This is a genomic window from Oxobacter pfennigii (genome assembly GCF_001317355.1).
Classification (GTDB): Bacteria; Bacillota; Clostridia; order Clostridiales; family Oxobacteraceae; genus Oxobacter; species Oxobacter pfennigii.
Genome location: NZ_LKET01000032.1, coordinates 115344 through 173014, shown reverse-complemented (window position 1 = coordinate 173014; position 57671 = coordinate 115344). Strand labels below are relative to the sequence as shown.

54 protein-coding genes, 1 tRNA gene and 2 riboswitches (1 of these 57 only partly in view) are annotated in these 57671 nt (G+C 38.1%); of the genes, 49 read left to right on the top strand and 6 right to left on the bottom strand.

What is annotated here, in order from left to right; genetic code table 11:
- Positions 1-422, top strand: partial view of a polyprenyl synthetase family protein gene (locus tag OXPF_RS10990; RefSeq protein WP_054875257.1) — the 3' end only. It extends 547 nt beyond the left edge of the window; 422 of the gene's 969 nt are visible here — the last part of the coding sequence; the start codon falls outside the window, past its left edge; its stop codon occupies positions 420-422.
- 136 nt (positions 423-558) lie between these two features.
- On the top strand, positions 559-3279 hold the full coding sequence (locus tag OXPF_RS10985; RefSeq protein WP_054875256.1) for a cation-translocating P-type ATPase: 2721 nt from the start codon (positions 559-561) through the stop codon (positions 3277-3279).
- A 14-nt stretch (positions 3280-3293) separates the two neighbouring features.
- Here OXPF_RS10985 and OXPF_RS10980 read toward each other — a convergent pair whose 3' ends face one another.
- Positions 3294-3686: a hypothetical protein gene (locus tag OXPF_RS10980; protein WP_054875255.1), complete on the bottom strand. Its 393-nt coding sequence runs from the start codon at positions 3684-3686 to the stop codon at positions 3294-3296.
- Positions 3687-3987: 301 nt separating this feature from the next.
- On the opposite strand from OXPF_RS10980, the gene deoC reads away from it, so the two are divergent.
- Together deoC and OXPF_RS10970 are read left to right on the top strand one after the other, a co-directional pair.
- The gene (gene deoC / locus OXPF_RS10975) at positions 3988-4638 is read left to right on the top strand and encodes a deoxyribose-phosphate aldolase (protein ID WP_054875254.1); all 651 of its coding nucleotides are present in this window, start codon (positions 3988-3990) and stop codon (positions 4636-4638) included.
- 105 nt (positions 4639-4743) lie between these two features.
- The gene (locus OXPF_RS10970; protein ID WP_054875253.1) at positions 4744-7131 is read left to right on the top strand and encodes a Lon protease family protein; all 2388 of its coding nucleotides are present in this window, start codon (positions 4744-4746) and stop codon (positions 7129-7131) included.
- A 223-nt stretch (positions 7132-7354) separates the two neighbouring features.
- Here OXPF_RS10970 and ychF read toward each other — a convergent pair whose 3' ends face one another.
- A complete protein-coding gene (gene ychF / locus OXPF_RS10965; RefSeq protein WP_054875252.1) occupies positions 7355-8452 on the bottom strand; it encodes a redox-regulated ATPase YchF in 1098 nt (365 codons plus the stop codon).
- A gap of 208 nt (positions 8453-8660) precedes the next feature.
- On the opposite strand from ychF, the gene yfmF reads away from it, so the two are divergent.
- The 36 genes from yfmF to OXPF_RS22475 all read left to right on the top strand — a co-directional run bounded on the left by yfmF (position 8661) and on the right by OXPF_RS22475 (position 44642).
- Entirely contained in the window at positions 8661-9950 is a 1290-nt protein-coding gene (gene yfmF, locus OXPF_RS10960) for an EF-P 5-aminopentanol modification-associated protein YfmF (protein ID WP_054875251.1), read from the top strand.
- Positions 9937-11220, top strand: a complete 1284-nt coding sequence (yfmH, locus tag OXPF_RS10955; protein WP_054875250.1) for an EF-P 5-aminopentanol modification-associated protein YfmH — start codon at positions 9937-9939, stop codon at positions 11218-11220. The genes yfmF and yfmH overlap by 14 nt, the downstream gene beginning before the upstream one ends.
- Positions 11221-11379: 159 nt before the next feature.
- Positions 11380-11517, top strand: coding sequence for an aspartyl-phosphate phosphatase Spo0E family protein (locus OXPF_RS21805; RefSeq protein ID WP_083479852.1), 138 nt, complete (start codon positions 11380-11382; stop codon positions 11515-11517).
- Positions 11518-11759: 242 nt separating this feature from the next.
- Positions 11760-12188 carry a division/cell wall cluster transcriptional repressor MraZ gene (gene mraZ / locus OXPF_RS10950; RefSeq protein ID WP_054875249.1) on the top strand — a complete coding sequence of 143 codons (429 nt, stop codon included), beginning with the start codon at positions 11760-11762 and terminating at the stop codon, positions 12186-12188.
- A 15-nt stretch (positions 12189-12203) separates the two neighbouring features.
- Positions 12204-13139 carry a 16S rRNA (cytosine(1402)-N(4))-methyltransferase RsmH gene (gene rsmH / locus OXPF_RS10945; RefSeq protein ID WP_054875248.1) on the top strand — a complete coding sequence of 312 codons (936 nt, stop codon included), beginning with the start codon at positions 12204-12206 and terminating at the stop codon, positions 13137-13139.
- A gap of 32 nt (positions 13140-13171) precedes the next feature.
- Positions 13172-13693, top strand: coding sequence for an FtsB/FtsL family cell division protein (locus tag OXPF_RS10940; protein WP_054875247.1), 522 nt, complete (start codon positions 13172-13174; stop codon positions 13691-13693).
- A gap of 22 nt (positions 13694-13715) precedes the next feature.
- The gene (locus OXPF_RS10935) at positions 13716-15887 is read left to right on the top strand and encodes a stage V sporulation protein D (RefSeq protein WP_054875246.1); all 2172 of its coding nucleotides are present in this window, start codon (positions 13716-13718) and stop codon (positions 15885-15887) included.
- Between the two features lie 63 nt (positions 15888-15950).
- Complete coding sequence (locus OXPF_RS10930; RefSeq protein WP_054875245.1) at positions 15951-17396, top strand: UDP-N-acetylmuramoyl-L-alanyl-D-glutamate--2,6-diaminopimelate ligase; 1446 nt, start codon at positions 15951-15953, stop codon at positions 17394-17396.
- 46 nt (positions 17397-17442) lie between these two features.
- On the top strand, positions 17443-18399 hold the full coding sequence (mraY, locus tag OXPF_RS10925) for a phospho-N-acetylmuramoyl-pentapeptide-transferase (protein WP_054875244.1): 957 nt from the start codon (positions 17443-17445) through the stop codon (positions 18397-18399).
- Positions 18400-18421: 22 nt separating this feature from the next.
- The gene (gene spoVE, locus OXPF_RS10920) at positions 18422-19513 is read left to right on the top strand and encodes a stage V sporulation protein E (RefSeq protein WP_054875243.1); all 1092 of its coding nucleotides are present in this window, start codon (positions 18422-18424) and stop codon (positions 19511-19513) included.
- A 155-nt stretch (positions 19514-19668) separates the two neighbouring features.
- On the top strand, positions 19669-20919 hold the full coding sequence (gene murA, locus OXPF_RS10915) for a UDP-N-acetylglucosamine 1-carboxyvinyltransferase (protein ID WP_054875242.1): 1251 nt from the start codon (positions 19669-19671) through the stop codon (positions 20917-20919).
- 86 nt (positions 20920-21005) lie between these two features.
- Complete coding sequence (locus OXPF_RS10910; protein ID WP_083479850.1) at positions 21006-21755, top strand: cell division protein FtsQ/DivIB; 750 nt, start codon at positions 21006-21008, stop codon at positions 21753-21755.
- Between the two features lie 14 nt (positions 21756-21769).
- Positions 21770-22489: a DUF881 domain-containing protein gene (locus OXPF_RS10905; protein ID WP_054875240.1), complete on the top strand. Its 720-nt coding sequence runs from the start codon at positions 21770-21772 to the stop codon at positions 22487-22489.
- 1 nt (position 22490) lies between these two features.
- A complete protein-coding gene (locus tag OXPF_RS10900; RefSeq protein WP_054875239.1) occupies positions 22491-22883 on the top strand; it encodes a small basic family protein in 393 nt (130 codons plus the stop codon).
- Entirely contained in the window at positions 22873-23604 is a 732-nt protein-coding gene (locus OXPF_RS10895) for a DUF881 domain-containing protein (protein WP_054875238.1), read from the top strand. Before OXPF_RS10900 ends, OXPF_RS10895 begins: the two co-directional genes overlap by 11 nt.
- Positions 23605-23752: 148 nt before the next feature.
- On the top strand, positions 23753-25009 hold the full coding sequence (gene ftsA, locus OXPF_RS10890; RefSeq protein ID WP_054875237.1) for a cell division protein FtsA: 1257 nt from the start codon (positions 23753-23755) through the stop codon (positions 25007-25009).
- Between the two features lie 22 nt (positions 25010-25031).
- Positions 25032-26108, top strand: coding sequence for a cell division protein FtsZ (gene ftsZ / locus OXPF_RS10885; protein ID WP_054875236.1), 1077 nt, complete (start codon positions 25032-25034; stop codon positions 26106-26108).
- Between the two features lie 265 nt (positions 26109-26373).
- Positions 26374-27273, top strand: coding sequence for a sigma-E processing peptidase SpoIIGA (gene spoIIGA / locus OXPF_RS10880; RefSeq protein ID WP_083479846.1), 900 nt, complete (start codon positions 26374-26376; stop codon positions 27271-27273).
- A gap of 50 nt (positions 27274-27323) precedes the next feature.
- Positions 27324-28019 carry an RNA polymerase sporulation sigma factor SigE gene (sigE, locus tag OXPF_RS10875; protein WP_423230583.1) on the top strand — a complete coding sequence of 232 codons (696 nt, stop codon included), beginning with the start codon at positions 27324-27326 and terminating at the stop codon, positions 28017-28019.
- A gap of 147 nt (positions 28020-28166) precedes the next feature.
- Positions 28167-28940 (top strand): RNA polymerase sporulation sigma factor SigG, encoded by a 774-nt coding sequence (gene sigG / locus OXPF_RS10870; protein WP_054875234.1) that lies wholly within the window; start codon positions 28167-28169, stop codon positions 28938-28940.
- A gap of 109 nt (positions 28941-29049) precedes the next feature.
- Complete coding sequence (locus OXPF_RS10865; RefSeq protein ID WP_054875233.1) at positions 29050-29313, top strand: YlmC/YmxH family sporulation protein; 264 nt, start codon at positions 29050-29052, stop codon at positions 29311-29313.
- A gap of 117 nt (positions 29314-29430) precedes the next feature.
- Complete coding sequence (nrdR, locus tag OXPF_RS10860) at positions 29431-29886, top strand: transcriptional regulator NrdR (RefSeq protein WP_054875232.1); 456 nt, start codon at positions 29431-29433, stop codon at positions 29884-29886.
- A 279-nt stretch (positions 29887-30165) separates the two neighbouring features.
- Positions 30166-30978: a peptidoglycan editing factor PgeF gene (gene pgeF, locus OXPF_RS10855; RefSeq protein ID WP_054875231.1), complete on the top strand. Its 813-nt coding sequence runs from the start codon at positions 30166-30168 to the stop codon at positions 30976-30978.
- Between the two features lie 14 nt (positions 30979-30992).
- Complete coding sequence (locus OXPF_RS10850) at positions 30993-31703, top strand: response regulator (RefSeq protein WP_054875230.1); 711 nt, start codon at positions 30993-30995, stop codon at positions 31701-31703.
- Positions 31700-33442, top strand: a complete 1743-nt coding sequence (gene pnpS / locus OXPF_RS10845) for a two-component system histidine kinase PnpS (protein ID WP_054875229.1) — start codon at positions 31700-31702, stop codon at positions 33440-33442. Before OXPF_RS10850 ends, pnpS begins: the two co-directional genes overlap by 4 nt.
- A 138-nt stretch (positions 33443-33580) precedes the next feature.
- The gene (pstB, locus tag OXPF_RS10840) at positions 33581-34333 is read left to right on the top strand and encodes a phosphate ABC transporter ATP-binding protein PstB (RefSeq protein WP_054875228.1); all 753 of its coding nucleotides are present in this window, start codon (positions 33581-33583) and stop codon (positions 34331-34333) included.
- Positions 34334-34563: 230 nt separating this feature from the next.
- A complete protein-coding gene (locus tag OXPF_RS10835) occupies positions 34564-36297 on the top strand; it encodes a methyl-accepting chemotaxis protein (RefSeq protein WP_054875227.1) in 1734 nt (577 codons plus the stop codon).
- A gap of 124 nt (positions 36298-36421) precedes the next feature.
- The gene (locus OXPF_RS10830; protein ID WP_054875226.1) at positions 36422-37291 is read left to right on the top strand and encodes a phosphate ABC transporter substrate-binding protein; all 870 of its coding nucleotides are present in this window, start codon (positions 36422-36424) and stop codon (positions 37289-37291) included.
- Between the two features lie 114 nt (positions 37292-37405).
- Positions 37406-38299 carry a phosphate ABC transporter permease subunit PstC gene (gene pstC / locus OXPF_RS10825; protein ID WP_054875225.1) on the top strand — a complete coding sequence of 298 codons (894 nt, stop codon included), beginning with the start codon at positions 37406-37408 and terminating at the stop codon, positions 38297-38299.
- A complete protein-coding gene (gene pstA / locus OXPF_RS10820; RefSeq protein ID WP_201779711.1) occupies positions 38296-39141 on the top strand; it encodes a phosphate ABC transporter permease PstA in 846 nt (281 codons plus the stop codon). The genes pstC and pstA overlap by 4 nt, the downstream gene beginning before the upstream one ends.
- Before the next feature lie 26 nt (positions 39142-39167).
- Positions 39168-39824, top strand: a complete 657-nt coding sequence (gene phoU, locus OXPF_RS10815) for a phosphate signaling complex protein PhoU (protein WP_054875224.1) — start codon at positions 39168-39170, stop codon at positions 39822-39824.
- 134 nt (positions 39825-39958) lie between these two features.
- Entirely contained in the window at positions 39959-41278 is a 1320-nt protein-coding gene (locus OXPF_RS10810) for a DUF512 domain-containing protein (protein WP_054875223.1), read from the top strand.
- A gap of 52 nt (positions 41279-41330) precedes the next feature.
- Positions 41331-42650 carry a ribosome biogenesis GTPase Der gene (gene der / locus OXPF_RS10805; protein WP_479724483.1) on the top strand — a complete coding sequence of 440 codons (1320 nt, stop codon included), beginning with the start codon at positions 41331-41333 and terminating at the stop codon, positions 42648-42650.
- A gap of 12 nt (positions 42651-42662) precedes the next feature.
- Positions 42663-43703, top strand: coding sequence for an NAD(P)H-dependent glycerol-3-phosphate dehydrogenase (locus OXPF_RS10800; RefSeq protein WP_054875221.1), 1041 nt, complete (start codon positions 42663-42665; stop codon positions 43701-43703).
- A 46-nt stretch (positions 43704-43749) separates the two neighbouring features.
- Complete coding sequence (locus OXPF_RS10795; protein ID WP_054875220.1) at positions 43750-44415, top strand: nitroreductase family protein; 666 nt, start codon at positions 43750-43752, stop codon at positions 44413-44415.
- Between the two features lie 74 nt (positions 44416-44489).
- Complete coding sequence (locus tag OXPF_RS22475; protein WP_160317203.1) at positions 44490-44642, top strand: hypothetical protein; 153 nt, start codon at positions 44490-44492, stop codon at positions 44640-44642.
- Between the two features lie 240 nt (positions 44643-44882).
- Here the strand turns inward: OXPF_RS22475 and OXPF_RS10790 are convergent, their stop codons facing one another.
- Positions 44883-45263, bottom strand: coding sequence for a VOC family protein (locus OXPF_RS10790; RefSeq protein ID WP_054875219.1), 381 nt, complete (start codon positions 45261-45263; stop codon positions 44883-44885).
- Between the two features lie 167 nt (positions 45264-45430).
- Between OXPF_RS10790 and OXPF_RS10785 the strand changes: the two genes are divergently transcribed.
- The 3 genes from OXPF_RS10785 (at position 45431) to OXPF_RS10775 (ending at position 47415) form a co-directional block, all read left to right on the top strand.
- A tRNA-Pro gene (locus tag OXPF_RS10785) sits at positions 45431-45506 on the top strand.
- 160 nt (positions 45507-45666) lie between these two features.
- The gene (locus tag OXPF_RS10780) at positions 45667-46503 is read left to right on the top strand and encodes a S1 family peptidase (protein WP_160317202.1); all 837 of its coding nucleotides are present in this window, start codon (positions 45667-45669) and stop codon (positions 46501-46503) included.
- Positions 46504-46620: 117 nt separating this feature from the next.
- Positions 46621-47415 (top strand): class I SAM-dependent methyltransferase, encoded by a 795-nt coding sequence (locus OXPF_RS10775; RefSeq protein WP_054875217.1) that lies wholly within the window; start codon positions 46621-46623, stop codon positions 47413-47415.
- 105 nt (positions 47416-47520) lie between these two features.
- On the opposite strand, the gene OXPF_RS10770 is transcribed toward OXPF_RS10775, so the two are convergent.
- Together OXPF_RS10770 and OXPF_RS10765 are read right to left on the bottom strand one after the other, a co-directional pair.
- Positions 47521-48822, bottom strand: a complete 1302-nt coding sequence (locus OXPF_RS10770; RefSeq protein ID WP_054875216.1) for an FtsW/RodA/SpoVE family cell cycle protein — start codon at positions 48820-48822, stop codon at positions 47521-47523.
- Positions 48813-49151: a PadR family transcriptional regulator gene (locus OXPF_RS10765; RefSeq protein WP_054875215.1), complete on the bottom strand. Its 339-nt coding sequence runs from the start codon at positions 49149-49151 to the stop codon at positions 48813-48815. Before OXPF_RS10765 ends, OXPF_RS10770 begins: the two co-directional genes overlap by 10 nt.
- 323 nt (positions 49152-49474) lie before the next feature.
- On the opposite strand from OXPF_RS10765, the gene OXPF_RS10760 reads away from it, so the two are divergent.
- The 6 genes from OXPF_RS10760 to ribH all read left to right on the top strand — a co-directional run bounded on the left by OXPF_RS10760 (position 49475) and on the right by ribH (position 55582).
- Positions 49475-50659 carry an anaerobic nitric oxide reductase flavorubredoxin gene (locus tag OXPF_RS10760; protein WP_054875214.1) on the top strand — a complete coding sequence of 395 codons (1185 nt, stop codon included), beginning with the start codon at positions 49475-49477 and terminating at the stop codon, positions 50657-50659.
- A gap of 48 nt (positions 50660-50707) precedes the next feature.
- Positions 50708-50822, top strand: a riboswitch (FMN riboswitch).
- Between the two features lie 257 nt (positions 50823-51079).
- Entirely contained in the window at positions 51080-51766 is a 687-nt protein-coding gene (locus OXPF_RS10750) for a class I SAM-dependent methyltransferase (protein WP_054875212.1), read from the top strand.
- Positions 51767-51893: 127 nt separating this feature from the next.
- A riboswitch (FMN riboswitch) is annotated at positions 51894-52008 on the top strand.
- Positions 52009-52158: 150 nt separating this feature from the next.
- Entirely contained in the window at positions 52159-53259 is a 1101-nt protein-coding gene (ribD, locus tag OXPF_RS10740) for a bifunctional diaminohydroxyphosphoribosylaminopyrimidine deaminase/5-amino-6-(5-phosphoribosylamino)uracil reductase RibD (RefSeq protein ID WP_054875210.1), read from the top strand.
- A complete protein-coding gene (locus OXPF_RS10735) occupies positions 53241-53879 on the top strand; it encodes a riboflavin synthase (RefSeq protein ID WP_054875209.1) in 639 nt (212 codons plus the stop codon). Before ribD ends, OXPF_RS10735 begins: the two co-directional genes overlap by 19 nt.
- Before the next feature lie 11 nt (positions 53880-53890).
- Positions 53891-55090, top strand: coding sequence for a bifunctional 3,4-dihydroxy-2-butanone-4-phosphate synthase/GTP cyclohydrolase II (locus OXPF_RS10730; RefSeq protein WP_054875208.1), 1200 nt, complete (start codon positions 53891-53893; stop codon positions 55088-55090).
- 24 nt (positions 55091-55114) lie between these two features.
- The gene (gene ribH, locus OXPF_RS10725; RefSeq protein ID WP_054875207.1) at positions 55115-55582 is read left to right on the top strand and encodes a 6,7-dimethyl-8-ribityllumazine synthase; all 468 of its coding nucleotides are present in this window, start codon (positions 55115-55117) and stop codon (positions 55580-55582) included.
- 341 nt (positions 55583-55923) lie between these two features.
- Here the strand turns inward: ribH and spoIVA are convergent, their stop codons facing one another.
- Positions 55924-57402, bottom strand: coding sequence for a stage IV sporulation protein A (spoIVA, locus tag OXPF_RS10720; RefSeq protein ID WP_054875206.1), 1479 nt, complete (start codon positions 57400-57402; stop codon positions 55924-55926).
- Positions 57403-57671: the final 269 nt, after the last annotated feature.

The following is a 57671-nucleotide window of genomic DNA, read 5'->3' as shown; positions in this document are numbered from 1 at the left end:
CCAACAAGATTATAAACTATAAAGCCATGAAGAATATGTACGCATACGGTATGAATTTTGGAATGGCCTTCCAGATTACCGATGACATCCTTGATTATGTGGGAGTAGAAGATACTGTAGGCAAGCCGGTAGGCAACGATATAAAAAATGGGATATACACCCTTCCTCTTATATATGCTCTTAATTATTCAGACAGAAAGGAATTTTTAAGAGAGAAACTTAACGAAAACCTTATAGATGACAATGATACCGTAAATGAAATTGTAGAAATCGTAAGGCAGTCAGGAGGAGTGGAATATTCCATAAACCTGGTAGACCGCTACATAAAAAAAGGCTTGGAAAACATAGAGGTTTTAAAAGAAAGCAAATATAAGGATTCATTAAGAGCAATAATTTTAAGTCTTAAAAAAAGAGAATATTAATATCAACGAAAACCCTTAAGGTAAAAACTTAAGGTTTTTTTTATTGAGCTTCAATTAATAATAAAGGTCACAGCTAAATATAATTAAGGTAAGGATAGTTGTGATTAATATTTATTGGCAAGAAGAGGTGTTTTTTATGCTGTCAAGAAACAAGGTAGAAGAAAGGGATACATATATTTATAATTTAAAGCCGGACTTAAGGGGATTAAGCAGCGCTGAGGCGGCTAAGAGGATAAAAATATATGGTGCTAATGAGATTGAAGAAAAGAAAAAGAAATCGGCAATTTTTATTTTTTTAAATCAATTCAATGACTTTATGATTTGGGTGCTTATGGGAGCAGCGGTTATTTCCGCTCTTATGGGAGAAGGAGCAGATGCATTGACCATCACTGCCATAATAATATTAAACGGAATAATGGGTTTTATCCAGGAATACAGGACTGAAAAATCCATGGAAGCCTTAAAAGAACTGGCAGCTCCTACTGTTAAAGCCATAAGGGATGGATATGTCGTGGTAATACCCGCAAGGGAAATAGTTCCAGATGATATTATTGTATTGGAGTCAGGAGACAGAGTGCCGGCAGATTCCATATTGATTGAGGCAATGAGCCTGCAGGCAGATGAATCTCTTTTAACAGGGGAATCGGTGCCGGTGGATAAAAGGCCCATACAACCTTCCGTGAAAAGGTCAGTTGCCGCAGGCGCGGTAAACACCCTTTATATGGGCACCATAATAACCGGCGGCAGAGGGAAGGCACAAGTAGTTTCAACGGGCATGGCAACAGAGATGGGCAAGATTGCAGATATGCTGCAAAGCGTTGAAGAAAAGCAGACACCTTTACAGGAAAGGCTGGAGAAGCTGGGCAAAATCATGGTATATGCCTGCTTGCTGGCATGTATCGTAGTAACAGTCACCGGTATATTAAAAGGTGAAGAAATATACATAATGTTTTTAACGGGAGTCAGCCTGGCAGTAGCCGCCATTCCGGAAGGACTTCCTGCTATCGTTACCGTTTCCCTTACAATGGGGGTTCAGCGAATGTTAAAAAGGAATGCCTTAATCAGGAAGCTTCCTGCCGTTGAAACCCTAGGCTGTACTAACGTAATATGCTCTGATAAGACCGGAACCCTGACAGAAAATAAAATGACGGTAAAGGAAATATATTGTGATGAGAGAGTTATTGAGGTATCTGGCACCGGCTACGATACTTTAGGGGATTTCACGATGAATGGAAGAAGGTTACATGTTGAAGCAAGTGAAGTTTTAAGCCTTTTAATGGAGGCAGCGGTCTCCTGCAGCAATTCAAGCATTTCATCACCTAAAAAGAGCAGCAAGCTAATACCGCTAAAAAGAACGGCTAAAGAAGAGGTATCAGTGATAGGCGACCCGACAGAAGTTGCCCTTCTGATACTGGGGCACAAAGCCGGAAAGCTTAAAAATGATATTGATATTAAGTATCAAAGGGTAGGTGAGATACCCTTTGATTCGGACAGAAAGCGAATGTCGGTGGTTGTTAAATGCAAGAATGGGTATTATGTATTTTTAAAGGGGGCTTTGGATAATACCATAGACCGCTTAAGCAGTATACATACAAGCAGCGGTATAAAGAGAATATCTCCTTTGATAAAAAAATCCATATTATCTTCAAATGACAAAATGGCCCAAAAGGCATTAAGGGTGCTTTGCGTTGCATATAAGAAGCTGGAGCAGCTTCCTTCAAAGATGGATGTTGAAATGATAGAAAAAGATCTTGTATTCTTAGGGCTGGCAGGTATGATTGATCCTCCGCGGGAAGAGGTAAAAGAAGCAGTAAATATATGCAAAATAGCCGGCATAAAACCTGTTATGATTACCGGAGACCATAAAGAGACAGCTATTGCCATAGCAAATGACCTTAAGCTCATGGATAAAAGCAGCAAGGTATTAACTGGAAAAGAACTGGATGAGATAAGCGATGGCACTCTAAATAAAATTGCCATGGATGTTTCTGTTTATGCCAGGGTCACTCCAAAGCATAAATTGAGAATTGTAAAGGCTTATAAGGAAAATGACTGCATTGTTGCGATGACGGGAGACGGAGTAAATGATGCGCCTGCCATAAAAGAAGCGGATATCGGGGTATCCATGGGCAAAACAGGTACCGATGTCACCAAGGAAGCTTCAGCAATGGTGCTCTTAGATGATAATTTTGCCACCATTGTTGCGGCTGTGGAAGAAGGAAGGATAATTTATGATAATATAAGAAAATTCATAAGGTATCTTTTATCCTGTAACTTAGGCGAAGTATTGACCATGTTTTTAGCATCATTAATAGGATACTCAACACCACTTCTGCCTATACAGATATTGTGGGTAAACCTTGTAACTGACGGCCTTCCTGCCATAGCCTTAGGAGTGGACCCGCCGGATAATGACATAATGTTAAGGCATCCCAGAGGAAAAGATGAAAGCATCTTTTCCCATGGCCTTGCCGATAAGATTATTATAAGAGGAGTGCTTATCTGCCTTTGTACCATTACTGTATTCCTGGTTAACTTAAAACTATCGGGCAGTCTTGAAAAAGCTCGCACCATGGCCTTTGCAACTTTGGTCATGTCCCAGCTTATACACGTGTTCGAATGCAGGTCGGAAAGACATACAATATTTGAAATAAATTTTTTCAAGAATATTTATCTCATATTTGCGGTTATTACTTCCATATGCATGCTGTGCATAGCAATTTATATACCTTCACTCCAGTCAGTTTTCAAAACCGTAAGTTTGGACTTGGGTGATTGGATAGAAATACTGTTCTTCTCAGGAGCAATATCCCTTGTTATAAATCTTACGTACTACATTAAACCGGCAAAAAAATAAGAACCTTTGGGTTCTTATTTTCTTATTATCTTCCTCTGTTGTTTTTGCTTGGGCTGATCTACATCGATTATGCTTTTCTTTGTTGTAAGGTTTTGTATATTCATTGCTTCTACAGTTTCGCTGTTTTTTTCCTTTATACCCTGGATGAGAACCAAATTGCCCACCTGAAGATGTATCATGTTGAATTTCTTGAAGAAGGTCCTCTTTTTAAAATAACATCTTGCGATGTTTTTGCTTCTTTCGGGTCTTAATAAAATATCTACTCTTAGGTTATGTATGAAAAACAGAAAAGTTTTTTCCGTTACTTTTACACTTACTATGTTTCCTCTAAGACCTGTAAGCCTATCGCCGTATTTTTTTAAGAATCTTTGCTGCAGCATGTCATTTAAAGTGTCCTTAAAACCCATAATCAAAACTCCCTCATAAATATATTATTATTGCGGTCTACCACAATTTCATTATAGTTTTAGTATATAATGATATTTTCTACCAATTTACAGAATTTATTTTAATATAGCAATTATAGCACAAAGTACTTTAATCATGCCATTATATAGTATCAGATTTTGTTCATATAATAAATAGCGAAATTAATTGATTTAATATATACGTTTGGATTATTATAAAAATTGTAGAGCTTAAAATTCAAACCTAATAATAGCATATCCTTAAGGTATAAATATATTATAATAAATGCGGAGGATTATAATGGATAAAAAAACTATAGCTTCCATGATAGACCATACACTTTTAAAGCCTCAAGCCACCATAAAGGATGTTGAAAAGCTGTGCAGTGAAGCAACGGACTTCGGATTTTCATCGGTGTGCATAAACCCTTACTTTGTAAAGGCTGCAGCAAAAAAACTTTCCGGCAGCAGTGTATCCGTTTGCACAGTCATAGGCTTTCCGCTGGGCGCCAATACAACGGAAACAAAGATTTTTGAGGCGAAAAAAGCAGTGGAAGAAGGCGCAGTGGAGGTTGATATGGTAATAAATATAGGTGCCTTAAAGAATAAGGAATATGATTACGTAAGGGATGATATCAATGGGGTCGTTGAAGCCGTAAGGGATAAAGCAATTGTAAAGGTCATAATTGAAACCTGTCTTTTGGATGACGATGAAAAGGTAAAGGTATGCAAAATAGCAATGGACGCAGGAGCTCATTTTGTGAAGACATCCACGGGCTTCGGTATAAAAGGTGCAACTATACATGATGTAGAGCTTATGCGGGAGGCTGTAGGGGAGCATTTAGGAGTCAAAGCCTCGGGAGGTATAAAGACCTATGAGGATGCCGTAAATATGATTAATGCCGGAGCAACAAGGTTAGGTACAAGTTCCTCCATAAAAATAATTGAATAAACATAAAAAATAAACCGCAAAGGTTTATTTTTTTATGTGCTCTTAAAGCGATAATTATTAATATATTGAATATTATATATTAAGGCTTTAAAGCGAGGTGTCTTTATGAAGAAAGATTTCAGGGTATCTCCGGAACAGTTGTTAAAGAACAAATATCCCGGTGAAATAAATTTCAGGACTACAGAGGATTTGAGGAGCTTTACCGGTCTTATAGGGCAGGAAAGGGCAGAATTATCCATGAAATTCGGGATTAGCATAAAAGAAAAAGGGTATAACATTTATATTTCCGGAGATAACGGCACGAGAAGGACTGAATATGCCATGGAAACGCTAAAGCAAGCCGCAAAAGAAAATGATACGCCTGATGACTGGTGTTATGTATATAATTTTGAAAGCGAATATGAGCCCATTGCATTGAATTTTCCAAAGGGGTTAGGAAAGGTATTTAAACATGACATGAGTTTCATAGTTGCAAAAATCGCAGAGACAATGCCGGAGGCCTTCAGCGGTGAAGAATATGATAAGCAAAAGAACGAGCTTTTAGAGGGCTATCAAAAAACAAAAGGAATTCTGGTTGATGAATTAAACAGCATTGCACAAAGCTATGGCCTTCAGGTGAAGGTTGCGGCATCGGGTTTTGCTTTCGTACCTGTAAAGGAGGGCAAAGCCATGAGCGAACTTGAATATGATAATCTTTTAAATGAGGAAAAGGAAAGAATAACCGAAAATATCTCTCTCATGAGGTTAAAGGCTATAGAAATATTAAGGAGGTTGAAAACAGCGGAGAAGGAAGTAAATGATAAGATAGAGGGCTTAGACATTGAAATGGCTTCCTACGTCGTTGAAAATGCCATGACTGGAATAAAGTCAAAATACAGGGCCTACGGAAAAGTATTAAAGTATTTTGACAGCGTAAAGGAAGATATATTAAAGCATATTGAAGTATTGACGGAAGATACGACAAAGGAATCAAAAGAAAGCGGCAAAACTGATTTACTGGCAAGATACAAGGTGAATTTACTTATCGATAACAGTGAAACAAAAGGAGCACCTGTTATATTTGAATCATTGCCTACCTATAATAACCTGTTTGGAAATATTGAATATGAAAGCAAGCACGGCTCTTTAGTCACAGATTATCTTATGATAAGAGCAGGTTCTCTGTTAAAGTCAAATGGGGGATACCTGATTATAAAAGTAAGCGACATACTTAAAAATTATAAGGCCTGGGATGGATTAAAAAGGGTATTGAACAGCAATGAGATTCAAATAGATGGCATAAGGAGCCAGATGGATCTTCTGACTATAAACGGTTTAAAACCGGAAGCCATACCTGTTGATATAAAGGTTATACTCATTGGGAACGAGTCAGTTTATCACCTGTTGTATGAATATGAGGAAGAATTCAATGACTTGTTTAAGATAAAAGTGGAATTTGACGTAAGCATGGAGAAGAATGAAAGAAACATTTATAAGTTGGCATCATATTTAGCCGGATATTGCAGAAAGAAAAATCTGCATCATATTGAAAGCAAAGGCTTTGCGGTAATAATTGAACAGAGCTTAAGGGCAGCAGAAAATTGCAATAGGATATCCAGCTGCATGGAAGATATTTTGAATATAGTTGAGGAATCCAATATATGGGCGGATATTTCAGGCAGCAAATATATAACAAGGGAAAATGTGAAAAAAGCTATAGAAGAAAAGAAAAAAAGAAAAGGTTTGATTGAAGACAGGATGCTAAGAAGCTATGAAAATAAAAAGATAATCATAGATGTAAGCGGTGAGGCAATAGGTCAGATAAACGGCCTGGCGGTTATCGAGTCGGGAGGCTGCAGACTGGGGAAACCTTACAGGATTACGGCTTCCACATATATGGGTAAAAGCGGCATAGTAAATATCGAGCGGGAAGTCCACATGAGCGGCAATATACACAATAAAAGCATAATGATTATAGCAGGCTATTTAGGAGAAAAATATGCAAAGAACATCCCCTTATCCCTTACTGCTCATATATGTTTTGAACAGCTATATGGTTTTATTGACGGTGACAGCGCCTCAATTGCTGAGCTCTATGCAATACTTTCAAGCCTGACCAATATGCCTTTTAAGCAGTATATAGCCGTTACCGGCTCACTGAATCAAATGGGTGAAGCGCAGCCTGTCGGGGGAATAAATGAAAAAATTGAAGGTTTTCACAAAATATGCTCTATGAAAGGTTTCAACAAGATGCAGGGAGTCATAATACCCCATCAGAATGTGGATGATCTTATACTGGAGGATAATGTAATCGCAGATATTAAAAAAGGCTTGTTTCACATATATGCCATTAAAAATGTGGATGAAGGCATTGAGATTTTATCGGGAATTTCCGCAGGCTCCCATAATGAAAGGGGAGAGTTTGAAGAAGATACCTTCAATTTCCTTGTAGATAAACGCCTTAAAGAACTAATAAGAAATTACACTAAGTTGGACGAAACAAAACAGTCATAAAAAGAAATTCTAAAGGGGCTTCAAAATTTTGAACAATGTAAATGAATTGCGAGAGTTCTTTAAAAGTTCTTGGCGACGCTGCCGCAGAAAATACTTAGAATTTTAGATTGTTTGAGCGATAGCGAGTTATCAAAATTCTTGTATTTTCAAGGTAGGGAGCCTTAGAACTTGCAGAACTCGAACATAGCGAAAGCAGTGTTCAAAATTTTGAAGCCCTTTAAAATTATACGTTGAATCTGAAAAGGACGACGTCCCCGTCCTGCATTATATATTCTTTGCCTTCAGAGCGAATTAAGCCCTTTTCTTTGGCGGCGGTTTCGCTGCCGCATTCCACCAATTGCTCAAAGGGAACAACTTCGGCGCGTATGAAACCTCTTTCGATATCGGAATGAATTTTGCCGGCTGCCTGGGGGGCTTTTGTGCCGGATTTTATTGTCCATGCCCTAACCTCGTCTGGACCTCCCGTTAAGAAACTTATAAGTCCTAAAAGTTTATAGCTTTCCTTAATGAGCTTGTCAAGGCCGGATTGGTCAAGTCCATAGTCGGATAAAAATTCCTGTTTTTCTTTTTCATCCAGCTGAGCAATTTCTTCTTCTAATTTTCCGGAAATGACTATTGAACCTGAATTTTCCTTTGCGGCATATTCCTTTACCTTGTTTACATAAACGTTACTCTCTATATCAGAAATCAAGTCATCCTCGGATACATTGCAGACGTATAAGACAGGTTTGGTGGATAACAAAAAGAGCTGCTTTACAAATTGCTGTTCATCTTCATTAAATTCCATGCTTCTTACGGCATTTCCTTTATCAAGACACTCTTTAATCTGCTGCAGAACGACAACTTCATTCTGCATTTTCTTGTCGCCGGATTTGACGGCTTTTCCCGACCTCTCCAATCTTCGATCGATAATCTCCAAATCAGATAGTATAAGCTCCAGATTTATAATTTCGATATCTCTTATGGGGTCAATACTGCCCTCTACATGAACGATATTCTCATTGCTGAAACATCTTACCACATGAACTATTGCTTCAACTTCTCTTATATGTGAAAGAAATTTATTTCCTAACCCTTCACCTTTGCTTGCGCCTTTTACCAGTCCTGCTATATCTAAAAATTCCACAGTTGTGGGTGTAACCTTCTTTGGATTATACATTTGTGCCAGGACGTTCAGTCTTTCATCGGGCACGGGTACAACACCTACATTGGGTTCAATTGTGCAAAATGGATAATTTGCTGCCTCAGCTCCAGCCTTCGTTATTGCATTAAACAGAGTGCTTTTTCCTACATTCGGCAGTCCCACGATCCCAAGCTTCATAGATATCTTCCTTTCGTTTTAAGTTCTAATCAATTATACATTAAGGTATTTTCTATTTCAAGCTTGTCGAACAATTGTAGTATTTCAAATTACAGCCTTATTTATGAAGGGAAGCTTTTAAATCTAACTGATGGATGAAAGCTAAAAAGTATAGAAATAATATTAAATATAGAAAGTTAAAATTATGCGCCAAAGAGAGGATAGGCAAATGAACTTATTTAAAGAACAGCAATTAGGAGATCATGTAAACATCCATATGTATAATACAAACAAATTTAAAACAACTGCATTGTGTTTTTATATAAATGACAATCTTGACGAAAATGCCGCTTTGAATGCTTTGCTGCCAAGGATTCTTAAAAGCGGCAGCAATACTTATAAGAACTCCACCATTATCAGCGAATACTTAGAAGAGCTTTATGGAGCTTCCTTTGGAGTAGATATAATCAAGAAAGGTGAAGTCCAGAGCATATTGTTTTACCTTCAGTTTGTGGAGGGCCAATATGTAAAGGATATCTTGATGTTTAAAAAGGCAATAGATTTTATTTGCGATATAGTATTAAACCCCATAATTGAAAATAACTCCTTTAAAGAAGAGTATGTAGTTACGGAAAAGAAGATCTTAGAGGACATGATAGCCTCAAGGAAAAATGACAAGATACAATATGCAGTTGAGCGCTGCATGCAGATATCCTGCAAAGGCACTCCATTTGAAATATATAAATACGGTGAGCCTTATATGCTTGAAAAAATAAATGCATCCAATCTCTATGAGCATTACAGGAAAATATTAAGAGAAAATCCCATAGATATATATATTGCCGGTAGCGTATCCGAAGAAGAAGCACTATCTTATATTAAAGAAAGATTTGTGATAAATAGAGAAAATATAGAGAATATAAGGGACTTGAACATGCAAAATGAAACCAGGGAAAAGCAATTGCTTCATGAAACCATGGATATAAATCAGGGTAAGCTGTGCTTGGGATATAGAACAAATATGTCCTTTGCCCATGAAAATTTCCCTGCCTTGTCTGTCTATACCGGCATATTAGGAGGCGGAATGAATTCAAAGCTCTTTTTAAATATGAGAGAAAAAGAAAATCTCGCTTATTATGCATATTCGGGTATAGAGAAATTCAAGGGGTTACTATTGGTAAACTGCGGTATTGAAGTAGAAAACTATGAAAGGTCAGTTAATATAATAGAAGAGCAGGTTGAAGATATGAGGAAAGGGAATATAACCGATAGCGAGATAGACAACAGCATTAAAAAAATCATGAGCGATTTAAAGACTATCAACGACAATGTACCCTTGATGATAGATTATAATTTAGGCGGCATGCTCTACGGAAAGGAAATAGTGCCCGAGGACATGATGAAAAAAGTTGAGAAGGTAAAAAAGGAAGATATCATAGAGGCGGCCCAAGGCATAAAATTAGACACTATATTCTTTTTAAGCTCAAAGGATAAGGAGAGAAAATATGAATATCATTAACAATGAAAGCATAGATGAAAAACTGTACTATGAGAAGCAGTCTGCAGGGCTCGATATATATGTAATCCCAAAGAAGGGCTATTCCCTGTATTACGGAATCATGGCAGTCAATTACGGCTCTAATGACAATGAATTTTTAATCCCCGGAAGTGATAAAAGCCTTAAGGTTCCCGATGGCATAGCCCACTTTTTAGAACATAAAATGTTTGATAAAAAAGAAGGCAATTTACTGCAGGATTATGGCGCATTAGGTTCAACGCCTAATGCCTATACAAATGCCACAACTACGGCTTATCTATTTACAACTACGGCGGATATAAAAAAGAATGTTGAGCTTTTGTTTCGTAATGTACACGAACCCTATTTTACCGATGAGAGTATTGACAGAGAAAAGGAGATAATCGGCCAGGAAATAAAAATGTATCAGGATAATCCTAGCTGGAAAGTGTATTTTAATCTGCTGGATTGCATGTATATAAAACACCCGGTAAAAAAAGAAATTGCAGGAAGTTACTATTCTATATCTGAAATCAGCAAGGAATTATTATATGAATGCTATGACACATTTTACCGCCCTTCAAATTTAGTGTTTCTTTTGGTAGGCGATGTGGAACCTGAAGAGATAATTGGTTTTGCTGATGAAAATATAAAAAGGTATGAAAAGGGTAAAAAAGAAAAGCCCTTAAGGATATATCCTCATGAGCCGGCAAAGCTTAATAAAAAGCATGCGGAAGAGAAAATGGAAATTTCAAGGCCTTTGTTTGCTATGGGATTTAAGGATATAGATATAGGCTTTACAGGGGATTTGCTGCTTCAAAAAGAAATTGAAACAGAAATCCTCTTAGAAGGCATGTTCGGAAAAAGCTCTCCTATATTTAAGGAGCTATATGATAAAGGACTTATCAATAATTCCTTTGGAAGTGATTTTATGAGCGAGAAAGATTACGGATATTCAATTGTAAGCGGAGAATCAAAAGAGCCTGAGACTGTCAGCAAAATAATTGAGGATTATATAAAAAGGGACGGTATAAATATATTAAGCAAGAAGAGATTTGAAACCATAAAAAAGAAACTCATAGGACATTTTTTAGCCAGCTTTAATTCAAATGAATTTATAGGCAGCAATTTTATATCCTATAAAATGAAGGGTATAAATCTCTTTGATTATATGGATACAGTGGAACGAATAGAGTATAATGATATAGAAAACAGATTCTTAAATCATATAACAGAAGATGTCAAAGCCATGTCGATAATTTATCCAAATTAACATAATATGTAATATATTAAAGAGCAGAATAGCATAATACAACAAAGGCAACTTTAATAAAACAATTAATAATCATAATTGACAATTAATGTAATATATTATAAAATATTTACAGCTGACACACCACTTACGCCACTAATAATTTATGGTGGTGATTTTGTGTTTGAAAAAGATATAGATGCCATGAAGCAAAAGCTTTATTATGCCATAGAACAGGGCGATAAAGATACTATATATGATATCAGCGTAAGGCTGGATGTTTTAATAGTTGAATTCTATAATTATTATAAAAATTAGTATTTTAAAACAGGTAATTTGCCTGTTTTATTTTTTTGTTTACATTGTCTATAGCCTTGAGATTCAAGGAGTCTTGGAATCTAAAGGCCCTTGAAATTCAAGGGCTTTCTTTATATGCATCAACTAAAAATATTTTTTATTTTTTATAAAAAAATAGAAGGAATTTCATCAATCATATAGAATTTAATGATTAAAGTGGATAAAAGTGGTGTAAAGTGGTGCAAAATCCCTCGGAGGATAAAATGTTTATAGGCGAATACCAGCATACTATGGACCCCAAAAACAGAATATTTATTCCTTCAAAATTCAGGGATGACCTGGGTGAAAGGTTCATAATAACCAAAGGTCTTGATAACTGTCTGTATGCATATACAGTTGAGGAATGGGCAAACCTAGAGGAAAAGCTGAAGAACTTGCCATTATCCAGCAAGGATGCAAGAGCTTTTGCTAGGTTCTTCTTTTCCGGTGCGGCAGATTGCGTTCCGGATAAGCAAGGGCGCGTTATTATACCCAATAATCTCATAGAATATGCTCAAATTGATAAAGAAGTTGTTTTGATAGGAGTATCAACAAGGTTTGAAATTTGGAGCAAGGAAAAATGGGATGAATACAACGATTCAAACGTCAATTTCGATGAAATTGCAGATAAGATGTCATTGCTGGGGATATAGTAAAGAGGTATTGATATGGAATTTTATCATGTTTCGGTATTGCTTAAGCAATCGGTAGAAAATCTTGTTTGGAAACAGGATGGTATATATGTGGATGGAACAGTCGGCGGAGCCGGCCATTCACTGGAAATACTCAAAACTTTAAATAGCGGCGGAAAGCTTATTGGAATAGACAGAGATTTAACGGCGTTAAAAGCAGCGCAAGAGAAACTGAAAAACTATAAGGACAGACTGTTGCTGATTCACAGTAATTTCAGTAATTTGAAACAGGTTTTAGAAGACAACGGAATAAAAAAGGTGGATGGTGTGCTTTTGGATATTGGAGTATCCTCACCTCAGTTGGATGACGCCGAAAGGGGATTCAGCTACAATAACGATGCGCCCCTGGATATGAGGATGGATATGACATCTGAATTGACAGCTAAAGAGATTATAAACACATATTCCGAGAATGAGCTTTCAAAGATTATATATGAATACGGCGAGGAAAGATGGGCTAAGAGAATCGCAAGTTTTATTGTTAAGGAAAGAGAAAAAAATAAGATAATAACAACGGGACAGCTGGTTGAAATAATTAAAAATGCCATACCAGCTTCAGCAAGGCGCGAAGGGCCTCACCCGGCAAAAAGAACCTTCCAGGCAATAAGAATTGCAGTCAACAGGGAATTGGATGAAATAACAGAGGCTATACCAAATATAGTGGATGTTTTGAATCCCAATGGCAGGGTTTGCATAATTACCTTTCATTCTTTGGAAGACAGAATAGTAAAGGATGAATTTAAAAGGCTGGCTAACCCATGTACCTGTCCACCGGAATTCCCCGTTTGTATATGCAATAATAAACCTGAAATTAACATATTAACCAGAAAACCAATACTTCCTGATGAAGATGAAATAAGAGAAAACCCAAGGTCCAGAAGTGCTAAGCTTAGAGTGGCACAAAAACTTTGAAAAGTTCTAAACGCTGTGCGAGGTGAATAAATTTGATAGTAGCAAAAAAAACATATGATACAAATTACGCAGTTTTTAATAATAACGCACTGGCTCCAAAACGACATGAAAGATACGATGATTACATTGATATAAACAAAAAGGCCAAGGAAAAGGTAAAAACAGATGTTAAGAGTAAGGTAAAAGCAAAACCGAAGACATCAGCTAAAAGCAAATTAAGACTGGTTGCCTTTGTGCTTACCATGTTTTGCATGGGGACTTTGGTAGTTGCAAGATATGCAATGATAATGGAAATGAATAACCAAGTAAGGAATATAAAAACAGAGATTTCAGAGGCTCAAAAGGAAAATGAAAGTCTTAATCTTAAGCTTTTACAATTCTATGATATAAAACAAATTGAAAAGGAAGCCACTTCAGAACTCAGCATGGTAAGGCCAAAGATACAAGATACCATTGTTGTAAGCCTGCCGGCTGAATATGAAACCATGGCAGAAAATAACCAGCAGCCAAAGGTAGTCAGCATGTTAGATAAAATAGCCAATATGCTTAATTAGTTTCAGGGGGGCATAAATATTTGTGAAAGAAGGTAATGGCAGAACTAATCTTACCTTTAAAAAAAGGGTTATATTTTTATTCATTATGATTTCACTGCTGATTTTTCTACTCATAGGCCGTGTAGGCTACATACAACTCGTAAAAGGAGCAGAACTTCAAAAACTGGCAGTTGAACAATGGACAAATGATGTAAAAATAGATGCCAAAAGAGGAAAAATATTTGACAGAAACGGCAATGAGCTGGCTATAAGCGCCAACTGTGAAAGAGTGGACGCTTACATGAAGGATATAATTAAAAGTCAGATTGAAGATCCTGATATAAAAGCAAAGATTGCATCTGAGTTAGCAAAAATCTTAGGGGATAAAGAAGAAGATATACTTAAAAAATTGAATATGACGTTATCTAACGGTAAGCCAATGAATAGCGTTAACATAAAAAGAAGAATTGAGAAAAGCCAGGCAGATGAAATAAGGAAACTAAAGCTCCCGGGTATAATCGTATCTGAGGATTCAAAAAGATATTATCCCAACGGAAGTTTCCTGTCAAATGTGCTTGGCTTTACCAATGTAGACGGTGTCGGACAAGAGGGTATAGAGCTTAAATATGACAGCGAATTAAGAGGCACACCTGGCAGGTCCATAATGGAGGCGGATTTGGTACGCCGAGAACTTCCTTACAACATTTCAAAATATATAGAGCCAGTAGCCGGAAACGATATAACATTGACAATTGATGAAAATATACAGTTTTATGTTGAAAAAGCCATTGAGGATGCCTTGTTGGTCAATAAAGCAAAGGCTGTCACGGCTATTGTAATGGACCCCACAAATGGTGAAGTTCTTGCAATGGCAAATAAGCCGGATTTTAATCCCAATACTCCTCGGGATATGAGTGGACACACTGACTTTCAGGATGTAATAAAATCCTGGAGCAACAGGTCTGTGACCTATACTTACGAGCCCGGGTCCATCTTCAAGGTCATAACTGCCGCTGCAGCACTAAGTGAAGGGGTTGTAAGCGATAAAGACCGTTTTACCTGTACAGGTTCCATGATAGTAGGTGACAGAAGAATAAAGTGCTGGAGGACAAAAGGCCATGGCACCCAGGACTTTGCACAAATCCTTCAAAACTCCTGCAATATAGGCTTTATGACCTTAGGAGAGAGGCTTGGAAAAGAAAAAATGTATAAATATATAGAAGCCTTTGGATTTGGAACGCCTACAAATATAGATGTAACTTTTGAAGAGGGCGGTTATAAGAGGCCGGTTTCTAAAATGGGTCCCGTTGAGCTTGCAAATCTTTCCTTCGGGCAAGGTATCACCGTAACACCCATACAGATGGCTACGGTATTTTCCATCATAGCCAATGATGGAAAAATGATGGAGCCTCACCTGGTAAAAAAAATTCAAAGTGTTGATAAAGACGGCAACATCATAGAAAAAAAAGAAACACAGCCTAAAATGGTAAGGCAGGTAATATCACCGGAGGTTGCAAAGCAACTCAGAGGATATTTAGAAAAGGTTATATCCGTAGGTGGAGGGAAAAAAGCATATGTTGAAGGATACAGCATAGCAGGAAAAACAGGTACTGCCCAAAAAGCAGAGGGCGGACGCTATGCTTCGGGTAAATATGTGGCATCCTTTGTAGGAATGGCACCGGCAGATAATCCTAAATATGTGGTTTATGTTTCAATAGATGAACCGGACCCTTCCAATTATTATGCTGGACAGATAGCAGCTCCTCTGGCAGGACAGATATTCAAAGATATTTTTGTCAATGCAAATATGAAACCCGACAATAGCTTAAAGCCTGTTATAGAAGTAGTTATACCCAACGTAATAGGATTGCCTGTGAGAGAAGCCGTTAACAACTTAAAAAACAGCGGTTTTGAAGTAGAAGTAAAGGATAAGGGAACAACTGTTATCGATATGAATCCATTAGCCGGCATAAGCGTTGTGTCCGGTTCCAAAGTTATACTTTACACCGGAAATGGCCAGAATTATAATAATAAAGTGATTGTACCAAACTTAAATGGTATGTCGCCCAAGGAAGCGTCTGAGGTTTTAAGCTCACTGGATTTGAAGCTTAAAGCCATCGGTGACGGATATGTCACGGAACAGGAGCCCCAGGTAGGGGAGGAAGTGACAACGGGGTCAACGATAGATGCATATTTTGACATATATGGTGATTAATACGCATGGGCAGTTAATTTTTAACTGCCTATGTTTAAATACTTCATTCCACAGGAGGCCAATATGAAGCTAAAAGACATAATGATGAATATAAATCATACAATTTTAAAAGGTACTTCAGATAAAGAAATAGAAGGAATTGCCTACGATTCAAGAGCGGTTAAAGAAGGTTACCTGTTTGTTTGCATAAAAGGCTTTAAAGCTGACGGTCATGATTTTATTAATGATGCCGTAAAAAAAGGTGCTAAAGCTATAATACTTGAGAAAGAAGGGCACTTGCCTGATGGAGTTACAGCCATAAAGGTTGGTGATTCCAGGATGGCGCTGGCTTTAGCTTCAGCCGCATTTTTTGAACATCCTTCAAAAAATGTGAAGCTCATTGGCGTGACAGGAACAAACGGCAAAACCACTACAACATATCTGATAAAATCCATACTGGATAGATGCGGCTATAATGTATCTATTTTAGGGACTATTTCCAATATAATTGGGAATAAGGCAATTGATGCAAGTCGCACTACCCCCGAATCCTATGACCTTCAAGTACTTTTTAGTGAGATGCGTCAATTGAAAACCCATTATTGCATAATGGAAGTATCTTCTCATTCACTGGAATTAAAAAGGGTGGCAGGTTTAAGCTTCAACTCCGGTATTTTCACAAATCTGACCCGGGACCATCTGGACTTTCATGAAACCTTTGAAAATTATTTCAATGCAAAATTGAAATTATTCAAATCATCAAAGACTGCCATTATAAATATTGATGATGAATATGGGAGGAAAATGAAGGATAATATAGAAATTCCAGTTATAACCTATGCGGAAAAGGAAAGGGCAGATGTATGGGCAACAGATGTTGAGATAACGGCAAATTTTTCAAAGTTTATATTGAATTACAAAGAGGAAAAAAAGGAAATAATGCTGCCCATGCCGGGAAGATTCAACGTTTACAATGCACTGGCTGCAGCTGCCTCATGTATAAGCGAAGGCATATCCTTAGAAGATATAAAGAAGGGGTTGGAAGAAATAAAAGGAGTGCCCGGAAGGTCGGAAGTAATAGACAGCGGCAGAGGATTTACGGTTATTATTGATTATGCTCATACTCCCGATGGTTTGGAGAATATATTAAATACTGTGAGGGAGTACGTGCAGGGTAGAGTCATTACAATTTTCGGCTGCGGCGGAGACCGTGACAAAACCAAAAGGACTATTATGGGTGAAGTGGCGGCAAAATTGTCGGAGATTGCAATTGTCACATCGGATAATCCCCGTTCAGAAGATCCGGAAGCCATAATTAAAGATATACTGCCGGGAGTGATAAAGATAAACAAAGAGTATTTTGTCATACCCGACAGGAAAGAAGCTATAAAGAGAGCCATAAACTTAGGTAAAGAAGGCGATGTTATAGTAGTGGCGGGAAAAGGCCATGAAACATACCAGGTTTTAAAGGATAAAACCATAGATTTTGATGAGAAACAAATAATCAATGAAATACTAAACCAGATGTAATTCAGTAAATACTGTAGTAGAGAATGTGTGGAAGAAGGTAATAAAATTGAGCAGAATAGTTTATTCAATATTAATCGCAGCTTTGACGGGAATTATATTAGGTCCGGTGCTAATCCCTATATTGAGGATTTTAAAGTTTGGCCAGAACATAAGAGAAGACGGCCCCCGCTCTCATCTTCAAAAATCCGGAACTCCCACCATGGGCGGAGTTATAACTCTTTTATCCGTCTGCATTGCTACATTATTCATAAATAAAGACTTAAGAGGACCTCATGCCGTTGCCTTGGTTTCCACATTAGGATATGGAATAATCGGGTTATTGGATGACGGAATCAGTATAATAAAGAGCAGATCCCTAGGCTTAAGAGCATATCAAAAGATTATAGGACAGGTGGCTCTTGCAACTTTGCTCTCGGTCTATGCTTACTTAAATCCCTCTGTGGGCAGCAAGGTAATGATACCTTTTACCCGAAACACAGTTGATCTTGGCATTTGGTACATACCCTTTGTCATATTTGTTGTTGTCGCCATAGTTAACAGTGTAAATTTATCCGACGGACTGGACGGTCTGGCTTCCACAGTGACAATGATTGTTGCCATTTTCTTTGTTTTTGTATGCTATGCTTTTAATATGGACGAACTTTCTGTATTTTCAGCTGCTCTGGTTGGTGCATGTATCGGATTTTTAAGATATAATTCCTATCCTGCTGTTGTTTTTATGGGAGACACGGGTTCTTTGGCTTTAGGAGGTGCCGTTGCCGCATTGGCGGTATTAACCGGCTTGATTCTTTATGTCCCCATAGTTGGCATAATCTATGTTTTAGAGGCTTTATCGGTAATTATACAGGTAGTCTATTTTAAAAAGACGGGAAAAAGAATATTTAAAATGAGCCCATTACATCATCATTTCGAATTGTCGGGGTGGCATGAGACAAAAGTGGTTGCGACCTTTAGTATAGTTACTGTTCTTTTTTGTCTGATAGGTTTTTTAGGCTTATCGTAAGTTAACCTTAAGGAGGTTCATAATGGCAAGAAAACGAGGTTCATGTGATTTTTTTCTTATGCTTATGGTATTTGCCCTGCTTGCAATAGGCCTGGTTATGGTTTTCAGCGCAAGTTCGGTAACAGATTTGGCATACCATAAGGATGCTTTTTATACATTTAAAAGACAGCTTGCATGGGCAGGAATGGGATTATTGGCCATGGTATTTACAATGAATTTCGATTATCACAATTTGAAGAAGCTGTCCAAACCTCTTCTTATACTTGCAATTATATTGCTCATCGTAGTTTTATTCATGCCTGAAAGAAACGGTGCAAGGCGATGGATAGGAATGGGGAATTTAAGTCTTCAGCCTTCCGAGGTTGCAAAGTTTGCCGTGATATTATATATGGCAAGCGGTTTAACCGAGAAGAAAGATAAGATTAAAAACTTTGTAAATGGAGTCCTTCCTTTTGTACTAGTAGGGGGACTTATCTTCGCACTTATACTGATTGAGCCAAACTTAAGTGTTGCCGGTACTGTTTTAATTGTGGTTTTCTTTATGCTGATAGCAGCAGGTGCAAGGAAGAGACATCTAACAATGTTAGCTCTTTTAGGAAGTGCGGCGGCAGTTGTATTCACAATGTCAGAGGATTACAGGTACAGAAGGTTTACTGCATTTTTAGACCCCTGGAAGGATCCGCTAGACACAGGTTATCAGGCAATACAATCCCTTTTAGCTATAGGTTCGGGGGGACTTATGGGAGCAGGCTTAGGTAAATCCCATCAAAAGTTTTTTTACATACCCGAGCCCCAGACGGATTTTATATTTTCCATCATAGGCGAAGAACTGGGGTTTTTGGGAGCATCTTCCATAATGATTTTATTTTTAATATTGATATGGAGGGGTATAAAAATTGCCATAAATGCTCCGGATAATTTCGGAAGTTTTTTGGCCGCAGGAATAACCTCCCTTATAGCGGTACAGACTTTGATAAATATTGCGGTAGCAACATCATCAATGCCCATAACGGGAATACCGCTGCCTTTTATAAGTTATGGAGGTTCTTCTCTTACTTTTATGATGGCAGCCGTAGGAATACTGCTTAATATATCCAGATACGAAAAAGCATAAGTTGGAGGCATACCTTCGGTTACCCTGGATTTATCACCTAAAAAGAGAAGGTGTATACCCTAACATTTATCAAGTAACACTCACGTCAAAGCTTGCATAGTATAATATGTGTCTTAAGTATCATATTGACTTTGCTGCTTTTTGGGGGTGTAATATTGAGCAGGTATATCATACAAGGCGGCAGGAAGATTGAGGGCCGCATAAGAATAAGCGGGGCTAAAAACTCTGTACTTCCAATATTTGCTGCTACTATTTTAAATGGCAGTGAGAACATAATACATGATTGTCCTGATCTGAAGGACATGGAAATAATGATTGAATTATTAAAAATTCTCGGATGTAATGTCAAGAAGGAAGGCAACACGGTTATAATAGATTCTTCCGGGGAAATAAAGCATGAGGTGCCGGATAGTCTGGTCAGAAAGATGAGGTCGTCAATTGTGCTTTTAGGGGCTCTGTTATCCAGGCTTAAGAAGGCCAACATTTGCTTTCCGGGAGGATGCGACATAGGACCCCGCCCCATAGATTTGCATTTGAAAGGCCTTGAGCAGCTTGGTGTTAAAATCAACGAGTCCCATGGGACCATATTTTGCGAAGCTCCTGATTTGAAAGGAACAGAGATACACTTAGATTATCCCAGTGTGGGAGCGACTGAAAATATTATACTGGCAGCAGTTTTTGCAAAGGGTATAACTATAATAAGAAATGCTGCAAAGGAGCCCGAAATAGCAGATCTTCAGAGCTTTTTAAACAAATCCGGTGCCCAAATAAGCGGCGCCGGTACAAATAATATAAGGATTGAAGGTGTGGAATCCTTAAATCCTGTAGAGCATACTATCATTCCAGACAGAATCGTTGCAGGAACTTACCTTATAGCAGGAGCTGCAACATCAGGGAATATTGAGTTAGAAAATGTAAATATAGAACATATACAGCCAATGATTGCCAAGTTAAAAGAAAGCGGCTGCATATTAAGGACTGGACAAAATTCTGTAAAATTGAACGTAAAAAATAAGCTAAGAGCTATCGATACTATAAGGACATTGCCCTATCCCGGCTTTCCCACTGATTTGCAGGCACCTATTATGGCCCTTCTTAGCAAGGCTAAGGGAACATCTGTTATAATAGAAACAGTATTTGAAAACAGGTTCAAGCATGTGGAAGACTTGATATGCATGGGAGCTAATATTAAGGTGGACGGCAGGATTGCAGTTATAAGGGGAAGGAATAAGTTGATGGGTGCCAATGTAATTGCAAGGGATTTAAGAGGCGGTGCCGCCCTGGTGGTTGCAGGACTGTGCGCCGAAGGCACTACGGTTGTGGAAGACATAGAACATATTGACAGGGGATATGAAAATTTCCATGTGAATCTTCAAAGTATAGGTGCCGATATAATTAGAGAGTAAAAATATAGATGAGCAGCTACAAGCACAAGTTGCCGGGCTGCTTTTTATACACATAAAAAAGGACAACCTATGTAGAGGTGGAAGTTATGTATAACGACATTAAAAAGAGAATAAGGAGACGTAAATTACGATTTAGAATGTGCATGCTTTTGATAATAACTTGTACTGCAACAATATATTTATTTACAACACCTGTAATAAAGGTAAAGGATATAATTGTTGAAGGCAATGTTGTCTGTACCGAGGATAAGATTATTGAGTTGTCGGGCATTGAATATGGAGATAATCTTTTAAGGCTTAATATGAGAGAAATTACCCAAAATGTATTAACAAATTCATATATAGAATCCTGTGATATTAAAAGAACGTTATTTGGCAATATTTATATTAGTGTGCAGGAAAGACAATCGGCTGCCATAAGTACTTTCGGAGAAGACTTTGTAACCATTGATAAAAAAGGAGTTGTTATTGAAGTTTTGGATTCTGTCTCGGGCATAAGTTTGCCTGCTGTAGAAGGACTTGATATTACTGAGGCCATCCCTGGCAAAACCATGGTATTGTCGGATGAAAGAAAGCTTAACGTTTTCTTAAAAATTTTCGATAATATAGCCAAGGATGATTTTTCTGCTATAATAAAGGGTATAGATATGAACAATCTAATGTCAATTATCATAAAGACTGCACAGGATATAAATATAAAGCTGGGCAGCATTGAAAATATAGAATATAAAATTAAAGTATCCAGAGCTATTCTAGAGCAGGATGACAGTATAAAAGGATTAAAAGGTACCATAGATGTGAGCTTCGACGGCAATCCTGTATTCAGGCAGGAATAATTGGGGGGATAGAAATGAAGTCATTTAAGGCGCAATTATATGTGGCTGTGGTGTGCATAGTATTGGGTTTGATGCTGGCATATCAGTTTCGGGCAGTTAAAAATATTTCCACGCTTGCTTCATCAAAGAGAATACTTGAGCTTACAAATGAGCTCAATGAAGCAAAAAAACAAAAGGAAGATATGGAGAAAAACGTAAGAGATCTGGAACTTAAAATAGAGGAATTTGAAAATTCCGTTTCTAATACCGATGCAATTACAAACAGCCTTAAAAGAGAACTTGACAGGGTAAGGATTATAGGCGGACTTACCAAGGTTGAAGGACCGGGAGTCATTATAAAAGTAACTCCTCAGATGCAGAATCTCGATAATATAAACCTTGTGCCTGTAAGCTTTATTCACTTGCTTTTAGTATTAAACGAACTTAATGCATCAGGGGCTGAAGCCATAATGGTAAACAATCAGAGGATAGTCAGCACAACCCAGATAAGGGATGCGGGTTCTATGATAATTATAAACGACGTAAGATATTCAGCCTTTGAGGAATTTGAGATTAAAGCAATTGGGGACCCTGTGATATTGGAATCGGCAATGAATATGGCTGGGGGCATTAGGCAGGAGTTAGTGAACAGCGGCATCGGGTGTACTATACAGAAATCCGATAATGTAGTCATACTTAAATATAATAAAGTAATTGATTTTAAATATGTTATACCAGTAAAAGAAGGTGAGTAATATGGTACCGTTGATTGGACTTATAATAGGCATAATATTAGGGGTTTTATTACCTATAAATTTACCCTCTTCATATTCATCATATATGTCAGTCGCTATACTGGCATGTCTAGACTCAGTTTTCGGCGGGATTAGGTCAAGCCTTGAAGGTAAATTCGATACTGATATATTTATTTCCGGTTTTTTCGGGAACGCCGTTTTAGCCGCAGGCCTGGCATATTTAGGCGACAGGCTTAATGTGCCTATCTACTTAGCTGCAGTTATAACCTTTGGCGGAAGGCTGTTCCAGAACTTTGCCGTAATGAGGAGAGAAATAATCCAGAATTTAAGGGACAGAAAGAAAAAGAAAGCCGAAGATGAAGAGAGGTCTGGGGGAGACAGGGATGAAGCTTAATGAGTCAAAATTACTGGTTCTTTTAACCAGCGTCATATTAGGTTTCCTTCTGGCTTCACAATTAAGCATTGGCAAATTTATGCCAATAGAGATTTTAACCCTGGAAAGCTATCAGGAGCTTTCAGCGGAATTAAGGCAGATTACAGATGAAATTAGCATACTGAATGAGAAAAGATTAAATCTGGCACAAAAGGTTGACGGATACAGCAACTCAGGCCAGTCTTATGCGGATACTGTGAGTACTCTTACCGATGAATTGAGTAAAATTGACTTTGAAATCGGGTTAACCGGTGTTTACGGTACAGGAGTGGTAATCTCTTTGTCTGACAATCCCAACTACGGTAAAATTATCGATGACAGGGACATCGGAGAATTGGGGCTGGTACATGATTACGATATTCTGCAGTTAATATGGGAGCTTAAAAATGCAGGGGCGGAAACCATTTCCATAAACGATCAGAGAATTATATATAATTCAGACATATATTGCGGAGGGCCTATTATATATGTTAACGGTCTTGAACTTGTACCGCCATATATAATAAAGGCTATAGGAGACTTGGAAGCCTTATCACATTCTATGGAAGACGAATACAGCTTTTACAGATGGCTGGAAGCAAGAGAGCTTGATATTAGCTATAAAAAGGAAAATGAATTAAAGATATTGAAATATGACAGAAACATAGATTATTATTACATGAAACAGTTAAAAGAAGACTAGGTTATAAGACTTGTAATCCCGTGAACCCTCTTAAAATGCTTTTATAGAAAATTAATAAAAATGTTAAAAATAAAAAAGGATAATCAGATTTTGTGTTGAATTTATATTAGAAAAAGGGAGGATAGTTAGAAGGGGGCAGTTTTATTAAATGAATGATTTTTCTGTTGGAATAGACATCGGCTCCTCTAAAGTTTGTACAGTACTGGGTAATAACAAAAAAGACAGCCTTCAGATATTAGGCGTGGGTATTACCGAGTGCAAGGGACTAAAAAAGGGTGTAGTTGTTAATATAGATGAAACCGTTGAGGCCATAAAGAATTCTGTTATTCAAGCTGAGCTAATGTCCGGAATGGAAATCAAGTCAGCTTTTATAAATTTATGCGGAGGACATGCCTCCCTCGTTAGAAATAGAGGCATTATTACAATTTCACGAGATGACGGCGAGATAACCCAGGAAGATTTGGAAAGAGTACTGGATGTGGCAAGAGTTATTAAGATGCCTGTGGAAAGAGAAATAATAGGTGTCATCCCTCTTTGCTATACTGTTGATAATTCCGATAACATAAAGGATCCGGTAGGAATGGTTGGGGTCAGACTAGAGGCGGAAGTGTATATTATTACAGTTCTGACTTCAAATATTCAGAATCTGGTTAAAAGCGTGGAAAAAAGCGGTGTCAATGTTTCCGGCGTAATAATTGATCCTATTGCATCATCAGAAATTGCTCTTTCAAAAGAAGAAAAGGAGATTGGTGTAGCTTTAGTAGATATAGGCGGTGATACAACAGATATCTCATTTTTTATAAATGGGGATCTTGTATATACAAAGATGCTACCTATCGGGGGAGCCCATATAACAAACGACATTTCCATAGGTTTGAAGATTCCTTTTTCAGAAGCGGAGGCTTTGAAAAGAAAATATGGAAGTGCTTCGGTATTGGATATAGACTCAATTGAGGATATACCCCTTAATGGTACTTCAAATACCAAAAAAACAGTGACTAATAAGGAATTGACAGAAATAATCGAGGCCAGAGTCCAGGAAATTTTTTACTTCATAAATAATGAGCTGTTGATTTCCGGATATAAACAGGCCATTGCTGCCGGTGTTTCAGTAACAGGCGGCGGGGTTTCTTTTATAAAAGGAGCAACTGAGGCAGGTTCAAGCATATTAGGCTTGCCTGTGAAAATTAAAGCTCCTACTTACATGGGAGTTGCAAGTCCCGTGTATACAAATGCAGCAGGCATTGTAAAATATCTTCTGTCTAAACAAAAGAAGACAGTGCTGGATAATTACGATGAAAATGAAGAAGAAGTGAATTCTTCAATGAAGAATAAGAAACAAACGTTACAAAAAAGCGAAAATGTGATAACAAAGATAAAAGACTTTTTTACAGACTTTTTTTAAAACAAATGGAGGAGGGTAAACCGTGCTAGATTTTGATGTTGATATAGAACAATTTGCATCCATAAAGGTTATTGGTGTTGGCGGAGGCGGAAACAACGCCGTAAACAGAATGATATCTTCAGGCTTAAAAGGCGTTGAATTTATAGCTGTTAACACAGACAAGCAGGCATTGCATATGTCACAGGCTGCGCATAAAATCCAAATTGGAGATAAGCTAACAAAAGGCCTTGGAGCAGGAGCCAATCCCGAGGTAGGAAAAAAAGCAGCCGAAGAAAGCAAGGAAGAGATAACAGAAGTTTTAAAAGGCGCAGATATGGTTTTTATAACGGCAGGTATGGGCGGTGGAACAGGTACGGGAGCCGCTCCTGTGGTAGCTCAGGCTGCAAAAGAGCTGGGTATCTTAACCGTAGGTGTTGTTACAAAGCCTTTCATATTTGAGGGCAGGAAAAGGCTTTTACATGCTGAGAACGGTATTGAAGAATTAAGAAACAGGGTGGATACATTGGTAACCATTCCTAATGAAAGGCTTCTTCAGGTTGTAGATAAAAAAGCGTCCATAATCGATGCTTTCAGAATGGCTGATGATGTGTTAAAGCAGGGTGTGCAGGGTATTTCGGATTTAATCACCATACCCGGACTTGTAAACCTGGATTTTGCCGATGTTAAAACCATTATGTTAAATACAGGGCTGGCCCATATGGGTGTCGGAAAAGGCAGCGGTGAAAACAGGGCTACAGAAGCTGCTAAACAGGCTATACACAGCCCCCTTCTGGAGACATCAATAAACGGAGCTACCGGCGTGCTTTTAAATATAACTGGCGGCGCAAACCTTGGATTATTTGAAGTCAATGAAGCTGCAGAACTGGTATCACAGGCTGCAGATCCGGATGCAAATATAATCTTTGGTGCTGTTATTGATGAGAAGCTTCAGGATGAAATAAGAATAACTGTAATTGCCACCGGCTTTGACAGGAATGCAATGCTGAAAGAAGTAATAAAGAAGCAGGAAAAAGGCTTTCCGGAAGGTAAAGGTGACGGTTCGTCCTTTGATGACGGTATTTTAGAAATACCTGCATTCCTAAGAAGAAATAGAAAGTAAGATGCAAATTTTGCATCTTCTTTTTTTATTTATCATAATATTACGCTAATTTCACTTGATTTTAAGTCTTAAAAGCCTCAATTAACGACATATCAATTATTTTCACATGATTATTCATTTGTGTTTTCACAATACAGGCAAACATTATGTTGAAAGCCTTCTATAATTGTATTAATTATAGATGATATTCTTTTTTATCATAATCATGCTTTGACAAAATTTTGGAAATAAATCCTGTATAATATTGTTTAAGAAAATTTAAGTAATGGGTGAAAAGATGTATGTTGATGTACTGCTGCTTGAAAACCTGATCATTAATTTATTGCTTTTAAAAGTTACTCAAAGGTTCTCAAAGATAAAAACTTCCAGGCTGAAAATATTCATAGGCGCTGCTGTTGGAGCAGTATACGTAATTGCTGCTTTTTTTTCATCCTATGAGATTTTATATATATTGCCTGTGAAGATTGCCGTTTCGGTATTGATGGTAACCATAGCATTCACCCCAAAGCTTTTGCAGGATTTCTTAAAAGCTTTAGGCATCTTCTACATAATATCCTTTGCATTCGGAGGTGCCGCCTTTGCGCTGTTTTATTTTACGCAAGAGGGTCAGATTATAAATGGGATGTTTTACATAAGCGGCTTTCCATTTTCTCTTCTTATCACAGCCTTTGCAATAGGATACCTGCTTTTAGTATATTGCTGGGGATATATACAAGGCAAAATATTAAAGGATGAACTTAAATATACCGTAAATATCAAACTTGATGATAAAGAAATATCTGTCGAAGCAATCTTAGACACCGGAAACAGCCTGAAAGACCCCATAACCGGCTTCCCGGTAATAGTCATAGAATATGACATAATAAAAGATATACTTCCGGATAAATTATCTTCAATATTTAATCAGAGTGGACATGATATAGACTTTACGGTATTAGGCAGTTTAATGGATAATACCGACTGGATAAACAGGTTAAGACTTATCCCTTATACATCTCTTGGAAAACAAAATGGGATGCTTGTAGGTTTAAGGCCTGATTTAATAGTACTTCATCAAAAAAATAAGAACTTTGAGATAAAGGATGTAATTGTAGGAATATATCATAGTAAGATTTCCAAAAACGGCGAATATGGTGGTTTGTTGTATCCGGAGATTATAAAATAGGGGGAATTATTGTGAGATTGAAATTCACGGGCATAAGGCTATTAATTGTAATAAAATTTATAGAATTTTTAAGGAAATTCAATCTGCTCAAATATGAGAACATATTTTACATGGGGGGAAATGACGCCCTTCCGCCGCCACTTAATAAGGAAGAGGAAATAGATCTGGTATCACAATTAAAATGCGGCGACGTAAAGGTAAGAACTATACTTATTGAAAGAAATTTAAGGCTGGTAGTTTACATTGCCCGTAAATTTGAAAATACTGGTGTGGGCGTGGAGGATCTAATATCAATAGGTACCATAGGGCTTATAAAAGCAGTAAATACTTTCGATCCGGATAAAAAGATAAAGCTTGCTACTTATGCATCAAGATGCATCGAAAATGAAATACTCATGTATTTGAGGCGGAACAGCAAAATAAGGTCGGAAATTTCCTTTGATGAGCCCTTAAATATTGACTGGGACGGCAATGAGCTTTTGCTCTCAGATATTCTTGGCACAGATAATGATCTTATTTATCATTATATAGAGGATGAGGTGGATAAAGAGCTTTTATCCATCGCTATGAGAAGGCTTTCAAACAGGGAAAAGAAGATAATGGAGCTAAGGTTTGGTTTGTATGGCGGGGGAGAAAAAACCCAAAAAGAAGTTGCTGATATGCTGGGGATATCTCAGTCTTATATATCAAGACTAGAAAAGAGGATAATAAAAAGGCTGAAAAAAGAAATAAATAAAATGGTATAAGGTTAAACCTTGTACCATTTTTAATTTTCACGAAGTTTTTACAATAATAATTTGTTAGGAATTATATACCATATTTTACAGTGAATAAAAAAACATGGTGAGGTAATAATTAAAATATTAATACAGCGGAAAGGGATGAGATGCTTCATGATAATTAATAAAGTTGAAATATGCGGTGTCAATACATCTAAGCTTCCTGTCTTGAATAATGAAAAAATGAGGGAACTTCTCATCAAAATGCGCAATGGAGACAATAGTGCAAGGGATGAATTTATAAAAGGAAACTTAAGGCTGGTTTTAAGCGTCATTCAGAGGTTCAATAACAGAGGAGAATATGTGGATGACTTATTTCAGGTAGGATGTATCGGCCTAATTAAGGCCATCGATAATTTCGACTTAAGCCAGAATGTAAGGTTTTCAACCTATGCAGTCCCTATGATTATAGGAGAGATAAGAAGGTATTTAAGGGACAATAATTCCATAAGGGTGAGCCGTTCCTTAAGGGATATTGCATATAAAGCCCTTCAGGTTAGAGATAAACTAATAAATAAAAATAACAAGGAACCTAACATAGGAGAAATTGCAAAGGAGCTTAAAATACCAAGGGAAGAAATAGTCTTCGCACTTGATGCAATACAGGATCCTATTTCGCTGTTTGAACCCATTTATCACGACGGTGGAGACGCAATTTTTGTGATGGACCAGATAAGCGACACCAAAAATCAGGATGAAAACTGGCTGCAGGGCATTTCCATAAGGGAAGCCTTAAGAAAATTAAACGACAGAGAGAAACTCATACTTACATTGAGATTTTTCGAAGGCAGGACACAAATGGAGGTAGCAGAGGAAATAGGAATTTCCCAGGCCCAGGTATCCAGGCTGGAAAAAACAGCATTAAAACACATGAGAAAGTATGTTTAAACCTTATATTGATTAATTAATGGCTTCCCTTTCGGGAAGCTTTTTATATTTTAATTGGATTCATAATTATTACACATGCCGGAATAAAATATATCAAGGTGGTGATAGAATGATTAATGCTGCTAATATAAGAGACAGAGAAGTGGTTAATTTAAGAGACGGAAGAAAACTGGGAGTGGTGACGGATGTTGAGATAGATTTTGAAGAAGGCAGGATAACCTCCATCATAATACCCGGCCCGGGCAGATTCATAAACTTCTTCAGTAAGGAAAAAGAAATAGTAATACCCTGGAATCAGATTAAAAAAGTGGGAGTAGACGTAATATTGGTGGATACGGATAACGATATGGGATTTAAGGATAATGATGAATAATTCAATATGATTGTAAGAGGTTAAAGCCTTGACATTCTATATATTGTCGAATATAATTTCAATACATAAAAGATGCAGGATAAATATACATAATACACTTTTTAAGGGGTGGGTTTTATGAAATGCCCATATTGCAGTTATGGAGAAACAAAGGTCATTGATTCAAGACCGACTGAAGATGATGCTTCCATAAAAAGAAGACGAGAGTGCCTTAAGTGCTTTAAGAGGTTTACTACATATGAGACCATTGAAACCATTCCAGTCCTTGTTATAAAGAAGGACGGATTAAGGGAAACGTTTAACAAAAGGAAGATACTTAACGGGCTTTTAAGAGCATGTGAAAAAAGACCGGTATCCATAAGCGAGCTTGAACAGCTTGTTGACGATATTGAAAAAACGGTATACAACTCCTTGGATCAGGAGATAACCAGCAAAAAAATCGGTGAAATGGTAATGAGCAAATTAAGAGAAATAGACGAAGTATCCTATGTGAGATTTGCCTCGGTTTACAGGCAATTTAAAGATATCAATACATTTATGGACGAGCTTAATAAAATTATAAAAGAAAAATGATGCAAAGTATCCTCTGATTATATATTAATGAATTAATCAGAGGATATTTTGCATCATGATTAATTTTAGCTATTATTTAACATGGATTTTACAGTAAATAATATGGTTATGGTATAATGAATTCAGTGATATCATCACTTGAATTCATTTGACATGAAATTTGCTATGCAAATTTCATGAATAATTATTTTAATAATGGGTTATTATTTTAATCTTTTATATAATAAAATTTCATCTGATTTTAACTTATCAACCCGGTCAGACTGATGGGAGGATAATATGGCAGGATTTAAATATAATATTGATAACAACGCAGCCTTCTATTCAGTTGATGGATTTGGGCAAAGCAACAAAGTAAAGGCAATAACTTCAACCCGCATTGGTGGAGTAAGTGAAGGAACCTTCTATTCTTTAAATACCGGATATAAATCAGGGGATGAAAAATATAAAATAGATGAAAATATTAAAATACTGTGCCATGCGGCAGGATTTGAAATGGATGAACTGGTATTAACAGACCAGGTTCATGGCAGTAACTGCAGAGTTGTAACTGCAAAAGACTGCGGCAAAGGAATTATTAAAGAAAGTGACATAAAAGCAATCGATGCTTTAACTACCAACGAAAAGGAAGTAGGTCTCTGTATTTTTACTGCAGATTGCGTGCCTGTTTTCCTCTATGATAATAAAAATGAAGCCATTGCAGTGATTCATGCAGGATGGAGGGGAGTAGTGAGTAAAATAATCAATAATACAATTGAGTTGATGAATAAAACTTACGGCACATCCGGGGAAGATATAATTGCTGCAATAGGTCCTTCTATCGGACCTTGCTGTTTTGAGGTTAACGGTGACGTCAAAGATAAATTCGTGAATTTATTCGGCAAAGATGAGGAAATTATAATTAAATATAAGGAAAGATACAAACTAAATTTGTGGAATGCGATAAATAAGCAGCTTTTATTAAAAGGTATACAAAGTAAAAAAATAATAAACAGTAACCTATGTACAAGTTGTAATCATAATGAGTTTTACTCTTACAGAAGAGATGGCTCGCAGACAGGAAGAATGGTTTCCATGCTCAAGCTAATATAACAGGAGGGATATTTATGGCAGGCGAAAAAATATTAGTCGCAGACGATGAAATTCATATTGTGGAGTTGATAAAATATAATCTGGAAAACAACGGTTATAAGGTGTATATTGCCCAGGATGGAAGGGAAGCATTAAAAATAATAAATGAAAAAGATATAGACCTTATAATATTAGACATCATGATGCCAGAGGTTGATGGTCTGGAAGTATGCAAAACCTTAAAAAGAAAGGAAAGCACACAAAATATACCCGTTATCATGCTTACTGCAAAAGGAGAGGAATTTGACAAGATTTTAGGGTTGGAATTAGGGGCAGATGATTATATAACAAAACCTTTCAGCGTAAGAGAATTGATGGCAAGAGTAAAGGTTGTGCTTCGCAGAGTGGTTACCGATTCAGAAACCAATGACACCTTAAAAATAGGCTCTCTGCTTATTGATGTAAGCAAGCATGAGGTCTTAAAAAATGGTGAGAAGCTGGATTTGACCTTAAAGGAATTTGAACTTTTAAAGCTCCTTGTAACAAACAAGGGCAAGGTTTTAACCAGGGATTCCCTGCTAGACAGGATTTGGGGATATGAATATTACGGTGAAACCAGAACGGTGGATGTTCATATAAGGCACTTAAGACAGAAAATTGAAAATGATGATAAAAACCCACAGTATATAGAGACTATAAGAGGAATCGGGTACAGATTCAATAGTCCTTCGGAGCCTAAATCATGAGAAAAAAGCTTTTGCTGCGTTTTTTAATTGTCCTTGTAATGGGAATAACAATTACAGGATTTTTTTCTATGAAGCTTGCCCAGGATTTTTATTTAAAAAGCCTTGAAGATAAGCTTGTTTCAAATGCACGTCTCATTTCAAAAATAGTTGAGGATTCCTACGAGCCCGGTAAGAATAACTACGATGATATCGCAAGGGAATTCGCACACATCACCAATTCAAGGATTACCATAATCGCACAAGACGGTAGGGTAATAGGAGAATCCAACGTTCAAAGCTCGGAGATGGAAAACCACAAGGAAAGGGCAGAAGTGAAAATGGCTTTTTCGGGCCAGGTAGGCAAAAGCTCCAGATACAGCGCTACCGAGAAGATTAACATGATGTATATAGCCATCATGATTGACAGCCCGCCGATGCAAAAATCAGTTATAAGGCTGGCAGTGCCGCTAAATGAAATACGAAACCTGCAGTTTACGCAGGTTGAATACATTTTACTTGCTGTTTTAGCAGGGCTTATAGTATCTTTTTTGACAGCATATACTTTCGCAGGTCATATCACAAAGCCTGTACGGGAAATGACTGATATTGCTTCAGAAATCTCTGAAGGCGGCTATGATAAGCGTATAACAATGATATCTAAAGATGAAGTTGGAAATCTTGCACATATGTTTAATGTCATGGCTGAAAAGCTTGAAATTACAATTAACGATTTATCAGAAAAGAATAATGAATTGGAAGCAATTTTAAAAAGTATGCAAAACGGAATTATAGCCGTTGATAATTCCGGGAAGATCATGCTGGTCAATCCGGCAGCTCAGACTATGTTCGGCTATTACGGCAATATGGTGGGAAAATATATACTTGAAGTTGTACGAAATGCAGAGTTAGAGGATATTATTTATAATTGCCAGGAGGAAGGAAAGGAAATCCGTCTGGGCTATCCGGAAATGAGAGTGCTTCGTATTAAATCCACACCCATAGTCAGTGCAGAAGAAAACAATAAAAATATGGGTATGGTTGTTGTCATGCAGGACATCACGGAGCTCAAAAATTTAGAGCAGATACGCTCTGACTTTGTTGCCAACGTGTCCCACGAGCTTAAGACCCCGTTAACTTCAATAAAGGGATTTACCGAAACCTTAAAAAGCGGGGCCATAGATGACCCTGCAGCAAGAGAAAAGTTTTTGGATATTATAAATATTGAAGCTGACAGGCTTTCACGGCTCATCAATGACATATTGACAATATCCGAATTGGAGAACAAAAGGCAAAACTTTGTAATGGAAAAGGTAAGTATTAATAAAGCAGCGCAAGAAATTGAAGATATGATGCATAGCCTTGCGGAGCTTAAGAAAATCGAGCTTATTTTTAACATTGAAGAGAATGTTCCTAACGTTATGGGAAACTTCGATAAGGTAAAGCAGCTTTTAATAAACCTCATAGATAATGCTATAAAATATACACAAAACGGCGGAAAGATTAATGTGAATATTTATCCCAAGGAGGACCAGGTATTTATAGAGGTTAAGGATACTGGTATAGGTATATCAAAGGAGCATCTGCCCAGGCTCTTTGAAAGGTTTTACAGGGTTGACAAAGGAAGGTCCAGAGCTTTAGGGGGTACGGGTTTGGGCCTTGCCATAGTGAAGCATATAATATTAACCATGAACGGTGAGGTATATGTTTCGAGTGAAATAGGAAAAGGTACCACATTTACTGTTGCAATTCCCCAGGCTTGAAATTCAGGAAATATATAAAATATACATTTTTAACAATGAATTAACATTTAATTAACATGTATATAATGCTGCAACTATATTATAAATGTGGCTTAATTATCACTGATATATGTATTTGCATAAATGAAGGGAGCAATTATGGAAGCTATAATTAAGGTAGAAAACCTGGACTTATTTTACGGGAATAATCAAGCTCTCAAAAATATTTCAATAGATGTAGAAAAGAATAAGGTAACAGCCCTAATCGGTCCTTCGGGATGCGGAAAGTCCACATTTTTAAGGACAATCAATAGAATGAACGACCTTATAGATAATGTAAAAATCACCGGAAGCATATTATTTGAAGGCAAGGATATATATAAGGATTATGATGTTATAAAACTAAGAAAAAAGATAGGTATGGTTTTTCAAAAGCCCAATCCTTTTCCCATGTCTGTATACGATAATGTGGCATATGGACCAAAGACCCATGGTATAAAGAATAAAAAACAACTGGATGAAATTGTTGAAAAGAGCTTAAAAGGTGCGGCTCTCTGGGATGAAGTTAAAGACAGGCTTAATAAATCGGGAATCGGTTTATCAGGAGGTCAGCAGCAAAGGCTATGTATTGCAAGAACCCTGGCCGTTGAACCCGATGTTATTTTAATGGATGAGCCTACATCAGCCTTAGACCCCATTTCAACTTTAAAAATCGAAGACCTTATTGGAAAGCTTAAAGAAAATTATACCGTAATTATCGTAACACATAATATGCAACAAGCCGGACGTATATCTGATTCAACAGCTTTCTTTTTAACTGGTGAAATCGTTGAGAATGGTCCTACAGAGGAACTTTTCTATAAACCTAAAGATAAGAGAACTGAAGATTATATAACCGGGCGATTCGGTTAAAAAGCTAAGTTAGGAACTAAAAAGGGGACATAAGTTGGGGACATTCCTTTAGGAGTGTCCCCACACCTTTTTCAAGTGCCCTTTACCTTTTCAAGTGTCCCTCATATTTTTAAATGTCCCTTTTGCTTATTTCTGAAATTAACCATGTTTTTACCTGGTTTATCCATAAGCTTAACAAAAGGTCTCTATAATTATAATGCATTTTGTAGTGATATTAAGGAGGTTGTAAATTGCTTCATGTTTTTAAAGTAAAGAAATTAAAATTCCCGCTCAGTATTGGTAAGAGTATTAAATTAGGAAACCTTTTGACTCTTAATATCCGAAATCGCATAGCTTTAATGGTTACATTTATGATTGTGGTTACAATCATTGCCATGGGGGGGATAAGCTATAAGATGGGTAGCGACGCCCTGACACAGGTAATAGAATATGATATGGAATTTGCCGCGCAATCAATGGCAGAAAAAATAGCTATTACATATAAGATAATGGACGCAAGGGATTTTAAAAGAAATGTTGACTACTTTATAATCAATCAGAAAAATGATTATAAAGTGCGGGATTTGGATGCCATAGTATTTCTAATGAATCAGGAAGGTGTGCTGGAACAGGATTTTTGGGCATATGAATATGAATTTGTACCGCTGCCGCAGAATTTGATGGACAGTATTATGGCTGAAAAAAAGGACGGCATAGCCCATACGGAGTGGATGGGCAAGGCTTATACCATAGCCTATAAATTCATGCCTGAAAACAGCTGGACATATTTTATAGCCCTTGAAGAAAATCAATATTTAAGTCCTGTCAATAAAGTCCGGTCGGTGATTATGAATATGGGCTTTGCAATAATATTATCCGGAATGCTTTTAGCATTTATAGTCGCCAGGGTAATCACAAAACCCATAGATAAATTAATAACTATGCTTAATAAAACGGCTGAAGGCAATTTATCAATCAAGGTGGACGCGGGCAGAAGCATCCCGGAAATATATAGGTTAGGCATAAGCTTTAACGGAATGCTTGAGAAGTTGGTCGGATTCTTCAGAGAATTAAATAATGTAATAAATAAATTGTTTGCATCAGGCAAGGAGCTGTCGGCCATGGCAATAGACTCCCACGAGATGGCTAATACAATGGGTGAGCTTTACCAGCATATAGTAAAAGGTGCTGTGGAACAGCAGGAAATAACAAAAGATGCCCGGCACAGCCTTGTAGGTATGGAAAATAAAATGAATACTTTAGTGGATAATATGCAGGAAACCAGCCAGTCCAGCCGTAATACATATACTTCTGCAAAAAAAGGCCGTGATACTGTTACAAATTTGGAGGGTAAATTTGATGATATTTTAAATATTGTGGGCAATACATCAAGTGAAGTATTGACATTACATAAAAGAGCCAATGAAATAACAAGCTTTGCAAAAATAATAGGGGAAATGAGCAGTCAGACTCAGCTTTTAGCATTGAATGCCAGTATTGAGGCAGCAAGGGCAGGAGATGCAGGTATGGGATTTGCTGTTGTAGCCAATGAAGTCAAAAGCCTGGCGCAAAAAGCTTCGGATGCCAGCCAGGAAATTTCAAAATTGATTTCAATTATAATCGAAGACACCAAAAGAGTGGTTGATTCGGCTCAAAAGGGCAAAGATGTCGTTAAGGATGGAGAGGTATTAATGAAGGATACCGATGAGCTATTTGAAAAAATCCTTGAATCATCGCTTGATAACAATATAAAGGTGGAAATGGCTCATGCATCTTTAACTGAAGTGTCGGCAGAAGTCAAAAAACTGATTTCAATTATGGGAGAGCTTGAAAGCATATCCGGCGATACAATGATAAATACTACAAAAGTAAAAGATATTATGGGCAGGCAAAGAGATGCCATGCTGAGGGTAAAGGAAGCCAGTTTAAGCTTAGGCGATGTGGCACATGAGCTTCAAAATTACCTGGGCAGCTATACGTATTAATTGGAAAAACCTTCTTTACAATTAACTTGTTCTTAACAAAAGTGTAATCATCTCTTAATAAGGTGCTTGTATACTTAAAATCGTGGAAAAGATAAGAACCAAAATTTAAGGAGGAATAACCCAAATGATTAAAAAAAGTATGAGGAAACTATTTACATTCATATTAGCATCAGCTATGACTCTTTCTTTAGCTGCATGCAACAGTAGCGGAAGCAATAATCAGCCATCCCCGACAACAGCTCCTACTACTGCTCCAACAGCAGCAGAATTGGAAGGAACTATTCAGATAGCCGGTTCAACTTCAGTACAGCCTCTTTCAGAAGAATTAGCAAAAGTATTCATGGGCAAAAATGCAAAGGTTAAGATAAACGTAGCAGGCGGCGGTTCAGGCGCAGGTATAAAGGCCGCTACAGAAGGAACAGCTGATATAGGTGCTTCATCACGTGAACTTAAATCTGAAGAAAAAGTAGTTAAAGAATTTGTTATTGCAATGGACGGTATAGCAATCGTTGTACACAAGGATAATAAAGTATCAGACCTTAAAAAAGAAGATATAATGAAGATATTCTCAGGAGAAATTACAGATTGGTCTGAACTAGGCGGAGATGCAGGAAAGATACAGGTTGTAATCCGTGAAGAAGGTTCAGGAACCCGCGGTGCCTTTGAAGAACTGGTTATGGGAGAAGCAAAAGCCATTTCAACTGCAACAGTACAGAATTCAACAGGTGCAGTAAGAACAGCAGTATCACAGGATAAAAACGCTATAGGATATATATCCTTAGGTTCACTTAACTCAGATGTAAAAGCAGTAAAGGTTGACGGTGTTGAAGCTACAGAAGCAAATGTTAAAGCCAACACTTACAAGATATCACGCCCATTTGTATACATGACACAGAAAGACCCGTCTGGAGCAACAAAAGCATTCATCGACTTCATCATGAGTGCCGAAGGTCAGGCTATAGTTCAGGAATCAGGATTTATAACTGTAAAATAGTAACTGCCTCAAATCATAAAATATATATTGTTGTTGGATGATAGGGTGGATTTTTCCACCCTTATTCCACTGGGTAAAAATAAATGTTATAATCTATTTTATAGGGGGAGCTGTATGAAAAGAGAAATAAGAGAAAAATTTTACCGGATATTGCTCTTATCAAGCGCCTTTGTGGCTTTATTGGTTATTATTTTAATAGCAGGCTTTGTATTCAGAGAGGGCTTGCCCATCTTCAGTAAATACGGTTTATTCAATGTGCTTTTTGGCACTGAGTGGCATCCTCAGGATAAGGTGTACGGTTTGCTTCCCATGATTGTAGGTACAATATGTGTAACTATAGGTGCACTGGTTGTGGGGGTTCCCCTGGGGCTTTTGACAGCTATTTTCTTAGCTGAGCTGGCACCTAAAAAATTGGTTACAATGCTTATAAGACCGGCAATAGAATTATTAGCCGGAATTCCTTCCGTAGTATACGGACTTTTTGGTATGACTACCATAGTACCTTTTATAAGAAATACTGCCCGCAGCATACCCTCAATAGCCGAACAGCCGGCGCTGTCTTCCGGCTACGGTATAATTGCAGGCTCAATAATCTTATCTATTATGATACTTCCGACTGTTATAAACGTTTCGGAAGATGCTCTAAGAAGCGTTCCCTTAGAATATAAGGAAGGATCTTTTGCATTAGGTGCTACTCATTGGCAGACAATATATAAGGTAATAGTCCCTGCAGCAAAATCAGGTATATTGGCAGCCATAGTATTGGGTATGGGCCGTGCAATGGGTGAAACCATGGCAATAATAATGGTGGCGGGAAATGCGGCAATAATTCCTGAATCCATATTGTCTACCATAAGAAGCTTAACTGGAAATATAGCCATTGAAATGGCATATTCTTCGGGAGAACATACTCAAGCTTTATTTGCAACAGGTATTGTGCTCTTTATATTTACTATGCTCATAAATTCCTTTGCCATGTTCCTTGCTAAAAAGGAGGTAAAATCATGATGAAACCTCAGACGGCACAGAAAATCGCACAGGTCGTACTGTGGACCGCAGCTCTTTTAACGGTATTGACACTTGTGTTTATATTAGGATACATTTTTATGAACGGTCTGCATAAGATAAATTGGGAGTTTCTCACTCAGGAGCCTAGAAGGATGGGCTCGGAAGGCGGAATATTTTCCACCATTGTAAGCACTATAATTTTTACTTTTGTCACCCTTTTGTTTTCGGTGCCTATTGGAATTGCAGCAGCCATTCATTTAACTGAATATACAAAGAAAAGCTGGCTTACGGATTTAATAAGATTTGGCACAGAAGCACTGTCGGGAATACCCTCAATTGTATTTGGATTATTCGGTTTTGCCTTCTTTGTAATACTTTTAAAACCCATTACAGGAGGATGGTCACTGGCATCCGGTGCGTTGACAGGCGCATGTATGATACTCCCTACAATTATAAGGACCACTGAGGAAGCGATTAAAACAGTGCCCTTATCTTACAGGGAAGCAAGCTTTGCCGTTGGTGCCACGAAATGGCAGACAATAAGCAAGGTTGTAATTCCAACTGCATTGCCTGGAATAATAACAGGTGTTATTTTGGGCATAGGGCGAATTGTCGGAGAAACTGCAGCATTGCTTTTAACATTGGGAGGAAGTTTGTTTATACCCACAAAGCTTACGGATCCATTAAGTACAATGTCTATGCACTTATATAAGGTGGCAATGGAAGTAGGAGCAATGGATATGGCTTTTGGTACGGCAACAGTTTTGATTGTCACAGTATTTATAATAAACTCAACAGCGAATTTTATAATGAGCTTCATGAAAAATAAAACTACAGCTTAAAAATATTTTTAGGGGGTGTCATACCTTTGTCCAGACAGAATTTCTCAGAAGAACTGGAATCTATGCATCATGAATTGTTAAGGATGGGAAGTTTAGTAGAAAAACAAATAGACAGCTGCATTACAGCTTTGGCTAAACAGGATGGAGAGCTTGCACAAAAGATAATTGATGATGACGACATAATTGACAGGATGGAAACAGAGTTAGAAGAAAAATGCGTAAAAATGATAGCAAGGCAGCAGCCACTGGCGATAGACTTAAGAAGGATATTCACTACCATAAAAATTGTCACGGATTTGGAGAGAATTGCCGATCATGCTGTGGATATAGCCAAGGTAACCTTGAGGCTTAAGGACGAAAAATACATCAAACCATTGATTGATATACCCAGAATGGCGGAAATCGTCCAGGGGATGATAAAGGATTCACTGGATGCATATGTAAGACTGGATACAAAGATGGCGGAGGAAATAGGCAAGAGGGATGATGAAATAGACGGTATATACAAGCAGGTATTCAGGGAGCTCCTTGTAATTATGATGCAGGATCCCAGAACCATCACCCAGGCTACTCAATTTCTCTTTGTATGCAAGTTCTTAGAGAGAATTGCCGACCATACCACTAATATATGCGAGTGGACGGTATATCTTGTAACAGGTGAACACAAGGATTTGAATGACTAATAGAAGGCTAAAAGCCTTCTATTTTTGTATAGCATAAAATAGTCATGGATATTATAAAAATAAATTGAAGTTGATTGAATGCCGTAAAAATGATATCATTCAGAATGGTATAATATACTTAAGGGTGTGAGTATTTGGAAAAGCTTCAAAATATTATAACCTTCATTCGGGATAGCAGTATTGCACAGGAATTGGGCATAGAAGAAGGTGACATGTTATTATCTATAAATGGTCAAGCAGTAAAGGACATAATCGATTATAAATTCCTGATAACAGATGAATACATAGAAGTTCTTATAAAGAAAAAGGATGGAGAAGAGTGGCTGCTAGAAGTTGAGAAAGACTATGATGAAGATTTGGGGTTGGATTTTGAAAATCCCATAATCGACATGGCTAAAAGCTGTTCAAACAAATGTATATTTTGTTTTATTGATCAGCTTCCAAAAGGAATGAGAAAAACTCTATATTTTAAGGATGATGATTCGCGGCTTTCCTTTCTGCAAGGAAATTTCATAACTCTGACCAATTTATCCGATGAGGATATTGAAAGAATAATACAGTATCGGATAAGCCCTTTAAATATTTCCGTCCATACCACAAATCCGGAGCTCAGGGTAAAAATGTTGGGGAACAAATGGGCAGGAAAAATAAAGGAACAGCTTTATAGGCTTACTGAACATGGCATTGATATAAACTGCCAGATAGTCCTTGTAAGGGGAGTAAACGATGGCGAAAATCTGAAAAACTCAATAAAAGAATTATATGGTATGTATCCTAAAATTAAAAATGTGGCCATTGTACCTGTCGGTATTTCAAAATACAGAGAAAATTTATATCCCATAGTGCCCTTTGATAAAGAAAGCTCCCTTGAGGTTTTAAACCTTGTTAAAAAAATGCAGGATAAAATAATTAAAGAAACAGGGGATGTTTTTGTCAGGTGTGCAGATGAGTTTTATATCATGGCGGATATTGAGATACCCGGATCTGAGTTTTACGGTGAATATGAGCAGTTAGAAGACGGCATAGGCATGATTGCCAATTTTAATGAGAATATTAATAGCTTACTGACAGATATTAATATAAAGGAGATGAATAAAGAGATATCCGTAGTTACGGGGGTATCTCCATATAAATATATAAAGGATGCATTTGCCAAAATAGAAGACAAAGTCAAGGGGCTAAAGGTAAATGTACATATGATAAAGAATAATTTTTTCGGCGATAAAATTACAGTGACGGGGCTTTTGACGGGAAGAGATATAATAGAGCAGCTAAAGGGAAAGAACTTAGGTGAAGTTTTGCTATTGCCCTCCAATCTTTTAAAATCAGGAGAGCCAATATTATTGGATGATGTCACCGTAAGCGATATTGAAAAAGAGCTGAACACAAGAATAAAAATATGCAGCTTTGACGGAAGCAGCTTAATTGGGGACATTTCTTCGACCACCTCGTAGCACTCGCAAAAAGAGGAAAAGTATCCCCTAACATTAAAGGAGGCTTTATTTGATGAAACCCATTGTGGCAGTTGTAGGAAGGCCTAATGTAGGCAAGTCTACGCTATTTAACAGACTGACCGGCAAAAGGATTGCCATTGTAGAAGATAAACCCGGAGTAACCAGGGACAGAATATATTCGGAAGCCGAGTGGCTGAATCACAAATTTATAATAATCGATACGGGAGGTATAGAGCCCTACAGTGAGGATATTATACTTTCCCAAATGAGAAGGCAGGCACAGATTGCCATTGAAACAGCTAATGTAATCGTATTCATGACAGACGGCAAAGAGGGCATTACCCATGCTGATCAGGAAGTGGCCGAGATGCTGAGAAAAACCAATAAGCCTGTCGTCCTTGCAGTAAATAAAATTGACGACCCTACGAAATTTAACAACGTCTATGAATTTTTCAACCTAGGAATTGGAGAGCCCATGGGGATTTCTTCATCCTTGGGATTAGGCATGGGAGATTTATTGGATGAGATAGTTGCTCATTTTAAAAATATTGAAGAAGATGAGGAAGAGGATGATGTCACAAAGGTTGCCATAGTGGGTAAACCCAACGTGGGAAAATCTTCCCTTATAAACAAGCTGGTCAAGGAAGAAAGGGTTATCGTAAGCGATATACCCGGCACCACCAGGGACGCCATAGATACTCCCTTTGAATATAAAGGCGATAAATTCATATTGATTGACACAGCAGGTATAAGAAGAAAAAGCAAGGTCAATGAAGAAGTGGAAAGATACAGCGTTATAAGGTCTCTTACTGCCATAGAGAGATCTGATGTGTGCCTAATTATGATTGATGCCAATGAAGGTGTAACTGAACAGGATTCAAAGATTGCCGGTCTTGCTCATGAAGCAGGAAAGGGAATTGTTATAGTAGTTAATAAGTGGGACTTAATCGAGAAAGATGACAAAACCATGAATGAATTCAGAAATAAAATAAGGGCGGATTTAAGCTTTATGACCTATGCTCCTGTGATTTTCATATCTGCCAAAACCGGCCAGAGGGTTGAGAAAGTCATCGAGCTTATAAAATTCACTGCCAATCAGAATGCCATGAGGATTTCAACGGGGGTATTGAATGATATTATATCCGATGCTGTTATGATGAATCAGGCGCCCATGGGGAAAGGGAAGAGGCTTAAAATTTTTTATGCCACTCAAGCTTCGACAAAGCCCCCAACCTTTATTCTATTTGTTAATGACCCTGAGATAATGCATTTTTCCTACGAAAGATATCTGGAAAATCAACTGAGGGAAAGGTTTGGATTAGAAGGCACTCCTGTAAGGTTTATCTACAGAGCCAGAAATGAAGGTGAATAGGAGGTATTGTAAATGAGTAAAGTATCGGTAATCGGTGCCGGAAGCTGGGGCACCGCACTTTCCATCCTTCTTGCAAAGAAGGGCTTAAGAGTATCCATCTGGGACAGGAATGACGGCCTTTTAAATGATATAAAAAAAGCAAGGGAAAATATCAAATATCTTCCGGGTGTAATCATACCACAGAATGTGGAAGTTTATCCGGACATAATTGAATGCATAAAAGATACCGATTTAATTGTTCTGGGAGTACCTTCCCATGCCATAAGGGAGATATGCAAAAATATAAAAGGGAGCTTAAATGATGGTCAAAAAATCGTAAGTATTGCCAAGGGCATTGAGAACGATACATATTTAAGGATGTCTCAAGTTATTGAAGAAGAAACGGGAATTAATGATGTATGCGTACTTTCAGGCCCCAGCCACGCCGAAGAGGTATCAAGGGATATCCCTACAACGGTAGTGGTATCTTCAAGGAAGAGGACTGTTGCCGAATACGTTCAGGATATTTTTATGACACCTAAATTCAGGGTATATACCAACCCGGATATTACAGGAGTGGAATTGGGGGGTGCAATAAAGAACATAATAGCACTGGCAGCCGGCATATCCGACGGATTAGGGTACGGCGACAATACAAAGGCCGCATTGATGACAAGAGGGCTTGCTGAAATGACAAGGTTAGGAGTAGCTATGGGAGCGGACACTTTCACCTTCTCCGGGCTTTCGGGCATAGGGGATTTAATTGTTACCTGCACCAGCATGCACAGCAGAAACAGGCGTGCCGGCATATTGATAGGCCAGGGGAAGAGTGTAAATGAAGCATTAACAGAAGTAAAAATGGTGGTAGAGGGCGTTAAAACCACAAAGGCTGCCTATGAGCTTTCCAAGAGATATCAGGTAGAAATGCCCATTACAGAAAAGCTCTATGAAGTTCTTTTTCAGGACAAAAACCCAAAATATGCAGTAACAGAGCTTATGCTGAGGGAGAAGACCATAGAGCTTCATGAAAATGAAGAAGTCGTCACCCGCGAGCAAAAATCCTGGGAATTGTAATAAAGTGTTAATATATCTATCCAATTAATTAAAGGAGGAAGGTAAAATGGATATTTATGAAGCTATAAATAACCGTCACTCTGTGCGAAGCTACTTAGACAAAAGAATCCCCGATGAAATAGTTGCAGAGCTTCTTTTAGAGATTAAAAAATGCAATGAAGAAAGCGGCTTAAACCTGCAGCTTGTAACAAATGAACCAAAAGCCTTCAGCGGAGTATTGGCCCATTACGGGAAATTCGTAAATGTTAAAAATTATATAGCTTTAGTGGGCAAAAAGGATAAAGACTTGGATGAGAAATTGGGATATTACGGAGAAAGAATAGTCTTAAAATCTTTTATGATGGGACTTGATACCTGCTGGGTAGGAGCCACATACAGTAAAAGCAAATGTGCATGTGAAGTTAACCCGGGAGAAATCTTACGCGGTGTAATTTCTATAGGCTACGGCGAAAATAAAGGCAAGCCCCATAAGAATAAACCATTAGAAAAGCTTTGCAAAGTTGAGGGTCCTATGCCTGATTGGTTTTTATCCGGTATGAAGGCAGCAATGCTGGCGCCTACAGCTGTAAACCAGCAAAAATTTTTATTTACACTTAAAGGCAATACCATAAAAGCAGAAGAAACTGGGGGCTTTTACTCTAAAATGGATTTGGGTATTGTAAAGTATCATTTTGAAATTGGCGCCGGAATGGACAATTGCAAGTGGATATAATTTACATAATCTTAACAAGAACATAATTAGATTTTATATTGACACCTGTATTATTTAATATGAGGTGTGTTGATATGAAATCTTTTTTTTATAAATTGCTTTTATTTCTTCGCAAGATGCTTGTAGAGAGCAAAGGAATTTCAATAAGTGAAAATGAAATTAAAACCGGAAAACCGATTTTGGATAAAATAATCAGTGAATATGTGGAAGAAAGTAGGCCTTATTGATTAAATCATTAAGACCTTGTTATTTTTCTCGAACTTCTCGTTCCAGCCAATTGTCTAAATCTCATTTCGTGAAGGCAAATCACTTTCTAGTTTTTTATAAGCAAAGCCTTTGTTAAATTCTAAAGCTTTACTTTCATCAATATTGTATATTTCATCATTTCGAAGTATTATATTTACATCTTTTGGCGAGGTATCAGCCTCCTATAAATTTAATCTGATTATAAGTATTCTTAACTTGAATCATGGCATGTTATCTTTGGCGCAGAGGCAAAATGGATGTCCGGCAGGATCTATCATAGTCACAAATTCATTGCCTCCAAACTGAGACAATGCTTTAGTTGCACCAAGGGACAATGCATATTCAACTGCTGAAACCACATCCGGAACCTGGAAATCAAAATGCATCTGTTTTTGCTGTCTATCGTTTTCCTCAGGCCATATGGGAGGGCTGTAGGATTCTTCTTCTATAAACAGAAATATGATTCCACTACTGCTGCATAGTGCAGGACGGCCGAACATTGTGCGCTTTTCCCAGCCAAGCAATTTATAGTAGAATTCACATAACTTTTCTTGGTCATCACAATCAATCATTATGTTGCCCAAGCATATATCATCAATCATAGAATTCCTCCTAACTTATTATTTATCAACGTACTTTAAGTATATCATAAAAGCATGGAAATAAGTGCCTGCGCTATTATTTTTAAAAAGCCTTATAATATATCTAGAAAATCACTTGATTTATTGCATTTGCTGAATTATAATAATAAATGTTCTCGAAAAAATATCTGGGTGTGGCGCAGATGGTAGCGCGCCAGAATGGGGTTCTGGAGGTCGCAAGTTCAAATCTTGTCACCCAGACCAGAAAGACATAGCTTTCCGTCAAGGGGAAGTTATGTCTTTCTTAATTTCAGAAAACATGGTATTATAACCTCAAAACCGCTTAATACCTGGCAAAAGGCAAGCTGCTGATTATTTATATAATGAGGATAATATGCAATGCAAGGAGGGAGCGAAAGTAGCTGTGGAAAAAAGATTATCAAGGAAAAGCAAAAAGACAATAAGCATTGTAATTAGTGCTGTTGTATGTATCTCCATTATAGGAAGTTCTTTTTTTTATGATTACATATGTCGTACCAGAAAGAATGTAGATTTCCAAGAAATAATTAATCATGAGGTGAAATCCTCAACTTTGTATATTATTAGTGAAACTGCAACAATATCAGGAAACGACGAATCATTTAGCTATGGCGCTGGATTTGGTGGCGTGGTTTTTTCTGAGGCCGATGGAGTATATTATGCCCTTACGGCTCTGCACGCCGTAGACAACAATCCAACACACTTATATGTTCTCTCTTATGATGATTTAACATATAATGAACGCATTGCACAGCAAGAACAACATATAGGGTTAAGAGACTATTATAAGACTTTACCTATAGCAGAAGTGGTTTATTCTGATGAGGAGTATGATCTTGCTATCCTTAAATTTAGTTGCAGTGATTCTTTTGGAATATTAAATATTGCCTCAAACACCCCGGCTTTTAAAGATCAAGTTGCGATTATTAGCAGTCCATTAAATGAAGGGAGAAATGAAATCACTTATGGTTCGATTATTTCAAAAAAACCAGTCAAATTTGGCGATACAAACGGAGAGAATCAGCGATTAGTAATCAAAACATCCGCCTATGATAATTTCGGTAGTAGTGGAAGTGTTTTATTAAATAAACAATCAGAAATAGCGGGGATTGTTTTAGGCGGTGGCCGTGATATCTTTGATAATTTCAGATATTCTTTGGTAATGCCCGCAAATGAGATAAATGATTTCATAACAACATGGTATTCAAGTAAAAAGCAATAGCTGTCTATGATGGATTAACTACAAAAATCTTTTCATATTATATGGTATAATTCAATTAGCCAATAACAGAAATTGAACGCATTATTCAGAGAATTAAAAGGGAGTGTGCTTACTTAAATGGATATCCGAATAAATGCCGATAGATTTAACGGTTTCGCAGAAACTTATAAAAGCGCACGACCAGCAATGCCATTTTATCCCGTAAAGACAATTATTCGCTATTTAGGGAATACACCGGACCGGATTGTGGATTTAGGATGCGGAACAGGACTATCGACTGTTGTTTGGAGTGACTACTGCAGTCAAATAATCGGCGTTGAACCAAGTACAGATATGATTACCGTTGCCAAAAGAAAGGCAAATAATAAGATTAGCTTTATTAATGCATTTAGCCATGATACCGGAATTGAAAGTGATTCTTCAGATGTGGTTATTTGTTCTCAATCATTTCATTGGATGGAGCCAATAGCAACTTTAACAGAAGTAAACAGAATTTTAAAAGCCGGAGGTGTTTTTGCTACTGTTGATTGTGATTGGCCGCCTGTTTCAATTTGGCAGGCTGATCAAGCATATGACATCCTTTATAAAAAGGTGAGAGAGTTAGAAGAAAAGTTACCTGATGTAAAAGATACATTTATTCGTTACAATAAAGAAGAACATTTATCCAACATAAAAAACAGTTGTTATTTTCGGTATGCAAGAGAAATTGTTTTTTCCAACACAGAACTATGTACGTCGGAACGCTTTATCAATATAATCATCAGCCAGGGTAGCTTACAAGCTATTATTACAAAATACCCAGAATTATTATTAGACGATATTGTCGCTTTCAAGAATAAAATCATCAGGCTTTTTCAAGATGAAATGTTTGAAATCGACTTTTCGTATCGTATGCGCTTAGCTGTGAAATAATTTTCCATGGAAAGCCTTAAAGTACAACTCTTTAAGGCTTTTTTAATGTTATAATAACACTTTTGTTTTTTCACTCCTGATAATCTGATGACAACCTCACATTTTTTATGCATAAAATGCAATTTCTCTTATATTTCTTCGTCTGTATATGCCTAATATCAGTCCTATCACAATCATATTAATAATAAATTGAGTTCCCCCATAGCTTATAAAGGGTAATCCGGTTCCGCCTAAAGGTGCTAATCCTAAAACCATTAGAATATTCCATAAAAATTGTATGGAAAAAACTGCTGCAAAACCACTTAATAATAGTTTGCCGTAATTATTTTTTACTAAACCAACTAATCCGGCTATACGGACTATAAAGGAGATAAACAGTGCTATCAATATGAGTCCTGCAATCCATCCAAAAGTATATACTACATAAGCAAATATAAAATCGGTATGGACTTCCGGTATAACTCCCGGTTTAAATGTAAACCCCTGCCCTAATAAACCTGCAGAATGAAGTACCTTACTTAATTGAATATTGATATATCCGCTTCCAGAAGGGTCTTTGTTCGGATTGAGAAAGATAAAAAACCGTTTTACTCTATATGGCCTGCTGAATATCTGAAATAAAAATATTATAATTTCAGAGCCTATTATACCAAGAATATATTTTAGCTTTGCACCGGACATGATTGCGAGAACTAAAAATGCGGTTGAATATATTAGTATGCTGTCAAGTGAGGGCACTGCCAACATAAGAATAATTGGAAATATGAGCAGCCCCAGGCTGTATAGAATATTTTTGGGTTGATTCCAGTTCCAGTTATCCATTATACCTGACAGTGCAATAACATAAAATAAGAGACATGCTTCTACAGGAATAACAAAAGGACCTATTGAAAACCGTAATAATCCATTTACGGGACGACCAAATAAAATTGAGTATATTATAAATATTGAAGTTATTATATATATGTATTTGGAATATGGTTTTATCTTCTTGTAATCAAAAAAGTACAGACCTACCGCAGCAGCTATTCCTAAAATACTAAATGACAAACTTCTAATAAGTATTGAAGAAGGGTTATAGTAGGATGCACCTTGTGTTGCTATCAAGTAATTAGTTATTATCCCGAAACTTGCAAGCATGAATGTCAGGGCCAATATGCCCCATTCCGGTTTAGACTTGTGAACTTTATTCAATTGATTTCCGACTGTTATAGCGTCACCCATTTGGGCAACTGCTTTATTTATTGAATCAGTTTCGGTAAAACCCTCATTTAAATATTCTTCTGCCAACTCTGTAATGTGGCTTTGTATTTCTAGGCTTATTTCTTTATGAATTTCTTTAAAGCGTACTTGTGAACACACATCGTTTATATATTCCCGGGCTTTATTATTACTACCTAATTCCATACGATCTCCTCCAATAAAACCTTATCTACCGCGCTCTTAAAAGTGAACCATTCCTCTTGCTTTTCCTTAACCTGCAATTTCCCGGCATCCGTAATTTTATAATACTTCCTTTTACGGCTCTCAACTTCATCCCAATAAGATAAGACAAAACCTTCTGCCTCAAGGGAATGTAAAATCGGATAAAGTGTTCCTTCCTTGAAGTTAAAAACACCATCTGACTTCTTATCTATTTCTTTTATAATCTCATAACCGTACATTGGCTTACGGTCAAGTAAAGTTAAGATAAGGATTACAGTGCTTCCCTTAAGCAACTCTTTGTTAACCTTCATAAGTACCACCTCAAATCTATATATTGAATTACTATGCATAGCATATCTATGTATTACTATAGAACTATTCTATTTTAATGTCAATAATGGTTATTAAAATATATAGCGAGATTATTGTCTGTTTTTTCTTTAGCTTGACTTATGGCTTACCATAATATAACATTTTGATATTGAGGTATCTCAAAATCATAAATACATGAATTAAGGCAGGCAATTTGAGAACTTGAAAATTGCCCCGAAAGCCAGACTTTTTCAACTTACAGACTACAACATGAATTTACTGTTTTTGTGTTATACTAAATATAAAAAATGGAGGGATAACAATGGGAAAAGCACTGACTTCTAAAGTTACATGGGTTGGCAAGGTAGATTGGGAATTAAAGAAGTTTCATGGGGACGAATATTCGACATGGAAAGGCTCATCGTATAACTCCTATCTTATAAAGGACGTGAAAAATGTACTGATTGAAACGGTCTGGAAGCCTTTTGACAAGGAGTTTGTCAGCAATCTGCAGAATGAAATCGATTTGAAAGAGATCGACTACATTATTGCAAACCATGCGGAGAGCGATCACAGCGGCGCGCTGCCGGAGCTTATGCGCTATATTCCCGATACGCCCATCTACTGCACGGCCAACGCCGTTAAATCGCTTAAAGGGCATTATCACCATGACTGGAATTTTATCACGGTAAAGACAGGGGATACACTTGAGCTGGGCAGTACAAAGCTGATTTTTGTGGAAGCGCCAATGCTGCATTGGCCGGACAGTATGTTCTGTTATCTTACGGGTGAGAATATACTGTTCTCCAATGATGCCTTCGGACAGCATTACGCCACCGAATCCTTGTACAATGACACGGTGGATACTGCCGAGCTTTACACCGAGGCCATAAAGTATTACGCCAATATACTGAATCCGTTTTCACCGCTGGTTATAAAAAAGATCAATGAGGTGTTAGGCTTAGGGCTGCCGGTGGATATGATCTGCCCAAGCCACGGAGTTATATGGAAGGAAGAGCCTGCGCAGATTATCCAAGCGTATCTGAAATGGGCGGCTTCTTACCAAGAGAATCAAATCAGCATCGTCTACGATACCATGTGGGGCGCAACGCGACGCATGGCAGAGGCCATTGCTGCGGGCATACGCAGTCAGGATATGAGTGTGACGGTGAAGCTTTTTAATGCGGCAAAAGAGGACAAGAATGATATTATCACGGAGATATTCCGCTCAAAAACGGTTCTCATCGGTTCGTCCACCATCAACCGCGGCATCCTGCATTCCATAGGAGGCCTGCTGGAGATGATAAAGGGACTCAAGTTTACAGGAAAGAGCGCGGCGGCATTCGGCAGCTATGGGTGGAGCGGAGAGTCTGTGGGACATATTTCTAAAGCGCTTGCGGACTCCGGTTTCCGTGTGCTTGACGACGGGATTAAAACTCTTTGGGTACCGGATGAAGCTGCCTTGTCCCAATGTGAAGCCTATGGGAAAACCATAGCGGAGGCTTGAATTTAGTTTACAAAAACAAAATAAGCAGTATAATAAGATTCAATTGAATGATATCTTCAGGGCAGGGTTAAATTCCCTACCGGTGGTAAAGCCCACTAGCCGCAAGGCATGATTCGGTGTAACTCCGAAGCCGACAGCATAGTCTGGATGAAAGAAGATAAAGGCCTCAGTGTTTCTGTGTGTATGTGAATCTGCTCTGGAATAATGTTTTATTCCAGAGCTTTTTATTGTAATATAATTGCTTACTATCGACTTGGGATGTCTTATATACCCTGAACGAGATATTATCTCGTTTAGCTTTTTGTTGCTCACCGGAAACCACTTGTTAAGCAAGTGAAAGAAGAGAGACTTAAAGAGGAAGATAAGTTTTTTCTATCGGGAAAAATGGTACAATATTATAAGAGGTTTATGGAGGTACTTATGTCAAAAATAGATAACGGTCTTACAGCATGGGAAACCAATGCAACTTTTTGGGACGAGAGAATGGGGGATGACTCTAATGATTTTCATCGTAATTTGGTCAGACCTTATACAGAAGAGCTGCTTGATATTTGCCAGGGGGAGCTGGTATTGGACATTGCCTGTGGAAACGGGAATTTTTCCGAAAGGTTGGCTGAATGCGGTGCGAAAGTGGTTGCCTTTGACTATAGCGCCAAAATGATTGAGCTGGCGAAAAAACGCCGGGCAGATGTGCTGGATAGGGTGAATTTTTATGTATGTGACGCAACTAATTATGATGAACTTTTAGCACTCGGGCAAGATAAACTTTTTGATAAGGCTGTTGCGAACATGGCAATTATGGATATTTCAGATATTAATCCACTATTTAAAGCAGTACATTTGATGATGAGAACCGGAGGCTCATTTGTTTTTGCAACGCACCATCCCTGTTTTACCTACCCAAATAATAATTACTTCACAAGTCAAATATATCAGGGAGAGGCAATTGCAGGGCAACCAGTCTTACAGAATTATTACCACCGTTCTATTCAGGAAATACTGAACACCGCATTTTTATATAATTTTGTTTTAAGCGGATTTTACGAAGTTCCTTTTCCCGGGCAAGAAATACCTATTATCATGATTGTGAGGTTAGACAAAAAATAAGCAATTTCATGAATTGGAAAATTTCATTTCACTTACCGGTCGGTATAGTTTAATCAAACCGTAGAAATATCTTTCCATCATTAACCTTGACAAAAACAAAATAAGCAGTATAATAAAAGCAATTGAATAATATCTTCAGGGCAGGGTTAAATTCCCTACCGGTGGTAAAGCCCACGAGCCGTAAGGCATGATTCGGTGCAACTCCGAAGCCGACAGTATAGTCTGGATGAAAGAAGATGAAAGCCGCAGTGTTTCTGTGTGTATGTGAATCTGCTCTGGAATAATGTTTTATTCCGGAGTTTTTTATTTGTAATATATGCTGCTTACTCACACTTGCGACGCCTTATATGCCCTGAACGGTTTTGTTCAGGGCATTTTTTAGGAGGTGCTGCATGACTGATATAGAATATATGAAGCTTGCTATAAAGCTTGCAAAGAAGGGCTGCGGATGGGTAAATCCCAATCCCATGGTGGGCGCGGTTATTGTAAAAGACGGTAATGTCATTGGAAAGGGTTATCATCAGAAATACGGAGAGCTCCATGCTGAACGGAATGCCTTCGCAAGCTGCAAAACATCTCCGTCAGGCGCAACCATTTATGTGACACTGGAGCCTTGCTGTCATTATGGCAAAACACCGCCTTGTACCGATGCTATCCTAAATAGCGGTATCCGTCGTGTAGTAATTGGCTCTTGTGACCCTAATCCTTTGGTGGCAGGTAAAGGCATTAAGCTGTTACGTTCCCGGGGAATTGAAGTAACAGAGGGTATTCTAAAGGACGAATGTGATACGCTCAACGAGAGCTTCTTTCACTATATCCAGAGCAAAACGCCCTACGTGATAATGAAGTACGCCATGACCCTGGACGGAAAAATTGCAACACGTACCGGCAAGTCTCAATGGATTACCGGCGAAAGGGCGCGGCAGCGCGTTCATGAGGACCGGCACCGCTATTCTGCCATAATGGTGGGAATCGGCACTGTCCTTTTAGATGATCCAATGCTGACCTGCCGGCTTGATAACAACAGAAATCCCCTGCGTATTGTGTGCGATACCAGACTCAGAATGCCGCTAGCTTCAAGGCTTGTTACTTCGGCAAAGAGTATCGGTACGCTTATTGCTACGGCGGTGCCGGATCAAGAAAAACACCAGCCTTACTTAGAAGCAGGCTGCGATATTATGGTACTCCCTTTAAAAGACGGGCATATTGACCTTAATTGCTTGATGATAAGGCTGGGTGAGAGAAAAATTGACAGCATTCTTTTAGAAGGCGGCAGTACGCTGAACTGGTCTGCGCTTAAAAGCGGAATCGTCAACAAGGTACAGGCATATATTGCCCCTAAAATGTTTGGGGGAAGCGGACAAACCCCGGTATCAGGCTTGGGAGTGGATTGCCCTGATGAGGCTTTCAAATTGAGCAAACCAACTGTTATACGGGTAGGCGAGGATATTTTATTGGAAAGCGAGGTGATAGGGTGTTCACAGGAATCATAGAAGAAATCGGAAAAATGGAAAGTATACGAAAAGGTGCTCAGTCTTTTGTTATCTCAGTTCAGGCAAAGAAAATAATGGAGGATGTCCGCATTGGAGACAGTATCGCTGTCAACGGTGTCTGCCTCACAGTCACATCCTTTTCTCCAAGGGGCTTTACTGCCGACGTGATGCACGAAACCTTAAACCGTTCTTCTCTCGGAAACTTGCGCAGGGGAAGTTTGGTCAATCTGGAACGGGCCATGTCCATAAACGGCAGATTCGGCGGGCATATTGTCACAGGTCATATCGATGGTACCGGAACGGTTTCTGCCATTGAGAAAGATGATATCGCTATTTTGTACACTATAAAAACCAGCTCCAAAATTCTGCGGTATATAATTGAAAAAGGTTCGATTGCTATCGATGGAATCAGCCTGACGGTGGCTAAAGTATATAAGGACAGTTTCAGTGTTTCTGTCATACCACATACGGCGGTAATGACAATTTTATCCGATAAGCATATTGGAGATACAGTCAATCTGGAGAACGACTGTATTGGCAAATACGTTGAACGGCTGATGGAAGCCCAGCCGTTAAAAAACAATATTACAGCTGACTTTCTTGCGAAATGCGGCTTTTAGGAGGAATCAAAATGTTTCAATTTAACACCATAGAGGAAGCACTGGAAGATCTTCGTCAAGGGAAAATCATCCTGGTTACAGACGATGAAGACAGGGAAAACGAAGGAGATTTTATTTGCGCCGCCCAGTTTGCCACTACTGAAAATGTGAATTTTATGGCCGTACATGGCAAGGGTCTTATTTGTATGCCAATGAGCACAGAGCTTTGTAAAAAGTTGAAATTTCCTCAGATGGTCTCTGATAACAGTGACAATCATGAAACGGCATTTACTGTTTCTATAGATCATGCTAACACTACTACTGGTATTTCGGCGGCAGAGCGCAGCCTCACCGCTATGAAATGCGTGGAAGGCGATGCAAAACCCGAGGATTTCCGTCGCCCCGGTCACATGTTCCCTTTGATGGCAAAGAAAAACGGAGTGTTGGAGAGAAACGGACATACCGAGGCCACAGTGGATCTGATGAGACTGGCCGGCTTAAAGGAATGCGGTCTGTGCTGCGAGATCATGGGGGAGGACGGAACCATGATGCGTACACCAGAATTAATAGCACTGGCGCAGCAATGGAATATGAAATTTATTACAATTAAAGCCTTACAGGAATACAGGAAAAGAAATGGCAAGCTAGTAGAGCAGATTACCTGTGCCGATCTTCCGACGAAATACGGTGATTTCAAGGTTTATGGATACATCAGTAAGCTCAATGGCGAGCATCATGTGGCGTTGGTCAAAGGTGAGATCGGCGACGGTCAAAATCTTTTGTGCCGCGTTCATTCCGAGTGCCTTACCGGTGATGCTTTCGGCTCCGTCCGCTGTGACTGCGGTCAGCAGTTCGCGGCAGCAATGACACAAATTGAGGATGAAGGTCGGGGGGTCTTACTGTATATGCGCCAGGAAGGCCGCGGTATTGGATTGATTAATAAATTGCGTGCCTATAAGCTTCAGGATCAGGGAATGGATACTTTGGAGGCTAATCTTGCCCTTGGTTTTGAGGGAGATATGAGGGAGTACTTTATCGGTGCTCAGATTCTGCGTGATCTTGGAGTAAAAACATTGCGCCTGCTCACCAACAACCCGGATAAAATCTATCAGCTTTCAGGTTTTGGCATGGAGATTACAGAGAGGATTCCCATACAGATGGATGCTACTACACAGGATCTATTTTATCTTAAGACCAAGCAGGAAAAAATGGGCCATATTTTGGACTATTAATATAAAATTGGAGGAGATGTTGAAATGAGAACCTTTGAAGGAAAACTCGTATCCAGGAATATTAAAATCGGCATTGTTGCCGCACGTTTCAATGAATTTATAACAGCTAAACTGATAAGCGGTGCCTTAGACGGACTGAAGCGCCATGAGGTCAATGAGAACAGCATAGACATTGCGTGGGTTCCCGGAGCCTTTGAAATTCCGCTGATCGCATCTAAAATGGCGAAAAGCGGGAAATACGACGCTGTTATATGCCTTGGTGCGGTCATCCGCGGCAGCACAACCCACTATGATTATGTATGCAGTGAGGTGTCCAAGGGCATTGCCAGTGTATCTTTAAACAGCAATATTCCCGTTATGTTTGGAGTGCTGACCACGGAAAATATAGAACAGGCCATTGAGCGGGCAGGCAGCAAGGCGGGCAATAAGGGCTTTGACTGCGCTGTTGGAGCCATTGAAATGGTCAATCTGATTCGTGAAATCGAAGCGTAATACGGCTGGTTTTTAATTTTATATGCCTAGGATTTACGGTTGATACTTGTATAAATGATTAAGTGAGGCAGAACACAGCAGCCATTAATGCTATTATTATGACATGGAAGTGTTCCGCTTTTACCAAAAACGGAGCTTAGATGTGGCAAGGTTTTATCGTAATGCATTGGACATTTCGAGAAAAATGAAACCGGAGATTCCATTATCAGGAGACAATAACAGTCCCCTCAGACATGAAATTGAATTTGAAATGAATTTGGCAGATGATATTTAAAGGCTGACCGTTATATTGTAACGGGCAGATCAGAGAAGGGAAAAATCCGGATTGAGAATCCGGATTTTTATAATATGATACAGATTAAACCGCCGCCGCCTTCATTGACTATTTTCTGTACGGTCCTCTGGAGCTTTGACTGTACGTCTTCAGGCATCTTAAAGAGCTTGCTCTGTAATCCTTCCTTGACTAATTCTTCTAAAGTCTTGCCGAACATATTTGACTGCCATAATTTTGCCGGATCGCTTTCAAACTGCTCAAGCAGTGATTTAACCAAATCTTCACCTTGCTTTTCCGTCCCTACAACAGGGGACACTTCAGTTTCAATGTCAGCCCTAATCATATGAAGAGAAGGAGCGGATGCCCTAAGCTTGACGCCGAATTTTCCTCCCTGTTTGACAATTTCAGGCTCTTCTAATTTAAGCTCATCCATTTGAGGAGGAACTAACCCGTATCCGGTTTCGCGAACATCTTTTAAGGCATCTGCAATCCTGTCATATTCATGCTTTGCAATTGAAAGATCCTTCATAAGTCCTAAGAGGTGCCGTTCACCGTCTATCTTATAACCGCAAAATTCTCCCAATACCTGGTAGAAAAGGCCGTCCTTGGTCCTGATATTGACATCGGCAATACCTTCACCGGGCTTTAAATCCTGTATTTCAACATCACCGATAAAATCATATTCATTGAACTTTTCGATGACAGGCTTAATATCCCTCAGCTTATATAAATCCTTTGCAGCAAATTTAACTGAATCAAGGAAATCTCTTTTGAGCCAGTGGTCCATTTCAAGCACATCAACCCAGTCGGGCAGGTCGATGTTGATTTCCTTAATGGGGAATTCAAACAAAACATTTTCCAGAAGATTATCGATATCTTCTACTCTCATCTGCATGACATCAACAGCCTGAACAGGAATATCATACTTCTCTTCAAGGCTCTTTTTTAAGGTTATGGTATCGGGGTTATCAGGATGCATGGAATTCAGTATCATGACAAATGGCTTATTTAAATATTTAAGCTCTTTTATAACCCTTTCTTCGGCGTCTAAGTAATTTTCTCTGGGGATATCCGTTATTGAACCATCGGTTGTAACCACAATTCCTATGGTGGAGTGGTCATTTATAACCTTTCTGGTTCCAAGCTCCGCTGCCTGCTCAAAGGGTATCTGGTAGTCAAACCAGGGGGTGGTGACCATTCTTGGGGCACTTCCCTCCAAGTATCCCAATGCATCCTTGACAAGATATCCAACGCAGTCCACCATTCTTATTTTAAGCTTTGCATTGTCTTTAATCTTTATTTCAACTGCCTCATTGGGTACAAATTTAGGCTCTGTAGTCATTATTGTCCTGCCTGCTGCACTTTGAGGAAGTTCATCTTTGGCTCTTTCCTTTTTATAATTATTATCTATGTTGGGTATTACTAAAAGGTCCATGAATCTTTTAATAAATGTAGACTTGCCTGTCCTTACAGGACCTACGACCCCCACGTATATGTCACCTTGAGTTCTTACTGCAATGTCCTTATATAAATCAAATTCTTCCATTTTTCCCCTCCTTTATAAAGATACATATAATATTAACAGTATATATATATGAGGGGTTGTTTATATTATTACAAAAAAGAAATTGAATAAAATCAAAATTTTAAGCATGTAAAATTTTATAAGGAGCCATCTGAATTACCTTTGAATTTCTTCAAAATTAAATATAAATTGATATGCAGGAATATGTTTTTTCATGTAGAAATATATAGGAAACATGGTGGATTTCTTTGTTTTTAAGATTTTGTCCAATGACTAAATGATGAGCTACA

What these genes read in the sequence shown, in the direction of transcription:
- OXPF_RS10850 (WP_054875230.1), top strand. Translation starts at nt 30,993, where the DNA reads ATGGCAGGCGAAAAAATATTAGTCGCAGACGATGAAATTCATATTGTG.
- ftsA (WP_054875237.1), top strand. Translation starts at nt 23,753, where the DNA reads ATGAATGATTTTTCTGTTGGAATAGACATCGGCTCCTCTAAAGTTTGT.
- spoIVA (WP_054875206.1), bottom strand. Translation starts at nt 57,402, where the DNA reads ATGGAAGAATTTGATTTATATAAGGACATTGCAGTAAGAACTCAAGGT.
- OXPF_RS10795 (WP_054875220.1), top strand. Translation starts at nt 43,750, where the DNA reads ATGGATATTTATGAAGCTATAAATAACCGTCACTCTGTGCGAAGCTAC.
- OXPF_RS10900 (WP_054875239.1), top strand. Translation starts at nt 22,491, where the DNA reads ATGGTACCGTTGATTGGACTTATAATAGGCATAATATTAGGGGTTTTA.
- nrdR (WP_054875232.1), top strand. Translation starts at nt 29,431, where the DNA reads ATGAAATGCCCATATTGCAGTTATGGAGAAACAAAGGTCATTGATTCA.
- OXPF_RS10790 (WP_054875219.1), bottom strand. Translation starts at nt 45,263, where the DNA reads ATGATTGATGATATATGCTTGGGCAACATAATGATTGATTGTGATGAC.
- deoC (WP_054875254.1), top strand. Translation starts at nt 3,988, where the DNA reads ATGGATAAAAAAACTATAGCTTCCATGATAGACCATACACTTTTAAAG.
- der (WP_479724483.1), top strand. Translation starts at nt 41,331, where the DNA reads ATGAAACCCATTGTGGCAGTTGTAGGAAGGCCTAATGTAGGCAAGTCT.
- OXPF_RS10800 (WP_054875221.1), top strand. Translation starts at nt 42,663, where the DNA reads ATGAGTAAAGTATCGGTAATCGGTGCCGGAAGCTGGGGCACCGCACTT.
- spoIIGA (WP_083479846.1), top strand. Translation starts at nt 26,374, where the DNA reads ATGGGTGAAAAGATGTATGTTGATGTACTGCTGCTTGAAAACCTGATC.
- pnpS (WP_054875229.1), top strand. Translation starts at nt 31,700, where the DNA reads ATGAGAAAAAAGCTTTTGCTGCGTTTTTTAATTGTCCTTGTAATGGGA.
- spoVE (WP_054875243.1), top strand. Translation starts at nt 18,422, where the DNA reads ATGGCAAGAAAACGAGGTTCATGTGATTTTTTTCTTATGCTTATGGTA.
- OXPF_RS10750 (WP_054875212.1), top strand. Translation starts at nt 51,080, where the DNA reads ATGTCAAAAATAGATAACGGTCTTACAGCATGGGAAACCAATGCAACT.
- OXPF_RS10765 (WP_054875215.1), bottom strand. Translation starts at nt 49,151, where the DNA reads ATGAAGGTTAACAAAGAGTTGCTTAAGGGAAGCACTGTAATCCTTATC.
- pgeF (WP_054875231.1), top strand. Translation starts at nt 30,166, where the DNA reads ATGGCAGGATTTAAATATAATATTGATAACAACGCAGCCTTCTATTCA.
- ychF (WP_054875252.1), bottom strand. Translation starts at nt 8,452, where the DNA reads ATGAAGCTTGGGATCGTGGGACTGCCGAATGTAGGAAAAAGCACTCTG.
- OXPF_RS10930 (WP_054875245.1), top strand. Translation starts at nt 15,951, where the DNA reads ATGAAGCTAAAAGACATAATGATGAATATAAATCATACAATTTTAAAA.
- OXPF_RS22475 (WP_160317203.1), top strand. Translation starts at nt 44,490, where the DNA reads ATGAAATCTTTTTTTTATAAATTGCTTTTATTTCTTCGCAAGATGCTT.
- OXPF_RS10760 (WP_054875214.1), top strand. Translation starts at nt 49,475, where the DNA reads ATGGGAAAAGCACTGACTTCTAAAGTTACATGGGTTGGCAAGGTAGAT.
- yfmF (WP_054875251.1), top strand. Translation starts at nt 8,661, where the DNA reads ATGAACTTATTTAAAGAACAGCAATTAGGAGATCATGTAAACATCCAT.
- ribH (WP_054875207.1), top strand. Translation starts at nt 55,115, where the DNA reads ATGAGAACCTTTGAAGGAAAACTCGTATCCAGGAATATTAAAATCGGC.
- OXPF_RS10895 (WP_054875238.1), top strand. Translation starts at nt 22,873, where the DNA reads ATGAAGCTTAATGAGTCAAAATTACTGGTTCTTTTAACCAGCGTCATA.
- pstC (WP_054875225.1), top strand. Translation starts at nt 37,406, where the DNA reads ATGAAAAGAGAAATAAGAGAAAAATTTTACCGGATATTGCTCTTATCA.
- rsmH (WP_054875248.1), top strand. Translation starts at nt 12,204, where the DNA reads ATGGAATTTTATCATGTTTCGGTATTGCTTAAGCAATCGGTAGAAAAT.
- OXPF_RS10770 (WP_054875216.1), bottom strand. Translation starts at nt 48,822, where the DNA reads ATGGAATTAGGTAGTAATAATAAAGCCCGGGAATATATAAACGATGTG.
- OXPF_RS10865 (WP_054875233.1), top strand. Translation starts at nt 29,050, where the DNA reads ATGATTAATGCTGCTAATATAAGAGACAGAGAAGTGGTTAATTTAAGA.
- yfmH (WP_054875250.1), top strand. Translation starts at nt 9,937, where the DNA reads ATGAATATCATTAACAATGAAAGCATAGATGAAAAACTGTACTATGAG.
- pstB (WP_054875228.1), top strand. Translation starts at nt 33,581, where the DNA reads ATGGAAGCTATAATTAAGGTAGAAAACCTGGACTTATTTTACGGGAAT.
- OXPF_RS10970 (WP_054875253.1), top strand. Translation starts at nt 4,744, where the DNA reads ATGAAGAAAGATTTCAGGGTATCTCCGGAACAGTTGTTAAAGAACAAA.
- mraZ (WP_054875249.1), top strand. Translation starts at nt 11,760, where the DNA reads ATGTTTATAGGCGAATACCAGCATACTATGGACCCCAAAAACAGAATA.
- OXPF_RS10775 (WP_054875217.1), top strand. Translation starts at nt 46,621, where the DNA reads ATGGATATCCGAATAAATGCCGATAGATTTAACGGTTTCGCAGAAACT.
- OXPF_RS10985 (WP_054875256.1), top strand. Translation starts at nt 559, where the DNA reads ATGCTGTCAAGAAACAAGGTAGAAGAAAGGGATACATATATTTATAAT.
- OXPF_RS10910 (WP_083479850.1), top strand. Translation starts at nt 21,006, where the DNA reads ATGTATAACGACATTAAAAAGAGAATAAGGAGACGTAAATTACGATTT.
- OXPF_RS10830 (WP_054875226.1), top strand. Translation starts at nt 36,422, where the DNA reads ATGATTAAAAAAAGTATGAGGAAACTATTTACATTCATATTAGCATCA.
- sigG (WP_054875234.1), top strand. Translation starts at nt 28,167, where the DNA reads ATGATAATTAATAAAGTTGAAATATGCGGTGTCAATACATCTAAGCTT.
- OXPF_RS10980 (WP_054875255.1), bottom strand. Translation starts at nt 3,686, where the DNA reads ATGGGTTTTAAGGACACTTTAAATGACATGCTGCAGCAAAGATTCTTA.
- OXPF_RS10905 (WP_054875240.1), top strand. Translation starts at nt 21,770, where the DNA reads ATGAAGTCATTTAAGGCGCAATTATATGTGGCTGTGGTGTGCATAGTA.
- OXPF_RS10730 (WP_054875208.1), top strand. Translation starts at nt 53,891, where the DNA reads ATGTTTCAATTTAACACCATAGAGGAAGCACTGGAAGATCTTCGTCAA.
- ribD (WP_054875210.1), top strand. Translation starts at nt 52,159, where the DNA reads ATGACTGATATAGAATATATGAAGCTTGCTATAAAGCTTGCAAAGAAG.
- pstA (WP_201779711.1), top strand. Translation starts at nt 38,296, where the DNA reads ATGATGAAACCTCAGACGGCACAGAAAATCGCACAGGTCGTACTGTGG.